At 35.7% G+C, this 55564-nt stretch carries 68 protein-coding genes and 2 tRNA genes (1 of these 70 cut by a window edge); 44 read left to right on the top strand and 26 right to left on the bottom strand.

The window, feature by feature from the left end; genetic code table 11:
- Both cobJ and C0Q33_RS06505 read left to right on the top strand, forming a co-directional pair.
- On the top strand, window positions 1–633 hold the 3' portion of the coding sequence (cobJ, locus tag C0Q33_RS06510) for a precorrin-3B C(17)-methyltransferase (protein ID WP_101477798.1). Its footprint begins 156 nt before the window's first position; 633 of the gene's 789 nt are visible here — the last part of the coding sequence; the start codon falls outside the window, past its left edge; it ends in the stop codon at window positions 631–633.
- Window position 634: 1 nt separating this feature from the next.
- Window positions 635–1615, top strand: coding sequence for an LLM class flavin-dependent oxidoreductase (locus tag C0Q33_RS06505; protein ID WP_101477797.1), 981 nt, complete (start codon window positions 635–637; stop codon window positions 1613–1615).
- On the opposite strand, the gene C0Q33_RS06500 is transcribed toward C0Q33_RS06505, so the two are convergent.
- Both C0Q33_RS06500 and C0Q33_RS06495 read right to left on the bottom strand, forming a co-directional pair.
- Entirely contained in the window at window positions 1608–2663 is a 1056-nt protein-coding gene (locus C0Q33_RS06500) for a tyrosine--tRNA ligase (protein WP_101477796.1), read from the bottom strand. The two genes, C0Q33_RS06505 and C0Q33_RS06500, sit on opposite strands and share 8 nt — an antisense overlap.
- A 33-nt stretch (window positions 2664–2696) precedes the next feature.
- On the bottom strand, window positions 2697–3260 hold the full coding sequence (locus C0Q33_RS06495; RefSeq protein ID WP_101477795.1) for a hypothetical protein: 564 nt from the start codon (window positions 3258–3260) through the stop codon (window positions 2697–2699).
- 85 nt (window positions 3261–3345) lie between these two features.
- Here C0Q33_RS06495 and C0Q33_RS06490 point away from each other — a divergent pair, with 85 nt between their 5' ends.
- Together C0Q33_RS06490 and C0Q33_RS06485 are read left to right on the top strand one after the other, a co-directional pair.
- Entirely contained in the window at window positions 3346–4434 is a 1089-nt protein-coding gene (locus tag C0Q33_RS06490; RefSeq protein ID WP_101477794.1) for a DegT/DnrJ/EryC1/StrS family aminotransferase, read from the top strand.
- The gene (locus C0Q33_RS06485) at window positions 4431–4916 is read left to right on the top strand and encodes a tetrahydromethanopterin S-methyltransferase subunit A (RefSeq protein WP_101477793.1); all 486 of its coding nucleotides are present in this window, start codon (window positions 4431–4433) and stop codon (window positions 4914–4916) included. Before C0Q33_RS06490 ends, C0Q33_RS06485 begins: the two co-directional genes overlap by 4 nt.
- Here C0Q33_RS06485 and C0Q33_RS06480 read toward each other — a convergent pair.
- From C0Q33_RS06480 to C0Q33_RS06470, 3 genes are read right to left on the bottom strand one after another with little or no spacing between them, the layout of a single operon-like run.
- A complete protein-coding gene (locus C0Q33_RS06480; RefSeq protein WP_101477792.1) occupies window positions 4913–5245 on the bottom strand; it encodes a dUTPase in 333 nt (110 codons plus the stop codon). The two genes, C0Q33_RS06485 and C0Q33_RS06480, sit on opposite strands and share 4 nt — an antisense overlap.
- 35 nt (window positions 5246–5280) lie before the next feature.
- The gene (locus tag C0Q33_RS06475) at window positions 5281–6174 is read right to left on the bottom strand and encodes a PfkB family carbohydrate kinase (protein WP_101477791.1); all 894 of its coding nucleotides are present in this window, start codon (window positions 6172–6174) and stop codon (window positions 5281–5283) included.
- Window positions 6175–6186: 12 nt separating this feature from the next.
- Window positions 6187–6660, bottom strand: a complete 474-nt coding sequence (locus tag C0Q33_RS06470; RefSeq protein WP_101477790.1) for a hypothetical protein — start codon at window positions 6658–6660, stop codon at window positions 6187–6189.
- A gap of 138 nt (window positions 6661–6798) precedes the next feature.
- Between C0Q33_RS06470 and C0Q33_RS09085 the strand changes: the two genes are divergently transcribed.
- Window positions 6799–7275: a hypothetical protein gene (locus tag C0Q33_RS09085; protein ID WP_165776460.1), complete on the top strand. Its 477-nt coding sequence runs from the start codon at window positions 6799–6801 to the stop codon at window positions 7273–7275.
- Window positions 7276–7516: 241 nt separating this feature from the next.
- On the opposite strand, the gene C0Q33_RS06455 is transcribed toward C0Q33_RS09085, so the two are convergent.
- Window positions 7517–8530, bottom strand: coding sequence for a hypothetical protein (locus C0Q33_RS06455; RefSeq protein WP_101477787.1), 1014 nt, complete (start codon window positions 8528–8530; stop codon window positions 7517–7519).
- Between the two features lie 9 nt (window positions 8531–8539).
- Entirely contained in the window at window positions 8540–9019 is a 480-nt protein-coding gene (locus tag C0Q33_RS06450) for a peptidylprolyl isomerase (RefSeq protein ID WP_101477786.1), read from the bottom strand.
- Between the two features lie 276 nt (window positions 9020–9295).
- Between C0Q33_RS06450 and C0Q33_RS06445 the strand changes: the two genes are divergently transcribed.
- The 3 genes from C0Q33_RS06445 to C0Q33_RS06435 all read left to right on the top strand — a co-directional run bounded on the left by C0Q33_RS06445 (window position 9296) and on the right by C0Q33_RS06435 (window position 10680).
- The gene (locus tag C0Q33_RS06445) at window positions 9296–9538 is read left to right on the top strand and encodes a hypothetical protein (RefSeq protein WP_101477851.1); all 243 of its coding nucleotides are present in this window, start codon (window positions 9296–9298) and stop codon (window positions 9536–9538) included.
- A gap of 87 nt (window positions 9539–9625) precedes the next feature.
- Window positions 9626–10084 carry a hypothetical protein gene (locus C0Q33_RS06440; protein ID WP_101477785.1) on the top strand — a complete coding sequence of 153 codons (459 nt, stop codon included), beginning with the start codon at window positions 9626–9628 and terminating at the stop codon, window positions 10082–10084.
- A gap of 176 nt (window positions 10085–10260) precedes the next feature.
- On the top strand, window positions 10261–10680 hold the full coding sequence (locus tag C0Q33_RS06435) for a hypothetical protein (RefSeq protein WP_133121028.1): 420 nt from the start codon (window positions 10261–10263) through the stop codon (window positions 10678–10680).
- 20 nt (window positions 10681–10700) lie between these two features.
- Here the strand turns inward: C0Q33_RS06435 and C0Q33_RS09290 are convergent.
- Window positions 10701–10793 (bottom strand) — tRNA-Arg (locus C0Q33_RS09290).
- A gap of 25 nt (window positions 10794–10818) precedes the next feature.
- Window positions 10819–11529 carry a 5,6-dimethylbenzimidazole synthase gene (bluB, locus tag C0Q33_RS06430; RefSeq protein ID WP_101477783.1) on the bottom strand — a complete coding sequence of 237 codons (711 nt, stop codon included), beginning with the start codon at window positions 11527–11529 and terminating at the stop codon, window positions 10819–10821.
- A gap of 80 nt (window positions 11530–11609) precedes the next feature.
- Here bluB and C0Q33_RS06425 point away from each other — a divergent pair.
- Window positions 11610–11683: transfer RNA gene (locus C0Q33_RS06425), tRNA-Val, on the top strand.
- Between the two features lie 33 nt (window positions 11684–11716).
- The gene (locus C0Q33_RS06420; RefSeq protein WP_101477782.1) at window positions 11717–12115 is read left to right on the top strand and encodes a pyridoxamine 5'-phosphate oxidase family protein; all 399 of its coding nucleotides are present in this window, start codon (window positions 11717–11719) and stop codon (window positions 12113–12115) included.
- On the opposite strand, the gene C0Q33_RS06415 is transcribed toward C0Q33_RS06420, so the two are convergent.
- Window positions 12112–12609 (bottom strand): hypothetical protein, encoded by a 498-nt coding sequence (locus C0Q33_RS06415; RefSeq protein WP_101477781.1) that lies wholly within the window; start codon window positions 12607–12609, stop codon window positions 12112–12114. The genes C0Q33_RS06420 and C0Q33_RS06415 overlap by 4 nt on opposite strands.
- A gap of 91 nt (window positions 12610–12700) precedes the next feature.
- Here C0Q33_RS06415 and C0Q33_RS06410 point away from each other — a divergent pair, with 91 nt between their 5' ends.
- The gene (locus C0Q33_RS06410; RefSeq protein WP_101477780.1) at window positions 12701–13195 is read left to right on the top strand and encodes a CopD family protein; all 495 of its coding nucleotides are present in this window, start codon (window positions 12701–12703) and stop codon (window positions 13193–13195) included.
- Here C0Q33_RS06410 and rtcA read toward each other — a convergent pair.
- A complete protein-coding gene (rtcA, locus tag C0Q33_RS06405; RefSeq protein WP_101477779.1) occupies window positions 13184–14206 on the bottom strand; it encodes an RNA 3'-terminal phosphate cyclase in 1023 nt (340 codons plus the stop codon). The two genes, C0Q33_RS06410 and rtcA, sit on opposite strands and share 12 nt — an antisense overlap.
- 69 nt (window positions 14207–14275) lie before the next feature.
- On the opposite strand from rtcA, the gene C0Q33_RS06400 reads away from it, so the two are divergent.
- Genes C0Q33_RS06400 through C0Q33_RS06390 form a run of 3 tightly spaced genes read left to right on the top strand, consistent with a single transcriptional unit; the run spans window position 14276 to window position 16733 of the window.
- A complete protein-coding gene (locus tag C0Q33_RS06400; RefSeq protein WP_101477778.1) occupies window positions 14276–14773 on the top strand; it encodes a nicotinamide-nucleotide adenylyltransferase in 498 nt (165 codons plus the stop codon).
- Window positions 14774–14815: 42 nt separating this feature from the next.
- On the top strand, window positions 14816–15958 hold the full coding sequence (locus tag C0Q33_RS06395; protein ID WP_101477777.1) for a pyridoxal-phosphate-dependent aminotransferase family protein: 1143 nt from the start codon (window positions 14816–14818) through the stop codon (window positions 15956–15958).
- Between the two features lie 43 nt (window positions 15959–16001).
- Window positions 16002–16733 carry a peptidylprolyl isomerase gene (locus C0Q33_RS06390; RefSeq protein ID WP_101477776.1) on the top strand — a complete coding sequence of 244 codons (732 nt, stop codon included), beginning with the start codon at window positions 16002–16004 and terminating at the stop codon, window positions 16731–16733.
- Between the two features lie 2 nt (window positions 16734–16735).
- Here the strand turns inward: C0Q33_RS06390 and C0Q33_RS06385 are convergent, their stop codons facing one another.
- Entirely contained in the window at window positions 16736–17800 is a 1065-nt protein-coding gene (locus tag C0Q33_RS06385) for a sn-glycerol-1-phosphate dehydrogenase (protein ID WP_101477775.1), read from the bottom strand.
- Window positions 17801–17881: 81 nt separating this feature from the next.
- On the opposite strand from C0Q33_RS06385, the gene psmB reads away from it, so the two are divergent.
- Entirely contained in the window at window positions 17882–18514 is a 633-nt protein-coding gene (gene psmB / locus C0Q33_RS06380; RefSeq protein WP_101477774.1) for an archaeal proteasome endopeptidase complex subunit beta, read from the top strand.
- Window positions 18515–18521: 7 nt separating this feature from the next.
- A complete protein-coding gene (locus tag C0Q33_RS06375) occupies window positions 18522–20453 on the top strand; it encodes a beta-CASP ribonuclease aCPSF1 (RefSeq protein WP_101477773.1) in 1932 nt (643 codons plus the stop codon).
- Here the strand turns inward: C0Q33_RS06375 and sepF are convergent.
- Both sepF and C0Q33_RS06365 read right to left on the bottom strand, forming a co-directional pair.
- Entirely contained in the window at window positions 20445–20723 is a 279-nt protein-coding gene (gene sepF, locus C0Q33_RS06370; protein WP_101477772.1) for a cell division protein SepF, read from the bottom strand. The genes C0Q33_RS06375 and sepF overlap by 9 nt on opposite strands.
- A gap of 72 nt (window positions 20724–20795) precedes the next feature.
- Window positions 20796–21842: a tRNA (5-methylaminomethyl-2-thiouridylate)-methyltransferase gene (locus tag C0Q33_RS06365; protein WP_245867360.1), complete on the bottom strand. Its 1047-nt coding sequence runs from the start codon at window positions 21840–21842 to the stop codon at window positions 20796–20798.
- Between the two features lie 32 nt (window positions 21843–21874).
- Here C0Q33_RS06365 and C0Q33_RS06360 point away from each other — a divergent pair, with 32 nt between their 5' ends.
- Both C0Q33_RS06360 and C0Q33_RS06355 read left to right on the top strand, forming a co-directional pair.
- The gene (locus tag C0Q33_RS06360; RefSeq protein ID WP_101477771.1) at window positions 21875–22936 is read left to right on the top strand and encodes a M24 family metallopeptidase; all 1062 of its coding nucleotides are present in this window, start codon (window positions 21875–21877) and stop codon (window positions 22934–22936) included.
- A gap of 41 nt (window positions 22937–22977) precedes the next feature.
- A complete protein-coding gene (locus C0Q33_RS06355; protein WP_101477770.1) occupies window positions 22978–23211 on the top strand; it encodes a hypothetical protein in 234 nt (77 codons plus the stop codon).
- On the opposite strand, the gene coaBC is transcribed toward C0Q33_RS06355, so the two are convergent.
- Genes coaBC through C0Q33_RS06335 form a run of 4 tightly spaced genes read right to left on the bottom strand, consistent with a single transcriptional unit; the run spans window position 23208 to window position 26892 of the window.
- Entirely contained in the window at window positions 23208–24443 is a 1236-nt protein-coding gene (gene coaBC / locus C0Q33_RS06350) for a bifunctional phosphopantothenoylcysteine decarboxylase/phosphopantothenate--cysteine ligase CoaBC (RefSeq protein WP_101477769.1), read from the bottom strand. The two genes, C0Q33_RS06355 and coaBC, sit on opposite strands and share 4 nt — an antisense overlap.
- On the bottom strand, window positions 24436–25269 hold the full coding sequence (gene panB, locus C0Q33_RS06345; RefSeq protein WP_101477768.1) for a 3-methyl-2-oxobutanoate hydroxymethyltransferase: 834 nt from the start codon (window positions 25267–25269) through the stop codon (window positions 24436–24438). The genes coaBC and panB overlap by 8 nt, the downstream gene beginning before the upstream one ends.
- Window positions 25262–26008: a phosphopantothenate/pantothenate synthetase gene (locus tag C0Q33_RS06340; protein ID WP_101477767.1), complete on the bottom strand. Its 747-nt coding sequence runs from the start codon at window positions 26006–26008 to the stop codon at window positions 25262–25264. The genes panB and C0Q33_RS06340 overlap by 8 nt, the downstream gene beginning before the upstream one ends.
- Window positions 26008–26892 (bottom strand): pantoate kinase, encoded by an 885-nt coding sequence (locus tag C0Q33_RS06335; RefSeq protein ID WP_101477766.1) that lies wholly within the window; start codon window positions 26890–26892, stop codon window positions 26008–26010. Before C0Q33_RS06335 ends, C0Q33_RS06340 begins: the two co-directional genes overlap by 1 nt.
- A gap of 62 nt (window positions 26893–26954) precedes the next feature.
- Between C0Q33_RS06335 and C0Q33_RS06330 the strand changes: the two genes are divergently transcribed.
- Window positions 26955–27932, top strand: coding sequence for a phosphate signaling complex PhoU family protein (locus C0Q33_RS06330; protein ID WP_101477765.1), 978 nt, complete (start codon window positions 26955–26957; stop codon window positions 27930–27932).
- Here the strand turns inward: C0Q33_RS06330 and C0Q33_RS06325 are convergent.
- On the bottom strand, window positions 27923–28435 hold the full coding sequence (locus C0Q33_RS06325; RefSeq protein ID WP_101477764.1) for an NUDIX hydrolase: 513 nt from the start codon (window positions 28433–28435) through the stop codon (window positions 27923–27925). The two genes, C0Q33_RS06330 and C0Q33_RS06325, sit on opposite strands and share 10 nt — an antisense overlap.
- Window positions 28436–28459: 24 nt before the next feature.
- A complete protein-coding gene (locus C0Q33_RS06320) occupies window positions 28460–29365 on the bottom strand; it encodes an AsnC family transcriptional regulator (RefSeq protein ID WP_101477763.1) in 906 nt (301 codons plus the stop codon).
- Window positions 29366–29482: 117 nt separating this feature from the next.
- Between C0Q33_RS06320 and C0Q33_RS06315 the strand changes: the two genes are divergently transcribed.
- Genes C0Q33_RS06315 through C0Q33_RS06295 form a run of 5 tightly spaced genes read left to right on the top strand, consistent with a single transcriptional unit; the run spans window position 29483 to window position 34996 of the window.
- Window positions 29483–30682, top strand: a complete 1200-nt coding sequence (locus C0Q33_RS06315; RefSeq protein ID WP_101477762.1) for an ABC transporter permease — start codon at window positions 29483–29485, stop codon at window positions 30680–30682.
- A 22-nt stretch (window positions 30683–30704) separates the two neighbouring features.
- The gene (locus C0Q33_RS06310) at window positions 30705–31376 is read left to right on the top strand and encodes an ABC transporter ATP-binding protein (RefSeq protein WP_101477761.1); all 672 of its coding nucleotides are present in this window, start codon (window positions 30705–30707) and stop codon (window positions 31374–31376) included.
- Window positions 31373–33007, top strand: a complete 1635-nt coding sequence (locus C0Q33_RS06305) for a COG1361 S-layer family protein (RefSeq protein ID WP_101477760.1) — start codon at window positions 31373–31375, stop codon at window positions 33005–33007. Before C0Q33_RS06310 ends, C0Q33_RS06305 begins: the two co-directional genes overlap by 4 nt.
- Window positions 33008–33040: 33 nt before the next feature.
- A complete protein-coding gene (locus C0Q33_RS06300) occupies window positions 33041–33433 on the top strand; it encodes a hypothetical protein (protein ID WP_101477759.1) in 393 nt (130 codons plus the stop codon).
- A 12-nt stretch (window positions 33434–33445) separates the two neighbouring features.
- Window positions 33446–34996 carry an ABC1 kinase family protein gene (locus tag C0Q33_RS06295; protein WP_394336917.1) on the top strand — a complete coding sequence of 517 codons (1551 nt, stop codon included), beginning with the start codon at window positions 33446–33448 and terminating at the stop codon, window positions 34994–34996.
- Here the strand turns inward: C0Q33_RS06295 and hsp14 are convergent, their stop codons facing one another.
- On the bottom strand, window positions 34997–35362 hold the full coding sequence (gene hsp14 / locus C0Q33_RS06290) for an archaeal heat shock protein Hsp14 (protein ID WP_394336916.1): 366 nt from the start codon (window positions 35360–35362) through the stop codon (window positions 34997–34999).
- A 98-nt stretch (window positions 35363–35460) separates the two neighbouring features.
- On the opposite strand from hsp14, the gene tmk reads away from it, so the two are divergent.
- The 3 genes from tmk to pyrH are packed head-to-tail and all read left to right on the top strand — an operon-like array spanning window position 35461 to window position 37965.
- Complete coding sequence (gene tmk / locus C0Q33_RS06285; protein ID WP_101477756.1) at window positions 35461–36039, top strand: dTMP kinase; 579 nt, start codon at window positions 35461–35463, stop codon at window positions 36037–36039.
- A 4-nt stretch (window positions 36040–36043) separates the two neighbouring features.
- Window positions 36044–37291: an HD domain-containing protein gene (locus C0Q33_RS06280; RefSeq protein WP_101477755.1), complete on the top strand. Its 1248-nt coding sequence runs from the start codon at window positions 36044–36046 to the stop codon at window positions 37289–37291.
- Complete coding sequence (pyrH, locus tag C0Q33_RS06275) at window positions 37288–37965, top strand: UMP kinase (protein ID WP_101477754.1); 678 nt, start codon at window positions 37288–37290, stop codon at window positions 37963–37965. Before C0Q33_RS06280 ends, pyrH begins: the two co-directional genes overlap by 4 nt.
- On the opposite strand, the gene C0Q33_RS06270 is transcribed toward pyrH, so the two are convergent.
- Window positions 37952–38269, bottom strand: coding sequence for a hypothetical protein (locus C0Q33_RS06270; protein ID WP_101477753.1), 318 nt, complete (start codon window positions 38267–38269; stop codon window positions 37952–37954). The genes pyrH and C0Q33_RS06270 overlap by 14 nt on opposite strands.
- A 75-nt stretch (window positions 38270–38344) precedes the next feature.
- Here C0Q33_RS06270 and C0Q33_RS06265 point away from each other — a divergent pair, with 75 nt between their 5' ends.
- A complete protein-coding gene (locus C0Q33_RS06265) occupies window positions 38345–38899 on the top strand; it encodes a hypothetical protein (protein WP_101477752.1) in 555 nt (184 codons plus the stop codon).
- A gap of 10 nt (window positions 38900–38909) precedes the next feature.
- On the opposite strand, the gene C0Q33_RS06260 is transcribed toward C0Q33_RS06265, so the two are convergent.
- Entirely contained in the window at window positions 38910–39476 is a 567-nt protein-coding gene (locus C0Q33_RS06260) for a hypothetical protein (RefSeq protein ID WP_101477751.1), read from the bottom strand.
- Between the two features lie 106 nt (window positions 39477–39582).
- A complete protein-coding gene (locus C0Q33_RS06255) occupies window positions 39583–40263 on the bottom strand; it encodes a hypothetical protein (RefSeq protein WP_101477750.1) in 681 nt (226 codons plus the stop codon).
- Window positions 40264–40530: 267 nt separating this feature from the next.
- Between C0Q33_RS06255 and C0Q33_RS06250 the strand changes: the two genes are divergently transcribed.
- The 11 genes from C0Q33_RS06250 to C0Q33_RS06205 all read left to right on the top strand — a co-directional run bounded on the left by C0Q33_RS06250 (window position 40531) and on the right by C0Q33_RS06205 (window position 50044).
- Window positions 40531–41316 (top strand): sulfurtransferase, encoded by a 786-nt coding sequence (locus tag C0Q33_RS06250; protein WP_101477749.1) that lies wholly within the window; start codon window positions 40531–40533, stop codon window positions 41314–41316.
- A 135-nt stretch (window positions 41317–41451) separates the two neighbouring features.
- Entirely contained in the window at window positions 41452–41772 is a 321-nt protein-coding gene (locus C0Q33_RS09520; RefSeq protein ID WP_245867358.1) for a F0F1 ATP synthase subunit C, read from the top strand.
- A 12-nt stretch (window positions 41773–41784) separates the two neighbouring features.
- Window positions 41785–42339 (top strand): V-type ATP synthase subunit E, encoded by a 555-nt coding sequence (locus tag C0Q33_RS06240; protein WP_101477748.1) that lies wholly within the window; start codon window positions 41785–41787, stop codon window positions 42337–42339.
- Complete coding sequence (locus tag C0Q33_RS06235; RefSeq protein ID WP_101477747.1) at window positions 42339–43406, top strand: V-type ATPase subunit; 1068 nt, start codon at window positions 42339–42341, stop codon at window positions 43404–43406. The genes C0Q33_RS06240 and C0Q33_RS06235 overlap by 1 nt, the downstream gene beginning before the upstream one ends.
- Before the next feature lie 4 nt (window positions 43407–43410).
- Window positions 43411–43749 (top strand): V-type ATP synthase subunit F, encoded by a 339-nt coding sequence (locus C0Q33_RS06230; RefSeq protein ID WP_101477746.1) that lies wholly within the window; start codon window positions 43411–43413, stop codon window positions 43747–43749.
- Window positions 43750–43758: 9 nt separating this feature from the next.
- Window positions 43759–45522, top strand: a complete 1764-nt coding sequence (locus C0Q33_RS06225; protein ID WP_101477745.1) for a V-type ATP synthase subunit A — start codon at window positions 43759–43761, stop codon at window positions 45520–45522.
- Window positions 45523–46911 (top strand): V-type ATP synthase subunit B, encoded by a 1389-nt coding sequence (locus C0Q33_RS06220; RefSeq protein WP_101477744.1) that lies wholly within the window; start codon window positions 45523–45525, stop codon window positions 46909–46911. It begins immediately after the preceding gene.
- A 2-nt stretch (window positions 46912–46913) separates the two neighbouring features.
- Window positions 46914–47582 carry a V-type ATP synthase subunit D gene (locus C0Q33_RS06215; RefSeq protein ID WP_165776459.1) on the top strand — a complete coding sequence of 223 codons (669 nt, stop codon included), beginning with the start codon at window positions 46914–46916 and terminating at the stop codon, window positions 47580–47582.
- The gene (locus C0Q33_RS09595; RefSeq protein WP_281258835.1) at window positions 47575–47700 is read left to right on the top strand and encodes a hypothetical protein; all 126 of its coding nucleotides are present in this window, start codon (window positions 47575–47577) and stop codon (window positions 47698–47700) included. Before C0Q33_RS06215 ends, C0Q33_RS09595 begins: the two co-directional genes overlap by 8 nt.
- A gap of 1 nt (window position 47701) precedes the next feature.
- Window positions 47702–48025: a hypothetical protein gene (locus C0Q33_RS06210; protein WP_101477742.1), complete on the top strand. Its 324-nt coding sequence runs from the start codon at window positions 47702–47704 to the stop codon at window positions 48023–48025.
- A gap of 3 nt (window positions 48026–48028) precedes the next feature.
- Entirely contained in the window at window positions 48029–50044 is a 2016-nt protein-coding gene (locus tag C0Q33_RS06205; protein WP_245867356.1) for a V-type ATP synthase subunit I, read from the top strand.
- Between the two features lie 5 nt (window positions 50045–50049).
- Here the strand turns inward: C0Q33_RS06205 and pyrI are convergent, their stop codons facing one another.
- Window positions 50050–50511 carry an aspartate carbamoyltransferase regulatory subunit gene (pyrI, locus tag C0Q33_RS06200; RefSeq protein ID WP_101477849.1) on the bottom strand — a complete coding sequence of 154 codons (462 nt, stop codon included), beginning with the start codon at window positions 50509–50511 and terminating at the stop codon, window positions 50050–50052.
- 43 nt (window positions 50512–50554) lie between these two features.
- Here pyrI and pyrB point away from each other — a divergent pair, with 43 nt between their 5' ends.
- Window positions 50555–51487, top strand: a complete 933-nt coding sequence (gene pyrB, locus C0Q33_RS06195) for an aspartate carbamoyltransferase (protein WP_101477741.1) — start codon at window positions 50555–50557, stop codon at window positions 51485–51487.
- A gap of 23 nt (window positions 51488–51510) precedes the next feature.
- Here the strand turns inward: pyrB and C0Q33_RS06190 are convergent, their stop codons facing one another.
- Complete coding sequence (locus tag C0Q33_RS06190) at window positions 51511–51894, bottom strand: CopG family ribbon-helix-helix protein (protein WP_101477740.1); 384 nt, start codon at window positions 51892–51894, stop codon at window positions 51511–51513.
- Window positions 51895–51985: 91 nt separating this feature from the next.
- Between C0Q33_RS06190 and C0Q33_RS06185 the strand changes: the two genes are divergently transcribed.
- The 4 genes from C0Q33_RS06185 to C0Q33_RS06170 all read left to right on the top strand — a co-directional run bounded on the left by C0Q33_RS06185 (window position 51986) and on the right by C0Q33_RS06170 (window position 55434).
- The gene (locus C0Q33_RS06185; protein WP_165776458.1) at window positions 51986–52951 is read left to right on the top strand and encodes a metal ABC transporter solute-binding protein, Zn/Mn family; all 966 of its coding nucleotides are present in this window, start codon (window positions 51986–51988) and stop codon (window positions 52949–52951) included.
- 3 nt (window positions 52952–52954) lie between these two features.
- Complete coding sequence (locus tag C0Q33_RS06180; RefSeq protein WP_101477738.1) at window positions 52955–53749, top strand: metal ABC transporter ATP-binding protein; 795 nt, start codon at window positions 52955–52957, stop codon at window positions 53747–53749.
- Window positions 53742–54611, top strand: a complete 870-nt coding sequence (locus tag C0Q33_RS06175) for a metal ABC transporter permease (protein ID WP_101477737.1) — start codon at window positions 53742–53744, stop codon at window positions 54609–54611. The genes C0Q33_RS06180 and C0Q33_RS06175 overlap by 8 nt, the downstream gene beginning before the upstream one ends.
- Before the next feature lie 250 nt (window positions 54612–54861).
- Window positions 54862–55434: a PEFG-CTERM sorting domain-containing protein gene (locus C0Q33_RS06170; protein WP_165776457.1), complete on the top strand. Its 573-nt coding sequence runs from the start codon at window positions 54862–54864 to the stop codon at window positions 55432–55434.
- Window positions 55435–55564 lie beyond the last annotated feature (130 nt).

The raw sequence follows: 55564 nt of genomic DNA, 5'->3' as shown, positions 1-55564 counted from the left end.
AGATATGCAATGACACAAGAAGTAGAAAGAGCGCATCAATGCATTGATCTTGCAAAATCTGGAAAAATAGTTTCACTTGTATCCAGTGGAGATCCTGGAATATACGGAATGGCTGGTTTAATCTATGAGATTCTAGCAGAAGAGGGTTGGGACAGAAAGGCTGGTCTTAATGTTGAAATAGTTCCAGGTGTTTCATCACTTAATTCTTGTGCAGCGCTAGTTGGCTCTCCTCTCATGACAGATTTTGCTGTGGTAAGCATGAGTGATCTGCTTGTTCCTTGGGAAATTATAACAAAAAGAGTTGAAGCAGCAGCTCAGGGTGATTTTGTTATTGTAATATACAATCCTGCAAGCAAAAAAAGAATTCATCAATTACAAGATACAAGGAAAATTCTTTTAAAATATAGATTACCCAATACACCAGTAGCAATTGTAAAAGGGGCATTTAGAGAATCTGAAGAAGTTGTTTTAACAGACTTGGAAAACATGGAAGAACACAATGACAAGCTTGGTATGATTACTACTGTAATAATTGGAAACTCCTCGACTTACATGTATAAAGGCTTGATGATAAACCCCCGTGGTTATACGTCCAAATATAATATTGTAGAACCGCAACAGACTAGAAAATAGTATGACATCAGTCCAGATGGGACTTACCTTGCCACAAGGATGGCTAGATGAATTTCCTACAAATAATCCATATGAACAATTTCTATTTTCAAAAAATGTTGCATTAACTGCAGAAAAACTTGGATTTGATGCAGGATATGTTTATGATCACTTTATTCCACATCCTTCAGATAATCGTACTGAAACTTTTTTTGAAGCCTATACACTTCTTTCTGCTATTTGCTCAATAACATCAAAACTCAGAATAGGACAGGTAGTTACATGCAATTCCTATAGACATCCATCTCTTTTGGCAAAAATGACATCTACACTTGATGCAATCAGTAATGGAAGACTAGAGTTTGGTATAGGGGCTGGTTGGTTTGAATACGAATACAATTCCTATGGATACAAATTTGATGATCCAGTAACACGAATTGAACAGCTTGATGAATCTCTTATCATAATAAAAAAAATGTGGCAAAATCAAAAATCAAGCTTCAAAGGAAAACACTATTCTATCAAAAATGCCATCTGTAATCCAAAACCAATACAGAAACCTTATCCTACGATTATGGTAGGTGGGGCAGGAAAAAAACTCATGAAGGTTGCTGCAAGACATGCTACGAGATATAATCATCCTTTTGGTACACCCGATATTTTAGAAGAAAAAATAAAACTTCTAAAAGAGAATTGTAAATTAATTAAAAGAAATCATGAAGAAATAGAAAACTCTGTATTGTTACGAGTCTTGGTTGGAAAAGATAATGATGATGTTAAAGATATTATATCTAAACTAAAAAAGAAAAATGAATCTATCGCAGAATTTATCATTCGTTCAAAGGATAGTATCGCATTAGGTACCCCTGATCAAGTAAGCGATCATCTACAACAATATCTAAAAATTGGAATAAATTACTTTATTGTCAACTTTATAGGATTATCAAAATCACTTGAGATGTTATCACTATTTTCAAAGAAAGTAAGACCAAGTCTCAAGTAGTTTTCTTTATTGCCTCAGAAAGTTCATCTGTTAAGACAATTTTTTCTCTTATTGGTCTAATTATGTCGGTGACATATTTGGAGACTGTAGTTTTTAGATCTGATGGATGCAATTTTTTCTGAGCAAAATCTCCTTCTAAATCTTGATAAGATGTATAGGTAACATTTCCGCCAAATTTAGCTGGACGTTCTACAATAACTTCGTTGAATTCATGAAAGATAATATATTTTGATATTTCAAGTACAGGATTTTTATCTATAATTCCTTCTGGACACCAAGCTTTCTTAAATTTTGAATTAATCTCTTCATCTATGTCATGAACAAATATTCCTGATGCTGATTTTGATTTACTCATCTTACTTGCTACAAAGTCCGAATCCGAATCTTGCGCAGTTTCTGGCTCGCCAAGTCCTGCAAGAATATGATGATGAACTGCAACTGGTACCTTCCACTTCATTTTTGGAAAGATCTCTCTGACAAGCATATGGATCTTTCTTTGATCCATTCCTGCATGTACTATATCCAAATCCATTGTATGAATATCAACAGCTTGCATTGGAGGGTAGAAAAGTTGACCAAGATCGATCTTATCTTTCTCGGTACTTCTTCCCATAATTGTAAGTGAACGCATAGTACGCTCAAGTGACATATTCTTTGAAAATTTAACAAGATCCAACCAATAACCTCTTCTTGATTCATAAAGTTGTGAACCTTCAACAATCTCAACTCCGGGACAAAACATCTTGAATGCATCAGCATAGTATTTTGATACCATTCGTATTTTTTCCCAATCTCCTCCAAGTTTGTTATTTAGGTAAGTATGCCAGTCTGCCAAAAATACTGTACACTTGACTCCAGCTTTGATAAAATCATTTATTTTAAATCCAGTAAGTATCAAACTTCCCAAATGCATGAAGCCAGATATCTCAAGGCCAATGTAGTGTTTGGGATGTATATTGGTGTTAAACAGGTTCAATAACTCTTCTTGAGTTACTACTTCTTCCGTAGGTTCTCTAGTTACTAATCTAATTTTTTCTGTAACATCCATTTCAGTCAGATTCCAACATGTATTCCTATAAATTTAAACATCTAGTTCTTGAACCGACTTTCTTGGACGTGTACTAAGATAGAATGCATGTGAACTTATCAAAAATGCAGCAAGAAACATCTTTGTTGCAAAGATAAGATTCCACGGCCGGTTATGATCTGGGTATGCTACTGTAAGTGAATCAATATCTGGAGTTACTCCATTTATCATTCCTGCAGTAATTTGAGAACTCAGGAGAATAAAATTGTAAATTGTTTCATAAAGTGTAATTACTGCTAATCCCAAGAGCATTAGCTGTACCATTGTAAGCTTCCATTTTGAAACAGTAACTGTTCTTTTCCAACCGATTCGGGAAACACAATACCAACTAACAATTGATGAGAAAAATAACCATGTTATTAACTTAGCAAAGTGAGGAGTTGGAAATTCTGTCTTAACAAGTACTTCCCCCATCACATAGGTACCCTTGGCAGACCATTCCTGAATCATAGCATAGAATCCAAATATGGTGATAGAACACATTATGAATGCACTAACATAGAAAACATACAAAAATATCTTGTAACTAGGATCATTTTCTTGCAGATGTACTTTCATTTGATCTCGATGTATGTCTCTAAAATATAAGAATTGGTTTTAATTTAGGAAGTTTAATTATGGTGTAAAATTTTCTACTGTATCATTGAAAATTCCAATAAATGTACCAATTATAGAAAAAGACGAAATAAATGAAGTACACTCTGTGTTAACAGAGAAATCTCTTACATCTGCTGCAAATGCTGGTGGAAAGAGAGTACGAGAATTTGAACAACTTTTGGCTTCTTTTGTAAAATCAAAATATGCAATAGCCGTAAATTCAGGAACAGCCGCTTTACAAGCTACACTTTATGCCCTTGACATAAAACAAGGAGATGAAGTTTTGATACCCTCATTTACATTTGTAGCAACTGCCAACGCTATCGTATCAGTTGGAGCAAAGCCCGTATTTGTTGATATTCGTCCAGAAAATTATACTATGGATCCGAGTGATCTCAAAAAGAAAATTACAAAAAAATCCAAAGTAATTATGCCAGTTCATCTATATGGAAATTTTTCATACATGGATGAAATTTCTGAAATTTCAAATAAGAATAATCTTGAGATAATAGAAGATGCATGTCAATCATTAGGAACTACATACAAGAAAAAACAATCTGGAACATTTTCAAAAATGGGTTGCTTTAGCATGTACGCTGCTAAGGTTATGACCTCAGGAGAAGGTGGAGCTATAGTTACAGATGATAAAAACCTCTTTGAAAAACTGCGCAAGATTCGAAATCATGGAATGCTTCATGGGTATGATACCAGAATACTTGGACTAAATCTAAGACTTCCAGAAATTTGTGCCGCAATAGCTAAAATCCAGATGAAAAAACTTCCAAAATTCCTGGAAAAAAGAAAAAAGAATGCAATAATACTCAATGAATTATTATCTGATCTGAATGTTATCTTACCCGAAGAAAGAGATAGTGTAAATGTAAATTGGTATCTTTACACAATTGCTACTGCAAATCGAAATAAAATAATGAAACAACTAAACTCACAAGGTATAGGAGCAACTGCATACTATCCTATTCCAGTACACAAGACTCCATTTTACAAAAAAGACCTCAAACTTCCTCTTACTGATTGGGCTGCTAACTCTGTCCTAAGTCTGCCAGTGAATCCTTTGGTTACAGAAAGTGATCTACATCATATTTCCAAAGTATTACACAAGTTAACTAAAAAATGAATTTAATTGAGGATATTGCAGGAGAATTGTGTAGAATTCTTCTTCCAATTGAGGAGGAAGTATTCTTTGGAAATCCTACATCAAACATTACAATTTGTACTCTATCAAGTATTAGTCTTCTAAAAGATATTACACATTCAGATATTATCAAAGAGATTGCAATAGCTGGTAGACTACTTTCTGAAAACAAGGGAATTGATTCTCTGATAAGATCTGTATTATCAAATGAAAAAATTGATATGATAATACTTTGTGGAAAAGATACAACGGGACACAAACCAGGAGATTCTCTTCTTTGTTTGTACAAAAATGGAATTGATGAGAATCACAAAATTATTGGTTCACATAGTCCACATCCAATACTAACAGTTACAAAAAAAGAAGTATTAAAATTTCAAAGACAAGTAAAAATCATAAATAAAATAGGCGAAGCAAATATTCCAAGACTAGAAGGCATAGTTAAGACTTTTAAGAAAATTTAGTAACCGTCTATCTGTCTTTGCCTGTTTATCTGATTCTTTTTTTGATATTCTTTTAGAATATCATCTGGAGTCATGTTAAGCTCAAGTGATGCCTGGATGACAAAATGCCAAATATCTATCAACTCTTCACGAGCTGCTGCTTCATCAAAAGGTGTGGGTTTTTTCCACCACTTCCAATCTGTATTTCTCTGAAGCTCAACTGCCTCATGAATTATTGCTGTACAAAGTACAGAAATCTTTCCCTGAGTGTCTTTTGGATAACGTTCAAGATTCATCATTTTCTCTAGATTTTTTTGAAGCTTGAAAATTGTATCTAGCTTGTCATCCATCGCTTTATTTTTTAATTTGATATCTATAACCTTTGTTAGAAGTGGACCATTTTTTTGTATCTGTCAAATCTTTTCTTAATGTCAGGTTTCTTCAATCCTGTTATTCCATAGACTCCATATTTCTCTACGGCAAACGAACCCATGATATTTCCATATACTGCAGCCTCTCTAATAGTTGCCATTTTTGTACTGTTTTTACTTGAGAGATATCCTATCATTCCTCCTGCAAAAGAGTCACCTGCACCTGTGGGATCTACTATATCTTCCATTGAAAAGGCAGGTGATGAAAATATGACATCATCATAAAACAACAAAGAACCATGTTCACCTTTTTTTATTATGACATACTTTGTTCCCCACTCCATGATCTTTTTTGCAGCCTTGATCAAGTTGTGTGTCTTTGTAAGCAATTTTGCTTCTTCATCATTGATTACAACTGAATCAACTGAACCCATCATCTTGATCACATCATCTTTTTTACTTGATATCCAAAATTCTATGGTATCACACATTGAAAACTTGACATTGTCAAATTCCTTTATGATTCTAGTATTCTGGGTAGGATCATTGTTTGCAAGGTATACAAATTCTGATTTACGATACTCTTCTGGTACAACAGGTTTGAAATCCTTTAATACATTTAGTTCAGTCTTGTTAGTTGTTCGTAGACTTAAAGTTGAATCATAACTACCATCATATCTGAACGTCTTACCTTTTGCATGAACTACTCCACGCGTGTCAACAAATCTCTCTAGTATATTTTGATAACTTTTTGGAAAATCCTTACCCACAACTCCAATCAAGCCAGGCTTGACAAAGAAACTTGCAGAAATTGCAGCATATGTTGCTGCTCCCCCTAATGCATTTTTAACAATTTTTGTCGGAGTCCTTATCGTATCATAAGCTATTGATCCAAATACAGTAAGCATATTTTTCTGGTTTTAAGAACCATGTATAAATTCGCTGGCTTCTTGTTCTGTTGGATAGTATGTGAATGGAACATTAACTGATATTATTGATATTCCATACTTGCTTGTTCCAGTTAACTTGACATTTGGAACGCTGTTACTTTTGTCGTATTTATCAAGAATTGTATTATCTGCAGTAAATGATGCTTGTGAGAAAATCTTTCCCATGGGCGGTATTACAAGTGGTTGTAGCGTACCTGTTCCAAGATTTTCATTATTGGCTGATATGACAAAGTCTGTCTGTCCTACGTTAATAGGAAACAATGAAGGATTCTGGAATTGAAGTGTCATATTGTATAGTGAATTATTGGCATTTCTCTGTATTATTTTACTCTCAAGTATTGAGATGCTCGTATGAGTGGCAGATAAATATTGAGAATAAGCAAATACTCCTACTGCTGCAACAACACACACTGCTATGATTATTACTTTTGAACGTCTTTCCACGATGATAAGTCAGAATATTCCCTTTTAGTACTATGTAGAAAAAAAATCCCAATAAGTTGTGTAAATATTTTGATCAGTTTTCTAAGCTACTTAGAGCTAATAAAATAAATCAAATCAATCATGATTGAAAGTTACAAAATGGCAAGAATCAAGATAAAATACGGTCAAAATGAAATTGAGATTGAATCCAAGGACTTCTATATAGACAATGAAAGCATAGATCAAGTCATCTGTAATCTGGCATCATTTGTCAAAGACTCTGCCAATAACAATGTTCAATACGAATATTCCTATGACCAGTCACCACCACAAACAACTGGATTACTACATTCACTTGACGATGCAGAGGTTCATGAACCTGAATTTGTCACACCTACATTTGTCGATAAAGATCAGATTAGAAGTAAAATGCAGACGCTAATTGAAGATGCTTTCTTTGATAAGGCAAGAACAGTCTCTGAGGTGGTATCACAGCTAAGAGAATATGGTTGGTCTGCAGTTCCATTAGACGTATCAAAAGTACTTACAAACATGGCCTTTACTCATGAGCTTCAAAAAGATCTGAGAGATAAACGCAGTTATTATTCCAGAGTAAAGTTACTTCAAGTCAATTAGAGATTAAATCCACACTTTTCACACGACTCGAAGACATCACCCTCTAGATGGTCAAAATGTGCTTTGCATTTAAGGCAGGTGTGATGCATATCATAGTATCCATCTTTTTCAATCTCTCCAACTCGTTTTGATGACAGTTCCATACTGCCACATTTTATACAATGACACCCACATTGCATGCAGTCCATTGAACTTTTGCTATTAATAATCTAAAGGTGAAATTTTGGTATTCCTTAAAGATTTAGGACTTGATAGCTGGCTTTGATCTTGTTTTCTTCACTATTATGATTCCAGCTATTCCTGCTACAATAATACCTCCAATTAAAAGATAGATTGACGTATTGTCAGATGAACTAGTCGGTATAGGTTCCCCTATTGTGGCACTATTTGATGAACTGGATGGTAAAGTACCAGTTTGTTGCCCTTGGCCACCTACTGCTCCAGTTATCTGAACTGTACCACCATTAGCTGATTCGAATCCTATCCATGCATGTGTTGTATTATAATGAAATACTTGATGCAAGGTTGGATGTCCATTTACTGTCACAGAATATGGACCTGATAAAAGATCCTGTGGCATTATAACAGTGACTGGTACATTTGCCTTGGTTACGTTGAATGAGTATGATAATAGAGATTGATCAAAAGCATAATCTCCAAGTCCTGAAACAGTCCTTACTCCTACTGCAACGTTCTTACCTGCTAATTGAACCGTCTGAATATTTACAGGTTCATTTATGATATATTCTAATGTAAACCCATTTCCATGCTGACCCAGACCAAGATTTCCAAGATACACTGGTCTTCCATTTGCCCAGACCATGTCAACTCCTTGTGGAAAATGAAATGCAGTATAGTCAGTATCCTGTGGTTCATAATAATTCCATTTCCACACGCCATCAGTATTTGTTACAACATTTACTAGATCATACTTTATCAAAGTCGCATTTCGCTGTGAAGCATTAATGATTATGGATAGTGGTGTCTTTTGGATCTTGGCATATTCAACAGGATTACCATTACTGTCTGTGACATTAAGATTGTTCATGTTACCACTTATCAAATCCACTTGAATTGGTTTAAAATTTGCAGCAGTTGAGTTGATTTCATGTGTTACATGTGCAGTACCTGTTTCATCAATGGTAACCTTGACAACTTCCTGAGGGGCCTCACCCATGGATAACTGTTGAGCAAATGCTTGGGAGCCTGAAAGAATCAGTATTGGTATGACAAGAAGACTAAGAAGAATTTTCAACTCTAATTCCTACTCTGATATGCTTATGCGAATAATCTTTGCTTCCTGCTGTGGACAGTCGTTTTTATCTTTTGGAAGCTTGACAATCTTGTCTGCTACATCCATTCCCTGCTGGACCTGTCCAAAGACAGTGTATTGTTTATCGAGAAAAGTGCTATCTGTCGTTACTATAAAAAACTGAGAACCTGCACTATTAGGATCCATAGCTCTTGCCATGGATACTATGCCTCTAAGATGAGATCTGGAGCTAAATTCTGCCTTTATTGTATACCCTGGTCCACCCATGCCCCACTGACCCTTGTCTGACTTTTTTGTATTAGGGTCTCCTCCCTGAATCATAAAGCCTGGAATTACACGATGAAATAATGTGCCATCATAAAAGTTACTTTTTGCCAATTTGGTAAAATTTCTAACAGTTTCTGGAGCAATATTTGGAAATAATTCAAAGACTATGTTACCAAAATTTGTTTCAACAGTAGCCTTAGACATCACTTGACGTTTACTTTTTAATCATAAGAACTTTTCTCCACTTTACTATGCAGTAAGGTTCTAGATCAATTAACTAATTCTGTATGATTACAATGAATTAGTAAGATAAAAACATTTTAGGTAAAATCATGTTTGTAAAATTTCTTCAAACACTATAATCCTATGATACAAACACCCAATTTTGTTTTTGTGTTAAAGTCAAACTTTCATGCATAAAAAAATTATTGCAAAAATCATAGTAACAGTCTTATATAGAACATCTTGAAAATAAAATTCGTGAATCGTACTACTCAAAGCACAAGCATCAAACAAGCAATTAACGAACTGCTTGACAAAGGCTTTACAGATAAACAAGATATCTACTCAAAAGTAGTAGAAGAACTTGGGGTTCCAAGACCAACCGTTAGACGCGTAGCTAGAGATCTTAGAAATGAACTTCTACAAAAAATAAAGATTTTACAGTCTGAAGTTCCTGAAATAGAGATCGCACAAGGAAAAACTACTCAAAGCAGTGACTAGCATAACCCCTTTTTCATTTTTACAAGTCATTTTTTCTTCTGACAATCTCCATTACTATTTATATTCTACTACTCTAGAGATAAATTCATGGGGCATATTCCTACAATCGTAGTTGGTTGTCTCGCTTCAGCCTTAACAATCTTATATTTCATACTTCCAGCTGCAGTTCATTTTACTGTACTAGTTTTCATATCGGCTGCATGGTTCCTAGTAGCTATATGCTGGTTGGCTCAAAAAAGCGCTGACTACATGCATACAGCTGAAGATCATGAACATGTATACGAAGAAAAAAAAAAGCTAACTAACTATAGCAGTAGTCAACAAACTTTGGAGATGACATCCAGTCAGATAAGTCAGGCAAAATCTGAATTAAATGCTGAGTTGGATTCACTTAGAAGCTCACTTAGAAATAAAGATGAGGAAATTGGAAATTTAAAATCAGAGATCTCAAGTCTTCGAACACTTGTTGAGATTGAGAAACTAAAAGTGGATCTTGCCAATTTGAAAGCTTTAGCAGCAAAGGAAAGCGCAAAAAGAAAGAAATAGCTACTTACAATGTGCGCAGAAATGTTTACCGTGATTTTCTTTACATGAAGGACAGCTTATTGCCCCTCCATAATGGCAGTCACACTTGCACCCATCGTTTAGTTTTTCTTCTGATATCAAAGTGATGTAGATATCTAATACGTCATCTTAATATTTAACAATACATAATGACTGGTATGAAATTACTTTTAGGAGCTATTTTTGGATTCTTCATACTTTTATTTCCAAGTATGGCATTACAAACTTCACAAGGTACGGAATGGGTTCAAACCTTATCTCAACAAAATGTTGTCTTGCAAAAAAGTATAATTTACATGCATATTCCGGCAGATAGTCCTTTGCCATTTGGTGGTGTTTGGGGAACAGTACAAAATGCAGCGCCAGGATATCCTGTTATAATTCAGATATACCAAAATGACAAACCAGTTTACTTTGCACAAACCAATGTAGCAAGCGATGGCTCCTATGACCAACATTTCAGAGTAACATCTGTTGATGGTAACAAAGTAATTCACATCTTTGAGGGAGATTACACAGTTGAAATCTACAAATCTGTTCTAGTGAATAGTGCTCCATCTGGAACAACTTCAACCTAACTTTTTAATTTAAAATAAGACGGGCTCGGAGGGCTTCGATCCCTCGACCTGTAACTTAGGAGGCTACCGCGCTATCCATGTTTCGCGTCAATATGACTCTGCGCTACGAGCCCAGAAAAAATCAGATCTAGTAAGCATTTAAGCGTAATCAAGGTTTGAAACAATCATCTCGTGAATTTGTTGCCAGTTAGGATCATTTTCATGGTTCCATTTTTCATAAAAGATAACATCCTTCAAACCAAGACGAGGTAACCATCCTGCACTCTCTAGATCCGGCTTTTCTGCAAAATTTGATACATGACCAAGACACAGATAAGCAACAGGAACTACATGATCTGGAATTTCAAGAATTCTCTTAAGATCATCATTTGAAAGTATACTGACCCAGCCAACACCAATCCCTTCTGCTCTTGCTGCAAGCCAGAGATTTTGTATAGCACAACAAACACTATAGATGCCTGTTTCTGGAATACTTGATCTTCCTATAACAAAGGGACCAAACTTTGTGGGATCATACGTTATGCATACATTTACTGCACAATCTAAAATTCCTTGGAGTCTAAGTGACAAATACTTTGACCTTTTTGGATCCTCAATAAGAGTCGAAGCACGGATTCGTTCTTTATCAAATGAATCTCTTACTTGTTTTCTTGTTTCCTCATTTTTAATGAGGATAAAATTCCAAGGCTGAGAGAATCCAACAGATGGTGCATGATGTGCAGCATTTAGTATTCGTGTAAGTATTCCTTCATCGATTGATTCTGAAGTAAAGTGAGACCTAACATCACGTCTAGAAAAGACTGCTTTGTAAAAGCCATCTTTTTCCTCTGGTGAAAAATCACCAATCATACAATAGTCACTTGATACATTGCATATTATTCTTGTTTTCTTAAACGTTAATAACGTCTAGAGTAAGGTCGAATTCTATTGGGCCGATGGTCTAGCCTGGTAGGATACCCCCCTGACACGGGGGTGGTCGAGAGTTCAAATCTCTCTCGGCCCATTTCTTTTTATTTCATGTAAATAGTTACAATATGTGTTAAAATTTACCATAAAAGAATCAAAATTTCTCAAGGAAAATGAAGGGTGTAGAATAGCTACATGCGCAAAAGATGTGCCACATATTGCTCCAGTATCATATTATTTTGAAGATGGTTTCTTTTACTTTGCAACAGACTATGATACCAAAAAGTATGCAAATCTCAAAAAGAATGATAAAGTTGCAATTTCTGTAGATCTTTACTTACCAGGAAAACACAAAGCTGTTGTTGTTCAGGGTTCTACCACTTTTATCGAGAAAGGCCTACAATTCAAAAAACTCTATGAAATATTTTATAAAAAATTTGCGTGGGTTAGAGAAGATCCTTGGAAAGAAAATGAAGCACCTTTTGTAAAAATTACACCAAAGACCAAAATTAGTTGGGGATTAGGCTAACCAACGCTTACATCAAAATCTTTGGTAATTTCTGTCAAAAATGATTGTATAGTTACTTGGCCTTTTATTTCATATTTTACTGGTTGATGATTAGTTATGGCAGAATATTCATTGGCAATATTGTCGCTATATACAAGATCAAATGTATCAGGTAAAGTTGCATTGTTATTTGCAAAAAGTATAGGTCTACCAGCTTCTGGAACATCTTCTGTCGATAAATGTCCATCCCCAAGACTCTTTCCATTTGTAAACAATTCATAATTAATGTCTGAAACAGTCAATGTAAGGGAACTGGGATTTTGAAGATTAAATCTTACATCAAGCTGTGCACGTTTATTTAATTTATTCTCATCAAGAACATTTACACTATCAACTTGAATCGTTACCTTTTCAAGATCACTTTGAAAAGAATTTGCATAAAGATAGAAAAATAACATCATAGCACCAAGACCGGCAAAACACGCCAAAATGACTATTCTTCCTTTGCTTAGCAAATCTAGAATCTACGAGGTTTGTTCAATTAAAAAACCTTCTCAGAAGTTCAGATGATAATAGATATTATTCGTTGTCTCTGCAAATAAAGTCATGACACTTGTTGACGCGCTCATAATGTGGGGACATCTAATTGCAGCATCAATTTGGGTCGGTGGTTCAATATTTATTGGAATAGTTCTTGCTCCTCTTCTTAAGACAATCTCAGATTCTATAGAGGGAAGATTATCAATAATGATACGCGTAGGACGGAAATTCAACAAAATTGGAGTCCCATCTCTTATTGTATTGATTCTAACTGGAATTTACAACTCTACTGGTTTTATTGTAAAACCGTCATTGATACTTTCTACAAACTATGGAATAGTTCTTCTCGTCAAAATAATACTTGTAATTATTTTGATAATTACATTTGCTATACATGTAAGATTAATCAGATCTGAGATAGAAAGAAAAATAGAATCAAAACAACTTTCTGGAGAATTTTTACAAAAACTACGTTCAAAAATTATTATGTTAGGTAGACTAACAGTAATACTCTCCTTAGCTATACTCCTAATGGCTGCATTACTTCATTCAGGTGTCTGAGACTCCAGATATTCTTACTTCAAAACCATCATCTAGTTTACCTATTCCATACTTACAACCAGTTATTTTTGATGCAACAAAAAGATTTGTCTCTAAATGTTTTGTAATTTGTTTTACCCGATATACTGAAGTCTCTTTAATGAGTGAAAGTGGAACTACTAACATATCAGAAAGATAAAGATCAACACCAAGATTTGATTCAATGAATTTTTTTGCTACTGATTCGCCAAGACCGCTTAAACTCTTTTGATATATGCCATCAGAGCCAATAACTGAGCTTTTATCATGTGAAAATATTAGAATTGAACATCCTTTATCTAGCGCATTTTCTTCTTTTATTGAAATCTCACAATTAAATCCATTTTTACCAAGAATAATTTTCGCATTTTGTATCTCTTTTTCTGCTATTTCTTTTGGAATGTGAGAATAAGAGCAAAAGATCTTTGCAGAAATTGTTTTTCTTTCAACAAGTGATATGGGATTTAGACAATTACAAGGTTGTATTTGAGTCTCAACAAGTCCTCCTCCTTTTGGATAATATCCTCTTCTTTTGATCTCAGAAGTAAAATTGATTCCAATTCTAGATAATGCTTCAGTCAAAACATATTTTGTATAATCAAATGTAGGACTCCAAGGAACATCTGTGCCACCAATGATTGATAATTTTAAACTATTTTTCATAAGTGAAACCGCGGGAATCAATACTTGTAAAATTAATGGAATACTTCCTGCAGTTCCAATATCTTCTTGAAGATCCAAGTTCAAACCTTGGGAAGGAAAAAATTTTAGAGAAGTAGAATTTACATAAAGACCTTCTACTCTAGCTTGACAAATCTTTGCTAAAATTTTTACTCCTAACAAATGCTGCGGTCTTAGACCTGGAATTTTTCGGTTCTTTCGAATGTTTTCTATATCAACTGGTTTGCCTGTTATAGCAGACAAGGTAACTGCACTTCGAATTATCTGTCCCCCACCCTCACCTTGTTCACCGTCTATTTTTATTGGTTCCATGACTAAATTATTTAATTTTAGAATCTAATTAATGATGGTTTTTTAAACAAGTGAAACAAGATCTCGACAATGAATGGACTTCTAATTGGTAGATTCCAACCATTTCATAAAGGACATCTCGAAGCTATAAATTTTGGATTATCAAAGGTTGAAAATCTGTGGATTGGAATTGGGAGCTCAAACAAGAGCTATGAAAAAAGAAATCCATTTACAGCTGATGAGCGAAAGGAAATGATTCTTTCTTCTCTTGATTCTAAAATACTAGAACGTGTCAAGATTTTTTTTGTACCTGATACTGGCGATCACGAAAAATGGACTTATCATGTTGATTCTATTGTACCAGAATATGATGTAGTCTTTTCGAATGATGACTTTACTATTACATTATACAAAAAAAGAGGAAAAAATATCATAGAGGTTCCTCTATTGAAGAGAGATATGATTTCAGGAACAAATATTCGGGAAATGATCGTCAGTGACAAAGACTGGTTAGACCTTGTTCCTGAAGGAACTAAAAAAGTACTCTTAAAAATAGACGCAAAAAGTAGGCTTTCCAAGATTCTTTAATTATAAATAGCGGTTAACTTTCTCAAAAGTTGGAGAATTTATTTGGAATATTTAGTAATGCTACCTGGACCAACAAATGTTCCAGAAAGAGTAACACGCGCAATGTTTACTCACATGATAAATCACAGAAGTAAAGATTTTGTAAAATTATATGTAGATACAATTGAAAAAAGTCAGAAAATCTTTGATACAACAAGTGATGTAGTAGCTCTTAGTGCATCTGGTACTGGAGCAGTGGAAGCATCCGTTGTAAACATGATAAAGAAAGGTGATAAGGTGATAATTCCAGTTAACGGTGAATTTAGTAGCAGACTTTCAACAATGTTGGAATGGTCCGGTGCAAATGTTATTCGTCTTACAACTCCATTTGGACAAAATGCAAGTTTTGACCAAGTAAAAGAAGCATTTGACAACAATAAGGATGTAAAAGCATTCTATGTTGTTTGGAATGAAACTTCTACTGGTACAATGGTAAAGTATCTTGATAAAGTAAAAGATCTTACTGCAAGAAATGATTCTTTCTATGTAGTAGATGGAGTCTCAATACTTGGCGGAGAAGAATTCCATATGGACAAATGGGGAGTAGATGTTTGTGTAACAGGTGCACAAAAAGCACTTGCTGCTCCTCCAGGAATTTCACCAATTGCTGTTAGCCAAAAAGCAAAGAAACACATGATTGCAAATCCGCCACCTACATTCTACTTTAACATGGCAAGATACTTCAAGTATTATGATGATTCAAAAGAAACACCGTTCACTCCAGCTATTCCATTACTGTATGCATACAGAGAAGCACTTGACATTATCCTAGAAGAAGGAATTGAAAACAGAATTAGAAGACACAGAGTTTGCTCTGATGCTCTTTACAGTGGACTAAGTGCAATGGGATTGTCTCCATTTGCTAAAGAAGATGCACGTTCTACAGTTGTAATTGCATTAAACTATCTCCAAGGTCTTGATGACAAAACATTCAGAGGAACACTCTCTGAAAAATTCAGAGTTCTTGTTGCTGGTGGATTTGGCGAATTGAAAGGCAAAGTATTCAGAGTTGGATGCATGGGCGAAGTCCACAAATACCATGTCATGAGAACAATCTCTTCAATAGCATCCACACTTGACATGATGGGACACAAGACAAATCCAGAAGCACTCAAAGTTGCTGAAGATAAACTAAAGTCATTATAATTTCGTGTTAACTTAATATAAGGAAGTTAAAGAATCGATCACGTTGACTTTCCAAAAAGGCACCTTAGTTCTGGTCGATTATACTGCAAAGGTTAAAGATTCAAACGAGATCTTTGAGACAACACGAGAAGATGATGCTAAATCAAATTCAACTTATGATGCAAATGTCAAATATCAACCAAGACTAATTTCAGTAGGAGAGTCGTGGGTTCTAAAAGGTCTTGATGATGCACTTGCTAATACCAAAGTAGGCGACAAACTTTCAATCGAAGTTCCACCAGAGAAAGGATTTGGAACAAGAGATCCAGCAAAAGTTCGTATGGTTCCACTTAGAAAACTTGGAGAAGATGCGGAAAAGGTTACAGTAGGAGACACCATAGAACTTGATGAAAGAACTGGAATTGTAAGATTTATCGGTTCAGGAAGAGTACAAGTAGATTTTAATCACAGATTTGCAGGAAAAACAATCGTTTATGATCTTAATGTTATCAAGTCACTAGATACAGACCAAGACAAGGTCTTGGGATTACTCAAAAGAAGATTCCCAATTGAAGAATCAAAGATCAAGTTTGAGATTAAAGGAACAGAACTTGATGTAAATATCCCTGAAGAAGCAATGATGATGGAAGGTCTCCAGATTGTCAAACGAGCAATCGCAAATGAAATTTTCAAATTTGTAATAAAACTAGAGAAAGTTAACTTTATTGATACGTACAACAAGCCAAAACAAGAAAAACCAGCAGAAGTAAAGCCAGCTGAGCCGAAAGCAGCTTAGAACTATAGTACACCAGTACTTTTTGCAATCTCTATAGCTTTTTCTTCATTCATCTTTACCTTACTTAGAATTGTATATCTTTCAGGTCTTAATGATTGAGCAATTGTCAATGCTTTTGCAAGAATCTCTGGCTCAAGTCCAATCTCTTTTGCTTTAGTTGGTGCTCCGACATTTTTTAGCATTTGAATTATTTTTTTCCAATCTTGTCCCTGAATCTTTGCAATCAATATTGCACCAATACCACACTTTTCTCCATGTAGACCAATTCCTGGTTTTAAATGATCAACTGCATGAGAAAACAAATGTTCTGCTCCAGAGCATGGCCTACTACTTCCTGCAATACATGCAGCCACACCCGAACTTATCAAAGCTTCAACAATCATTCTAACATCTGGATTTTTCTTGAAATTTTTTGAATTATCTATAACTATCTTTGCACTCATGGATGCTAAATTTGCTGCATAAGTTCCAAAATATTCTCCCACTTCATCTCTTGCAAGTTCCCAATCTCGTACTGCAGTAACTTTAGCCATAAGATCACCACAACCGCTAGCTAAAAGTCTTCTTGGAGCTTTCTTTAGAATTGCAATATCTACAAAGACTCCAAGTGGTGCTGTTGCAATAATAGAATATGGCTTGTCCCCACGCAAGGAAACAAAAGGACTTGCAATACCATCATGTGAAGCAGAGGTTGGAATGCTCACAAATGGTTTCTTTAGTGTAAACGCAATCATTTTTGCAATGTCAACAGACCTGCCTCCACCAATTCCAATAATCAAGTCGCTTTTGTCTTTCTTTATATCAAAAAGTGTTTTATTTGCAGATTCTACATCATTACTTGTACTACGATGCCACACGAACTTGATTTTTGAATCTGAAAGTGAAGTTGAAATCTTCTTGTCTGTAATTTTTCTTACTCGGTCGCCTGAAACTAGAGAAACCTTCTTTGGATCTGATAGGCCTACGAGAAAATTCCCTACATCTGAAATGTTGTTCTCACCTATGAGTATCTTTCTTGGTAGCTCCATTATATGAGAAGCCATGGTTTTCACTTGAAACTTGGTTATTTATCGATATCCTAGATGATCCAAAGTTATTTAAGCGGGAGAATTCTAAACTGACAGTATCTCAAGTTAGGAGTAAGTTATTTGTCAGACTATATCGAACAACACACATACCACGGAACAACTACAGTTGGAATACACTGTACCGACGGAGTAGTTTTATGCGCAGATATGAGAGCAAGCGCAGGATATTTTATAGCAAATAACAATACTATGAAGATCCAAAAGATCGATAATCATGCAGGAATGACGATTGCAGGTGGTGTTGCAGATGCACAAAATGTTACAGATATGTTGCGGTATCACTCAAACATTCATAGAATAGAAAAACAAGAAGTTCTACCAATCAAATCAATTGCAAGACTTGCATCATTGATCTTCTTCCAAAATAGATACTATCCATTTATTGCTGATATCCTCGTTGGAGGATACGACAAACAGGGTCCAGCACTTTACAACATTGATATGTTTGGATCACTTGATAAAAAAACATTCGTAACAACTGGAAGTGGTTCTCCAGTAGCATATGGTCTCTTGGAAAATGAGTATCGTGATGGCCTAACAGTAGAGGAGGGAAAAATAATTGCCCTAAGAGCAGTAAAAGCTGCAATCACAAGAAACATTGGAACCGGTGACGGAATTAATGTCGCAGTAATCGACAAGCAAGGATACCGACTCTTAACAAAAGACCAGAAAAAGGCCATAATTACGCTTTAGTGATTTAATGCAAAGAAAATTAGCACAACGTGAACTATCTCCAGCCCAAAACATAATGGCAACAATACTGCAAAGTATACCAAAAGAAGCTGATGTAACCAAGATAGATTATGAAGGACCTAGGATTGCAATCTATACAAAGAATCCAAAATATCTGATGGAACACAATGAAGTAATCTCTAACATGGTAAATATCATCAAAAAAAGAATTGTAGTTAGAACAGAAGAATCAATCCGAAAAAATGAGGAAGAATCAAGACAGATCCTAACTCAAATGCTTCCAAAAGAAGCAGAACTTGGAGGAACTTTCTTTGATACTGCAACAGGTGAAATGACAGTTGACGTAAAGCGTCCATGGCTTCTTAACAATCCTGAAGCCTTTAACATGCCAGAAATTGTCTCAAAGACTGGCTGGAGAGTACGAATTAGAAAGGCAACTGCAAGTCAATCTTCTACAATTCAAACTATCAATTATAATCTAAAAATTTCCTCAACTGAGAGAAGCAAACACCTCAGACAGGTAGGTGAGCAAATATTCAGACCAAAACTCTCTGAGGATGCCGAAGTATCACTAATGACATTGGGAGGGTTTAGTCAAGTAGGAAGATCCTGTATGTTGCTTACCACTCATGAAAGCAAGATCCTAATTGACTGTGGAATAAATCCAGGTGCAAGAAATCCAATAGATGCATATCCTAGACTTGACTGGCCAAACATAACACTTGATGAACTTGATGCCGTAGTAATCAGCCATGCTCATCTGGACCACACGGGATTTCTGCCAGTTTTGTTCAAGTATGGCTACAAGGGTCCTGTCTATTGTACGGAGCCAACCCTGCCTATGATGAACCTAATTCAGCTTGATGCGATTAAAGTTGCAGCAGCACAAGGTAGAGTTCCGCTATATTCTGAGCGTGATGTAAAGCAGGTCATGAAGCAGACCATACCATTATCATATGGAACTGTAACTGACATCTCACCTGATATCAAACTAGTATTCTCAAATGCAGGACACATTTTGGGTTCTGCAAGCTGCCACTTTCATATAGGAAACGGTAACCACAACTTTGTCTATACGGGAGATCTAAAATATGGAAAATCTATGCTATTTGAGAGTGCCTCTTGGAACTTTCCAAGAGTTGAAACCTTGCTAATTGAGAGTACTTATGGTGCAAAAGAAGACATCCAGTCAACAAGAGAAGAAGTAGAAGCCGCATTTATCAAATCCGTAAATGAGACATTACGAAATGGTGGAAAGGTACTCATTCCAATTCCAGCAGTAGGTCGTGCACAGGAACTACTGATGGTAATCGATCAATACATGAAACAAGGACAACTAGTGGAAGCTCCTGTATTTACAGAAGGAATGATCTCAGAGGCAACTGCAATTCATGAATCGTATCCAGAATATCTTGCACGAGAACTTCGACAAAAGATCCTTGAGACAGATGATAATCCATTTGATTCTGAATATTTTACAAACATTGAACATTCTGATGCAAGAGAAGAACCGTTGCGTGAAGGACCATCTATAATCTTGGCAACATCTGGTATGTTAGAAGGTGGACCAGTGCTTGAATATTTTAAAAATATTGCACCAATTCAGAAAAACAAGATCTTGTTTGTATCATACCAAGTAAATGGAACTCTAGGAAGAAGAGTTCTTGATGGCTCAAGACAAGTCTCTGTTGTTGGAAAAGACGGAAAAATTGAAGTAATCAATATTAACTGTTCAACTGAAAAACTTGATGGATTTAGTGGTCATAGTGATTACAACCAATTAATGTCATATATCCACCGACTCAGACCAAAACTTAGAAGAGTAATTGTAAATCACGGTGAGCGACGCAAGTGTGAAAACTTGGCAAGCTCAGTACACAGAATGTTTAGAATTGCAACAACTTGTCCACAAGTACAAGAAGGAATTAGACTACTTTAGATCGTACTCGGCTCTCCAGATCTTTACTCCAGATGGAGTAACAATGATCCTTTCTTCGCCAAGTCTTGCAATATCTGCATCTGCATTTTTTGCAATATTGTAGATCTCTTCTACTGCCTTTCTAAGCTCATCCACATTTTTTTGTGCAAGTGGGGTTACCCTAAGAACTAAAATCATTCCCTTTTTGATATCCTCTTTTACACTGTGAACATCACTATAATCCCTCAAAGTTATTGCCTTGAGGTAAGTGGGAGCCTTTTGTGTCTGCATACCATTTGTAAGCGATCAACTCCCTCAAAAAGTCTTTGCAGTCAAATGCAATTCACAGATTACGTTGCATGACTAAATTCTATACTGGAGGTATTCTGATTCTGCAACTGAGGTAGTAGAAATCTCTGATTTTGTATCATTCTTTTCTGTTAGTACTATGCATGCCAAGTCCTTTGGTGCATCAGAATATCGTAATGTGATAGCTGCAGCTAATTTGAGATTTTTCTGGGAATCCTCGCCACGCAGCATTGAGATTGGACCAACATGATCCTTTGTATCAAACAAAACATCACCATGTAATGCAAGAGCTTTTAGCATTTCATTTTCATCCTTGTGTCTTCCAACAATTAATTTTGTTTTTTCATCAAATCTAAAATGTCTTCCAATCTTTAGAAGATCAATATCATTTGTTGTTGGTGTCTCAATATGATAGAAAAGATCTTTTGCTCTAATTGCAAATGCTGGATCAGTTAACAAACATCCACCACCTGCATTTGGTGGATTGTCAAAACCAAATTCTTTTGCCATCTTCAATTGTTCCTTTCTTGAACGTCCACGGATCATTCCAAGATTTTCTCTTTTTATTATTCCATCAATTTCAGGCTGTGTTGGTGGTAACAATGCGGCAGAAAGCGGTCTTACTATGATTCCTTCTAGTCCAGATTCTTTTTCTATTGTTTTCAGTGCTGGAGCAAATTGACTCATTGGTCTTTGACCAAGAACTTCACCTGATATGATAAATTCTGCACCAATGTCATCCATTACTTTTTTACCAGCCTTGAACATCATTGATCTACAATCAATGCATGGATTCATGCCGGAACCAAAACCATGCTTTGGATTTTTTAACATCTCGATATAGTCATCGCCAAGATATACAGTTTTTAGATCAACACCTAGTGAGTCTGCAGTCTCTCTAATTTCAAATCCACAACCTCTTCCACAATCAAAATCGCAAAACGGAGTTTTTATTGCAACAGCAGTAACATCAAATCCTTGATTTTGCATCATTTTTACCGCTAGTCTACTGTCAAGTCCTCCTGATAGTAATGCTACAACTTTCTTTCTCTCTTCCACAAATCCAGAAAGCCTTTTTCCAATATCTAAACCTTCCAGCAAATGTAAAATAGTAAAGGGTTTGAATTGTTGTATTGAATCAACGCAGAAAGAATCTGCTAAAATATTGTAATGATATGGGATGTGATACGTTAGTTGCCTTTGAGCCTGAAAATCTATTTTACATGACTGGATTTTGGGGCGAAGCAATTGGAATATTGGATAAAACTGGCTGTACTATTGTCTCCCCAGAGCTTGAGATGGGACGTGCAAAGGACGAATCTACCAGTTGTGATGTAGTCAAGTCTGAGCGTGGAAAGGGCTCTCTTGCTACACTTGTCAAAATGCTAAGGGATAGAAAGGTGTGTACAGACAGCGACAGTTACAACATAGTAGAGAGCCTAAAGAGATCCCTTACTTCGGTGCGTTCTTCAACTGATCCATTTTATCGTGCAAGACAAGTAAAAGACTTGCAAGAGATTGCTCTATTACTAAAGGCATCTTCGATACTAGATGAAATGTACGAGATGTGTGTAGATGAATTGATGATAGGCCAGTCAGAGGCTCAACTTCAAACCATATTGATGCAATATGCAATGGAGAGAGGAATGTTTTCTACTGGTTACAAATCAACACTACATCCGTTGATTATTGCAGGTGGTCCAAATGGTTCTTTACCGCATGCACAAGTAACTGATCGAAAATTCAAAAGCGGTGACATGATTGTAGTTGATCTTACTTTACGATACAAAGGATATGTCTCTGATGCAACTAGAACATTTGGTCTTGGCTCAGTATCAGCAGAAGCAAAAAAAGTCTATGAGATTGTACGACGATCACAAGAAGCCGGACTAAAAGCTGTCAGACCAAATATGTCCTGCAAATCTGTAGATGATGCTTGTAGACAAGTAATTGAAAAGAAAAAGTATGGAAAATATTTTATCCACTCCACAGGTCATGGTATCGGACTTGAGGTACATGAACTTCCAAATCTTGGTCCATCAAGCAAAGCTGTATTATTGAAAAACATGACAGTAACTGTAGAACCTGGAATATACATTCCACGAAAGTTTGGTGTAAGAATCGAAGATTCTGTTATAGTTGGAAACAAGGTCGAAGTTATGCACAAGTTTACAAAAGAATTGATTGTAATCTAACTAGGACAATATTCAAACAGTACTTAGTGTATCTGAATACTATGGCAGTACATGTTATTTATAGAACAATTGTTAGGGCAATAAAGGCAGACAAGTTAATGGAACCTTTTTCTTTAAATGATCTCATCAAGGCATGTCCATATTTGAATAAATATACCTGTATGGTATTTTTGTCAAAGCATAGACAAGATAATCCAAGTGAAACTTCTCAATTATTTGAAATGGATCCAGATGGAAAGTTTAAACTAATTAGGCCTTTACAATATGATCTTTAGTATGAAATTTGTTTTTCTATTTTATTTCTTATGAATTTCACAATTTTTGATTTACTCTTCCATCCTGATTCAGTAGCAGTTTTTGAATTAACAGCTATCACATTATTGTAATCAGGATTTTTCTTGTATCGTCTTGTACCAATGTCATTTGCAATAACAAGATCACAACCTGATTGTGTAATTTTCTCTCTTGATTTTTCTATCAGATCTCTTTTTGAAACATTAGCTTCTGCCTTAAATCCTACAAGAAAAACATTATTCTGAATTTTTTTTATATCATTAATCATCTTGGGTACTCTTTTTAGTTTCAAAGAAATTCTAAGAAGATCACTGTCAAGTTTAGTTTTGCTTGGATTTTCTGGTGTATAGTCAGATGCAGCTGCTGCAAGTATCACAATATCAAATTTCTGTCGTAGCTCTTTTTTTAACGCATTACTCATTTCAGAACTGGTCTCTACTCGTATTACCTTGGCACCTTTTGGTGGAATCTCTATTCCAGGGCCATAAATTATAGTGACCTTGGAGCCAGCTGAGACAAATTCTGATGCAAGTAATACTCCGGTCTTACCAGTACTTTGATTTGTTATAACTCTCACAGGATCGATATACTCTATGGTAGGACCTGCAGTGATGAGCACTTTTTTCCCCTTGAGAACAGATGAGGAACCAAACTTTTGTAACGTATAATCAAGTATCTCTTCAGGTTCTGCAACTTTTGCTTTTCCCTCAACAAAGTTTGGAGAAATAAAATCAACTTTATTTTTTAGAAATTCAATATTTTTTACAACTGCAGGATTTTCATACATTGCCTGATGCATTGCAAGTCCTATGACAATTGGAATCTTGGAACCCAATCCAACACTTAACACGGTAGAGATTGGAGTATCATCAATTCCATTTGCTAATTTGCCAAGTGTATTTGCAGTACATGGGTATACTACTATACAATCAGACTGTTTGTAATCTGCAACCTTGATGTGCTCCAAATCTCCAGTTAATTTTGTAATTACTTCATTTCCTGTTGCCCATTTGAAGTAGCTTGGTTTTATCAAGTCAGTTGCAGCTTTACTTGCAACACAAGTAACATCTGCTCCATGTCGCATCAGCAATCTAGCTAGTTCAATTGACTTGTATGCTGCAACACTTCCTGATATGCACAAAATAATTTTCTTTCCTACAAGCTCAGTACCATCAGATCCTACTATATCTAAAGAAGGATGTTTTTTAGACAAGTTCTTTTTTCAGCCTCTCCAGTTCAGATTTATCCATGAAAAAAGAGTGTTCTATACCAGGAAACTTGCCTGACACTACATCATTTTTGTAAGACTCGACAGCTTTTACAATGTCTAAAGATAACTCGAGATATCTTTTTGCAAACTTTGGTTTTATTTTTTCATACAAGCCCAAAACATCATGAACTACAAGCACTTGTCCATCACAATCAGGTCCAGAACCAATACCAATTGTTGGAATTCTAATAGAACTTGAAATAATCTTTGAGACCTCCTTTGTTACCATCTCAAGTGCTATACTGAATACGCCTGCCTCTTCAAGGGCTTTGGCAGATTCAATTAGTCTAACTGCAGCATCTTTTGTCTTTGCCTGAATCCTATAGCCTTCTTGCAATGTTGTAGTTTGAGGCTGAAATCCAATATGTCCCATTACAGGAATTCCAATCTCAACAATTGCATGTATTGTATCTTTAATCTCAACTCCGCCCTCAAGCTTTACTGCATCTGCCCCTGACTTGATTAATTTACCAGCATTTTCAATTGCCTGTGATTTACTGGATTGGTATGACATGAAAGGCATGTCTGCAATAACAAGAGCATTCTGTCTTCCTCTTGCAACTGCTTCTGTAAAAAGACACATCTGATCCATTGTAACAGGAATTGTATTGTCATATCCTAACATCACCATTCCGGCACTATCACCTACAAGTAACATGTCAACTCCAGCTTTGTCACAAAGTTGGGACATGGTATAATCATATGCGGTGATAACAGTGATCTTTTTAGAATTTTTCATCAATAAAATATCTCTTACAGATTTAGGCATTGGCCATTTTCCTCAAGTTTTTTCTTATGATGAGAATTGATTTTTTCAAGTTCTTTTTATTGTCAAACTTTGGCTTCTTTTCCAGATCTTCTTTTGATAATTTTTTACAAGTATCAATTAGTATTTTCATCCCTCGTATGACATTATCTACAATTGTGATATCTGCAGTCTGTGCAGTTCGTGACATTGGATTCAGATCAAATGTAATTACTTTTTTTCCAAATTTCTTTAATGCAATTGTTCTATCGCCATCTTCCAATGGTACAAGTACTACATCTGCAGAAAATATTCCGCATTTATCTACAATTCTTCTTGCACTGTCAAGTTTAGTAATACTCTTTGAAAATTTAGTATCAATTCCCAATATTTCTTTAGCGCCATTTTTTTTCAAGTACTGGGCTATGATCTTTTTTCGTTTCTCACTTGCATAAAACAGATTTATCTCAATTTTTGCGCCTGTAACTTTTGATAGTTCTACTATCTCCTTTGTACAGAGTGCAGCAAGGTTACCATTTACTGATATTACAGGCAATTTAGCCATGACAAGTGCTATTGCTGCAGCCTTGATTGCCTTGTGAGAAGTCTTTGTAGTCTTTTCTCCAATGAGATAATCAAACATCTCACCCCTTCCATGAGCCAAAAGGCCTTCTTCTACAACCAGACCGTCTCTAAACCCTTGGACAAGCTTTTCTCTGATATGCAAGGATGCAGCCCTAGGATGTGTTTTTGGAATTAACACTAGGAGACTCTAGCTCCACTCTTGTCTATCTCTGTCTTGATTATCATTCCATCATATTTTTCTAAAATTTTTATTACTTGAGATTCTTTTGTTTTTGGGACTAATGTAAAGATAGTCTCTCCAAACATTGCAACTCCGGACTTGAATCCGTTTCGTGATAAGTCATCAATTACTTGCTGCATTTGTGGTGTAATGACATCAACATACTTTGCAAATTCAAGTGACATGTCCAAAAATTCCATTTGATCTCTTGATTTTAATAATTTTGTAACCATTTTCCCCCCTAGACCATTTATCTTGGAGAGTTCAGTCTTGATAAATTGTTTTGTTGATATTGGAGAAAAGCAAATTACAATTGCAGAATGATCTGTGTGAATTTTTTGTAGGCTTCCAATTCCTGGAGCTCCATGTTTTGTTCTAATTTCAAATCCTCCATGATATGACGATAATACTGTTCCAAGACCTGTCTTACAGTAAATTTCTGCATTATGTGCAATCTGACCTATCTTTGTTCTGGATAGATTTGTTCCAAGTGCCTTGTTTAATGCAAATGCCAAACTTAGTGCAACAGCACCACTTGAGCCAAGACCATAACCCACTGGAATTGTGGTGTAATGCTCAATATCTAAAAAATACTTTCCTTTTATAATTTTAAAAAATTCCTTTACAACAAATTCTGAAACTTGAGTGTTATCTGACTTGTAACCAATAACTGTAATCTTAAATCCTGGTTTGTCAGAGCTTGTCACCTTTACCTTTGTAGTTACACCTTCTTTGATACAAAATCCTGCACCGATTGAGCCTTTTTGCTCAGGCTCTCTTGGTTCTACTTCTGCCTTGAAAAATCCTGTGATATGGCCTGGTGCAAAAGCTACTGCTTGCATAGCTAGCTTAAACTAGTGAAAAAATATAAAAATGATCATTAAATAATATAAATTAGTATAAATTGACTAAATTCATTCGACGCCTGCAAAGGATAGGAAGTAGCATACTAGTATCTCTCCCAATAGAGTGGGTTCAAGCAAACAAACTTGAAAAAAGTGATGAGGTCGAGATTGAAACCGGAACCAACAGTGTCTCAATTACTCCAACTGGTGGTAGCAGACCCCCAAATGAAGTTGTAATAGAATACCCCGTTTCAAAACAAGAAAATATCAGTGCATATGTTACAGGTGCGTATCTAATCGGTTACGATATAATCAAGATAAAAGGAAAATCATCAATCTCAGTCGAAGACAGAGAAAAGATTCGAAGATTAATGCGCAGACTTGTTGGAATGGAGATAGTTGAAGAGGACGCATCAAATGTAAATGTACAATTTCTATTAGATGCAACAACACTGAGTCCAGATAAAATCCTAAAGAGAATGAGCTCAATTGTTCTTGGAATGTTTCGTGATACAATATCCTGTCTTATATCAGATGACAAGTCAGTATTACAAACAATGTCAAGCAGAGATGATGAAATTGACAGACAATATTTTTTGCTTGTAAGATTAATTCGAAGTGCAATGGTTGATAAGAAACTTGCCACTGCACTAAATTTGGGAAATATAGATATTCTAGACTATAGAGTAGCTGCAAACTTGTTAGAGACTGCTGGTGATACAATTATTGAACTAGCACATTCTATCTCAGAGTTGGCAATACCAAAAACTGATATGAAGAAACTCTATAATGTTGCAACTGAGATAGAAGATGTCCACGAAAAATCAATTACATCATTTATTGAAAACAATAGAAAGCTTGCAATTGAGGCAATAACACTTTATAGAAATTATCAAAAAAAGATCTCAAGTGTTAGATCAGTACTTGATCCAAAAAAGCAAGGATCAATGCAATTGATAAATCTTGTATTTACATTTGAAAAATTGTCAAGATGTTGGGCAGATGTTGCAGACTTAGTAAAGCCAGTTTATACTTGATATTTTTTCTTTATTGCATATGTCAAGACAGCACATATTGTCTTTGAGTCGGTAATTTTTCCAGACATTATCATCCTGATTACTTTTTTGAAATCAATCTTAACCATAGACATTATTTCATCATGATCAAGCTGCAGACTGCCAACTTTTTTGATTCCTGATGCAACGTAACAATGGATGATTTCTGTATTGTAACCAATTGAAGGATAGTACTTGATCAAAGGGGTCATCTTCTTTGCCGTATATCCTGTCTCCTCACGAAGTTCTCTATAGGCACACTTTAGGGGTTTTTCTCCCTTTTCCAGTGTTCCTGCGGGAATTTCAAGTACATATCCATGCGGAAATCTATGCTGTCTTACAAGTAGTAATTTACCATCCTCGATGGCAAGTATTGCAGCTGCACCTGGATGCTCTATTACCTCTCTTGTAACTTTACGTTTATTGATGGATAAAGTGTAAAGACTCAGTGAGAGAACTCTTCCTTTGAAGACATTTTTTCTCATTTTATAAAATTACAAAATAATATGTTATGAATGTATCTCAGACATAAGATGAAGTCTCTTTGATTTCTTTGCTTGTACAATTGCATCTCTTGCCCATTTTTGTGGAAATGTTATAGTCTTTGGCATGAAAAGATCAACTGACTGTATACCATCAATTTCATGTACCTTTTGAGCAAGATCATCCATCTTGTACACATTATTTGTATACATGAATAGAACAATCTGGTTCATGTGCACAAATGGCTTTTGTAAAAATGATTCTGAAAATACGTTGTCAAGTTTTACAAGTGTTTTTTTAATGTCTCCTTTTACTCCAACCAAAACTGCAAATGGAATAAACTCTCCCATGTTTTTTGGATTGTATATCAACGTAAATTGTATCGCTTCATCATTTTGTAATTTTTCAAGCGATCTGGCTATAGTCTTTGTTGAAAAACCGGATTTTTTTGCAATCATTTCTATCTTTAATCTTGGATCTTTTAGTAAAATATCAATTATCTCAATATCTGTTTTTGTCAGATCTGATCTTATATCTGGATTTTTTGCTTCAAATATGCTAAGCACTCTAACATCACGTAACAAGTTTTGAGCAAGCTCCATCTTTTTAGCAGGATCTTCTTTTACCACAATACTGCAAACAGTAACTCCGCCAACACATGGAACAACATAAAACGGTTCTCCAACCAATCTTATTTGATCTAAAATGTGGTCCATCTCTTTTCCAATTACTACAAAATACAAAACACTAAACCCCAAAACAGGTGGTTCAATTTTCAAGGCAAACTCTTCAATTATTTTATTTTGAATCATTTTTTGTATTCTTGATTTGACAGCAACACCTGAGATGCTAATCTCACTGCCTATCTGACGATCTGGTTTTCTACAATTATTGAGCAAATGTGAAAGAATTTGTATATCTAATTTGTCCATTTCTTATAGTAATGTCTCCTTAATTATATCAAAACAAACATCTTGTATATATTAATGTCTGATATAGTGGAATTACTATGATATAACGTTAAATATCAGACTATTCCTTGATCATTTATGGATTATAGAGCCCAGATAGGCATTAGATTTATCACAAGAAAAAAAGGCAGCTTGATTGCAGCTTGTCTGGCAATTGCTATTGCTATACTGGTAGTTTCAGTAAATTCCGTAATCTTCCAAGGTCTGTATGATGCCATTGTGAGAGATTTGGTCAACTATAGGTATGGACACGTGTACATTACAAAAAGAGGAGATTTTATTTCAAGAAATGATTTTATGTTGGTAAACTGGCTTGATAGAATTCCGTGGGTTCAAGCAGCAGCACCAAGACTATTCACAAACGTATATTCCATAAATGCAACAGTAAATGGCCAACTAATTCAGGACAATAATGTTCCATTTCAACTGGTCGGAGTAAAGCCGCAATGGGATATAGAAGCATCTACCTTATTTCAAGCTGTAAAAGGTCAGTATGTCTCAACAAGAGACTCGATAGTTTTAGGAATACTTGTTGACCGAGATCTTGGATATCCAAAAATTGGAGATACTGTAAAACTAAAAGTTCGTGATCAATTTGGTAACGATGTACTCAAAAGATTTGTGATTGTTGGAACATCTCAGACAGCCGGCAATAACGGCTATGATAACGGTGCAATAATCAATATTGATACAATGCGAGAGATGATACAAAGGCCGGGCCAAACCTCAGAAATTCTTGTCAGATTAAATGATCCAACAAAGGCAAATTTCACTAGGGCACTTTTTCTTGACGCATTTCCATCAAGTGCTGATAATTTCAAAGCTCAGACAATACAACAAGCAGCAGAAACACAACTCAGTGGTTTTAAGTCAGGTATTGCATTAATTAACCTAGTAGGACTTTTTGGAATGGTATCATCTGCCTTTGGTGTTGTAACAATCCAGATGATGCAAGTAGCAAACAAGACACGTGATATTGGTGTACTGAGGGCAATCGGTGCGAAAAGGAAAGATATTCTTATGATATTTATCTTTCAGGGAATAGTGATAGGCACTTTAGGAGTCATTGTAGGAACAGCTATGGCACTAGGTTTTACCACTTATGCAAAAGAGACTCATATGACATTTAATGGAAGTCTAGCTTTGGAGGTCTCATATAACTGGCCAGGCTTAATTCAAACCGATATCTTGGCATTTTCGCTTACTATTATAGCATCGATATACCCGGCATTCAAAGCTACACAACTACAACCAGTGGAGGCTATGCGAACTGCCTGATAACGTACTGGAAATTCGCAATCTGGAGAAGGTATACGGTGAAGGTGAAACCACAGTTAGGGCATTACAAAATATCAATCTCACTGTTAAGAGAGGCGAGTTTATGTTGATAGTAGGCAGCTCCGGTAGTGGTAAAACAACACTACTGAACATGATAGGTCTACTTGATAGGCCAACAAGCGGTACTGTACTAATTGATGGAGTAGATACTTCAACTCTTAATGATGATCAACTTGCATCGTTTAGAAATTCAAAGCTTGGATTCATATTCCAATTCTCAAATCTATTAACTGACTTGACAGTTTTAGAGAATGTCATTTTACCAAGAAAGATTCATGGCTCCCTCGAAGGATCAGAGGAAGAAGCAAAGATGCTTCTTAAAACCGTCGGACTTGAATCACAACTTAATAAATTTGCAAATAAAGTATCTGGAGGTCAAGCTCAACGAGTTGCCATTACACGAGCTTTGATAAACAAGCCAGCCATTGTTTTAGCTGACGAACCAACTGGAAGCTTGGATTCAATATCTGCAGAGACTACAGTACATCTTCTAAAATCATTGAACAGGAAGCTTAAGCAGACTTTTATCATTATTACACATGAGAGGCCACAATTTGGTGAGGTTGACAAAGTAGTAACAATAAAAGATGGCAGAATTCTAGAGGAAGAAGAGCTGGAGACAAGTTCGATATGATCTACAAAACAATTTTGCTGATTGCAGTATTACTTGGAGGACAATTGATAATGCCAATTTATGCCCAAAATATGCCAGGGCCACTTCCACCCGGCGCATCACCATTTGAGCACGATTTTGTCGACGTCAAGCTTCTTGATTCATACTTTGGATATCAAAACCAAAAGATTGAGGTCCAACCAGGGGATCAAAATGTTCCATTTACAATGATATTCTCAAATATAGGTACTGAAGACATTACTGGAATTAATGGATTCCTAGATCTACCTGCACAATTTTCATCTGGTACATCAGCAGGAGGAGTAATTGAGGCTGAGAATGCTCAAACTGCACCTGCTGGTAGTTCATTTGCGCTCACATTCTACCTAAATGTGGACAAGTCACTACCGATACACGACTATTCTGGAACAGTAAAACTGACATATACAATAGTCAGAGAAAATGGACAGCGTCAAATCTTCTTTGACTTTGATTTCAAACTAACAGGAAAAAGTACGCTTAATGTTAAAGCAGATAATCCATTCTTACAACCAGCATCAAATAATGCAGTAGCAATAAAAGTTTCAGATCCAGGTACTGCTCCACTAAATAGTGTTGTAGTTACTCTTCTACAACAAAACGCTAGTTCGTCATCTGGTATAGTGATAGATCAAAATCGCTGGGATGTAGGAAATGTACAACCTAACTCAGCTAATACTTTTTCGTTAAATGCATTTATTCCGCAAAGCATGGCAGGTCAAACACTTCATCCGCAATTTTCAATAACATACTTTGATGGACAAGGAAACCAAATTACAACATCAAGAACAGTTGACTTTATTGTAGGACCATCAACCATGTCATCTATTGAAATATCTTCTCCATCTTATATCATGATGGGAGTAATGCAAAATATGACTCTTAAAATTGAAAACCTAACACCATCAAAGATGAATAACATAGGAATCACAATTACACCAAACTCCAATGGTCTGCAAATTCTCAAAGATAATAAATGGTTTATACAAGAAATTGATCCCTTGGATAGTACTAATCTATACATTCCAGTTTTTGCAGATAGTAGTATTCAAGACCAAGCAGTAAGCTATGATGTTAATTTACAATATACAAAAGATGGTGCAACAATAATTGAAAAACAGAGTTTTTCCACATATATTAGACCTGTGATTGATATCTCAATTTATGGCGTACAAGTACAAGAGATTGCCGGCCAGAAAATGATAATAGGAAATGTACTCAACCAAGGAAACATTAAGGCTCAATTTGGACAAGTGACAATAGATCCACTGGAAAGTTCAACCATAAAAGAGTCTTCTCAGTATATGGGTGACCTTGATATTGACGCCCCAACTCCATTTAACGTACCAGCAACCTCAACAACAGGAGCCATATTAGGAGATCAAAAGATTCTGGTTACGTTAACATACAAAGATTCACTTCTACAACCTCACACAATTACCCAAATAGATACTGTATCGTTTGGAACACCAGTAATACTACAATCTAATGTTGTAAGCTCACAACTACAGCTAGTAATTCTTGTTGCCATTGCAGCAGGAGTTGGTGGAATTGTATTCAAGGTAAAAAAGAAAAAAATTCCATTGGAAAAGAAAATACAGGAATCAAGCTAAGGGTATATTTACTCGAAAGACATTTTTTTATACATGATATGGGATGAAATTGAAATCCCAAAAGAAGTTCGCCATTTTATGCCTGATGAATCCGAAGAAACAGTCTTGGGTCAAAAAAATGGTGCAACAAAACAATATCGCTATGGAAATCTACACATTCGAGAATATGACGACAAGTATCTTGTTCATATGGACAAAGTTGATCCAAGACAAGATCCATTAGGTCATCTCATACATGATGCCCCTGAAATTCTAATTGGTATTGCAAGTGGAATAATTACTGGAAAAAAAGTTGCGTCAAGTATTTACAAATTACAAAAAAATATACCTCTGTCAAAAAGTACATCCATTTTAGCAGGACTTGCTGTATCTGCAATAACAGGATATGCAAGTTATTCTTTTATAAAAAAGCTGAAAGAATTCTAGGAGGGAATTACAATTTCAAAATTTCATACAATTCGAACCTTTCTCAAATTAATGCCTGTTGTATTTGCCTTAAGAAAAGATAGAAGAGAATGGGTAAGAAAACAAGGAAAAAATGTTGATCTTAATAGATATAAAAAAAATGCAAGAAGAGCCCTCAAGACATTCATATCACTTGGTCCTGTTTACATAAAACTAGGCCAATGGTTATCATCAAGAGCGGATATTTTGCCGCAACCATATCTTGAAGAGCTTGCAAAGCTCCAAGATGAAGTTCCTGCCGAATCCTTTGACAAAGTAAAACCAATCATAGAAAAAGATCTGGGACCATTGGATCAGAATTTTGATTTTGTTGACACTAACGTAATTTCTGGTGCATCACTTGGACAAGTATACAAAGCAAAGCTACAAGGCAAAGATGTTATAATCAAAGTCAAAAGGCCAGGAATTGAAAAAGTAGTTGAAGAAGATATTCAGGTTCTTAAAAAAATTATCCCGTTTGCAATGAAGTTTGTTGATCCAAATCTTAGATATTCTGCAGAAGCAATGCTTTCACAGTTTATTGAAACAATCCATGAAGAAATGGACTATAGAATTGAATCTAAAAATCTTAAAGCAATAAAGAAAAACATGGAAGGCTATCCTAAACTAAGAATTCCGTCTGTAATAGATGACAGATCAAGCCAGAACATCCTCACCATGGAATACCTTCCTGGTATCAAGATAACAAATGTTAAGGCACTTGATGAGGCAGGAATTGATAGGGAACAGCTTGTTGTGAGGGCACACAAGGTGTTTTTTACGATGCTATTAAGACATGACTTGTTTCATGCAGACCCTCATCCTGGAAACATTGCTGTTGCAAATGATGGTTCGCTGATACTTTATGATTTTGGCATGGTTGGAAGACTGGATAGCAAAACTCGTCTGAAATTGATCAGACTTTATCTTGCACTAATTGAAAAAGAACCTGCAAGAACAGTTGCTGCAATGGATGATCTTGGCATGCTCATGCCGGGATTTGACAGAAATATTATAGAAAAAGGAATCGCACTTTCAATTCAAGCTTTTCATGGAACAAAAGTAGATAGAATGGAAGTCAGGGCACTGATGGATCTTGCAAACAAGACAATGAGTAGATTTCCTTTCAAGCTTCCAAAACATCTTGCACTTTACATGAGGATGACATCAATACTTGAAGGAATATACTTGACACATAAGGTCAACTTTAGATTCATCAATGTACTACAAAATATTCTAGAAGAAGAAAATATCATAAGAGATGCATATGTTGAAGAACTCAAGATCTCATTTAATAAATTTGTAAAATCAATAGATTCTGCAATTGCTATAGTTCCAGAAATCCAACAATTCTTGGAACAAAATAAAAACATACAAGCAAACAGACCAAAATCTAGAACCATTTTACTTTCTGGCAGTATTCTCTCTGCAGCAGTCTTTGTTGGCTCTACGATTTTATATTCAACAAATTATCTAGCTGGAGAAATTGGAATGATTGGATCTATTGTAATTATGGGAATCTCTGTTATGCTAAAAGAACATTAATTATTCTACTGTAATATTTTTTCCAGTCTTTGTTGGAATAGTAAAGGTGAGTACGCCATTATGATATTTTGCAGATGCACCTGGATCTTCATCATCTTTTACCTCGATTGGTAGTCTTACTTTTTTGTCAATTAAGCTAGGTCTCTGTCTCCAGATAACTGTACCTTCTGTATCGTCTTCTCTTTTTGCATTGATTGAGAGAATGTTACCATTTAGCCTAAGCTTAATCTCTTTTTTGTCAAAGCCTGGCATGTCTATTGTTACTATGAGACTGTCATTTTGTAGAATCATGTCTACAGGAGGAAGAATGAATTCGTAGAACTCGCGTGACTTGTTGCCTATTTCTTTCATGACCTCTTTTACCATGTAATTACCAAAGCCCATTTAGTAACATTTAGTGCTTTTTTATTATTAAACCTTAGTTCAATTCACAATTTATCTACTGCCCAATTCAATAGGATTTGATGATTATAGTTATCGAAGGCTTTGACCAGGCTGGAAAAAAAACCCAATCAAAACTATTAAGAGATTTTTTAAAAACTAAACACAAGAAATCAGTAACATTTAGTTTTCCGGACTATACCACTCCAGTTGGAAAAGAGATCAAAAATTTTCTTAGTGGTAAGCGAAAATTTCTTCCACAAGTGATTCACTGTCTTCTTGCTGCAAACAGATGGGAAAAATCAAAAGATATCCAAGACGCTCTTTCAAAAAATTATGTTGTTATCATGAATCGTTATTATCAATCAAATCTTGTATATGGAACAGTAAACGGACTTGACTTGAAGTGGCTTGAAAATCTAGACATGGGTCTTCCAAAAGAAGACATGGTCATCTTACTTGATGTCAAGGTTTCAGATTCATTTTCTAGAAAAAAACAAAGACGTGATAAATTTGAGAAAGATAAAACATTTGCACTCAAAATTGCTAACACCTACAGAAAACTTGCAAAAAAATATGGCTGGTACATTGTAAATGCATCACAAAGCAAAGATCAAGTTCATCAACAAGTGAGAAATACTGTACTAAAACGCATGAAATGAGAACATGACTAGAAAATATCTTCAAATTGTAGACCCCATTCATGATTTTATCACGGTATATCCACATGAACTTGAACTGGTAGACTCGCCAGTATTTCAAAGACTACGAAGAATAAGACAACTTGCAGGAGCTCATCTTGTATATCCAGGTGCCCAGCACTCTAGATTTGAACACTCACTTGGAACTATGCACATTGCAAGTCAGACAGCTAACGTTCTCAAAGAGAAAGGATATCTTGATTCCAAAGATTCTGAAAATATTCGAATGGCTGCCTTGTTACATGATATTGGTCATGGCCCATTCTCACACCTCTTCGAAGAAGTTCTACAAAAAAAGAAGAAAATTTCTCATGAAGATATGGGTCAAAGACTCATACTAGAATCTGAAATTGGGGATATTATAACAAAATCAGGATTTGATAAAACATTTCTTGGTAAACTGGCATTTGGAAATTCTAAACACCAATTTATGAATGAGATAATCTCTGGTGGACTGAGTGCTGATATGATGGACTATTTACTCCGTGATGGATATTTTACAGGTTCAGAACATGCCAAAGTAGATTTTATGCGAATAATCCATTCACTTGAAGTTCATAACAAAAAACTTTCACTTGATAAATCAGCCCTTCACTCTTTTGAATCAATGATGATCTCAAGATATCAAATGTTCAAGGCAGTCTATTTTCACAAGACAGTAAGATCTGCAGAAGTAATGTTGCTTGAGTCAATGCTTCTTGCAGACAATGAACTTGATCTCACAACTGATAATCTAGAAAAATATGTCCAACTTACCGACGAATTTGTAATTTCAAAGCTTATCTCACTTACACCCCGAAATGCGGATCTGCGAAGAGCAAGACAACTTGCTATAGAATATCAAGAACGAAAGTTGCTCAAGTGTGTATATGAAAAAATATTTACACGTCCACGAATGGGCAAAGTTAACGTTCAAGAACTTCAAAAAGAGATTGCCAAAAAATCAAAGGTAGACGAATGTGAAGTCTTTATAGATATATCAAAAACACCCTCTATTCCACTCTCTCCATCAAAAAAAGAATCACATTCGATTATTCTTACTACCAAGAAAGGAGAAGGTCCAAAGGAATCCTATGAGCTTCCAATATCTGAGATTCCACTAGTTTCTGCAATTTCTGGCTTTATGGATACACTTAGGGTCTATACAAGACAACAATTTAGAAAAAAGGTTGAAATTGCAGCACACGTCATTCTTGGTGAAAACAGGCAATGAAAAAAAGAATTGTAATAAAATTATCTGGAAGTTTGTTTGGTCTTGAGGATACAAAAACATTAAAGCAATATGCCGAGTTTTTTGTGAAGATAAGTAAAATCTGTCAGCCAATCATAATTGCAGGTGGAGGAAAAATTGCAAGACACTATATCTCACACGCTAGATCCTCTGGGGCAGATGAATCAACACTTGATGAGCTTGGAATCGAAGTTTCAAGACTTAACGCAAAACTTTTGATCTATGCATTACAGGAAAAAGCTTACCCTCATCCTCCAGTTAATCTAAAAGAAGTTGCAAATGCTGCAGATTCTGGATTGATTGTTGTCACAGGAGGTCTTCATCCAGGACAGAGCACAAATGCTACTGCTGCACTTATTGCAGAAAAGGTAAGAGCGGGCATATTTTTGAATGCAACAGACGTTGATGGTGTATATGATTCTGATCCAAATAAAAATAAGAATGCAACTAAATTTAAAAAAATACCAATAAAGAAACTACGTTCTATGCTTGTTCACCAGGATTCTATAGCAGGAGGATATGACCTGATGGACATTGTAGCATTAAAAGTGATTGAGCGTTCGAAGCTAAAAACAAGGATCCTCAAGGCAGACATCAAGACATTGGAAAAGGCATTCAAAGGAAGCCCAGAGGGTACTGAAATTACACTAGTCTGATCTGTCCATCATATTGTGGAATTCCTGCAGAAGTAGCTTTTTTTAAAATTTCTTTTGCTTCATCCTCTTTGAGAACTTTGGATTGTGACTTGGCATATCCTTCTTCATCAACTATTACCACAAGCCAGCCTTCTCCTGGTTTTTCAATAATGGCCACAAGTTCTTTTTCTCCTACAGGAACAAATGTTCCTTGAGATTTTTTTACAGTAAGTGTAAGCATGGCAAATCCTGCATGTGAGAACAAAATCATCTGTGATTTTCTTGATCTTTCCTGACCTATTCTGATTGCTTGATAATATTGCATAGATTTTCTTTTGAAACTTTTACTATAAGCGTTTTCAACTCAACATTTAAGAATTGAACAATTAGTAAAATATTCATGGAGAAGAAAATTTTAGTTTATGTTGCTATAGGAGTTATAGTTGCAATACTTGGTATAGTTGCCGTTCTTCCAAGCTCAGGTCTTCTTAAGAACATGATATCTAATAATGATAATACCCCATCTGCATTAACATCAGTATTAACTGAAGTAAAACCACTTGATATGAAATACAATGGCTCATCTGTATTGTCTGTAACAAATAGGGCTGCAACAATAGAGACTAAATTTAATTTGACAAATCCAAATGACAATACTTTGATTATTGAAATGCTAAGCTATGATATTTATGTAAACGGTGTTTCGATTGGACACGGCCAATATGGAGAAAAATATGAAGGAGCATCAGATAGTTCAACATACTTGCCTCTTACACAGCACAACTCTGAGATAATTACAAGTCAGGCACAACTAATCAATGATGGAAATAATCCACAGATTTGGTCAGCACTTCAAAGTGGTACTGCACAGATTAGAATTAATGGAACTACATATTACTCAACACATTCGCCCCTTGCTGGACAGGACTACTCTAAAGATTTTGATTTTAAATAAAAATTAGTTCCTAACGATTAGGGTTGTATCTTGAACGAATGAATTTTCCTAAATAAGCAAAACCAAGTATTATCCAAGTAAACATCATTACTATCCATGCAAGTTCTACAATCTTTGGTATGGTTAGATTGAATTGATACACATAGTTTAGATATTGTCCTGGGATTACCTTTTCTAGATAATACAGTGGTAAGAGATATGGATTGATATCCTGTATGTTGATCAGAGATCCCCTACCAAGTAGTGTAATAATGGCATGCCATCCAAAGAAACATGTAACAAAGAAAAATCCTGCTTTTCTTCCAACAGGTTTCTTGTATCCGCGTTTCTCGAATTTTTCTAGTCTATCTTTTACTCTTACAAGCTCAGCTTTGAGTTCTTCAACAGATTTTTGCTCTCCAAATTTTTTCTTCGAGGAACCCATGTATGTTACAATCAGTGAATCAAGATATTTTTTATCAGAATTGTAAAGTGATTTACCATCCTGTAATGCACTTAGAATATAGCCTAGTCTTCCAATATCTCCCTTCTTAGAATCTATCAAGTACGTTATATTTTCAATTAGCTCATCTGTCATATTAATCACTTTTTTTCAATATGACATAATTTGCCAGAAGCGGCTTTAGATGACATTATCAATATTATCAAGCTCTTTTGGAAAGGGATTTTAATTATTTTTGAGACTAGCCTACTTTCTTGAGGAAGTCTATGATTGGCTCTCTGTCATGGTTGGATAAAGACGCAAATCCTTCCAAGAGCTCCCTTTGAGCATTTAATGTATCATCAAAGGCCTTTTTGATGTGCTCCGTGTTGAATGGAACAAGATTGTCAATCTTTCCATCACTGTATGACTCTACATATCTTCTTAATACTAGCAAAACAAAATTTGGCGCAATGTCAAGTAATGTAATAATTGCATTCTTCAAATCCTTCTCCCTTGTGTTAGAATCTTTTTCAAGAAATTTATTCATGATCTGAGTTCTTTCCTTGTCTGTCTCTGATACAGAAGCTGCAACAAGCAACCCACTGTCAGTTAGTTGATAATATGGAACTCCCTGCTCTTGGAGCGCTTTTGGGCCGCGCTTTATTGGCAGCCTCCCAGCTTCTTCTACTAATTCCAGAGGAAGGAGAATTTCGTCTAAATCTCTAAAAATTCCAGAGTAGATATTCTGCCATGTAGTTCCGTTTAGTTCAGCAAGCTTGTGTGCAATTGCAGTACGTGTCTTTCTTGTTGGTAAAGTCTCGGCTGCAAGATGAATAATTATTCCTCGCTGTCGCATCGCTTCACCTGTAAACTCTTTATCCTTTGTCTTAAAAGTCCGAAAAACTGATAGACTTGGACTTTGTTTTTTTATCTTTGTCATTATTACTCACTATTTTTAAAATGACTCTTGTATTACAAGCCAATAATTTTTCATGGTTTGATAATCTAGAATTTTCATTTTGTGATATTATCCTATTTTACCAAGATATAAGAATTTGTGGCATGTGAAAATTATAACAATTTTCTTTTTCTTCAAATATGTTCTATGTGTATTTGTAAAAAATTTCATGTGTTTTTTATTTTGTCATATGGTTTACTTGACAAATGTGAAAAGGGATTTAGGTTACCCTCATCTTAGATATGAAATATGCTAATCTCACCTAATGAATTGCTAAAGAAGATTGAAAAACCAGATTTAATTCTTGTTGATTCAAGATCATACAAGGATTATTTGGAAGGACACATTCCAGGTGCTGTAAATCTTGATTTTTTCTATTATCATTGGTCTGATACCTCAAAAGATGGAATAAATGCATTTGAAAAACAGATGGAAAATCTTCTCTCTTTTTTGGGTGTGACAAATAACAAGACAGTTGTATTTTATGATGAAATTTCTGGAATGAGTGCAGCAAGGGGTGTCTGGACTCTGATGTATTTTTCACACCCTAATACATTCATGTTAGATGGGGGATTTAAGAAATGGAAGAGTCTTGGTCTTGTTACAGAAACCAAGACAAATGGATTCAAACCAGAAAAATTTTCAGGCAAGATTAACAAAGATGTAATTGCAGGTTATGAATACATCAACAAAAAGATTGGCAAAATCAAGCTTCTTGATGCAAGAGGCAAAGATGAATACAATGGAGTCACAATCAGGGCTGCAAGAAAGGGACACATCCCAACTGCTATCAATATTGATTGGATGCTAAATGTAAATGATGACGGTACTATGAAATCAAATGAGGATCTTGCCAAGACGTATAATTTTTCAAAAGATGATGAAATTATAACATATTGTCAGGGAGGATATCGTGCAGCGAATTCTTTTGTAGCATTAAAATTACTTGGTTTCAAAAATGTCAAGGTCTATCTTGGTTCTTGGGGTGAGTGGGGAAACAAACTTGACTTGCCAATAGAACTTTCAAAAACTTAATCTAATTATTATAAAAAATGTACGATGAGCGCACATTTGTTAATTTCAAAAACATAAAATTTACTTTGCAAGAATTAGATTAATATAGCCTCTTTCAATGAGCCTTTGGTGATGGTGCTTAACAAGCGTTCAAAATTGTCGCTTTTAGTTATAGCTGCGGGATTGACAATTGCACTATCAACATTTGTGTCAACAACTCCAGCATTTGCAGCCGACACTTCTACTACTAGTAGCGGATTAACAAAACCACTTTTGGCAATTGCAGCCGCAATTGCAATCGCAGGTGGTCTTATTGGTACTGGTAATGCACAACAGGGTATTGGTGCAGCCGGTATGGGTATTATTGCTGAGAAACCAGAGAAGTTTGGTCAGGTATTGTTCTTCTTTGTCATTCCAGAAACTCTTTGGATTATTGGTTTCGTATTAGGAATCATATTGTTACTTGGCATACTATAGTGGTTTTCAGTAATGAGCATTGAAACGTTCATTCAAGAGATAGAGAGTAGAAAGCGAAAAGAGCTTGATGGTCTTGAAAAAGATCTGGCTGAAAAAAAATCAAAGCTCCAATCAGAGATGAATCACACTATCAAAGAGATTCAAGAACGTTTTTCAACTGAGGCCAAAATAAAATCAGAAAGAGAACAAGCAAGAATAATCGAAGCTTCAAAACTCCAAGCAAAGAAAATAATGTTTGATGCTATAAATGCCAATATGCAATCTGCTTTTACCGTAATACAACAAGAGATTGAAAATTATTCAAAGAGTCCACAGTACAAGAAAGCTCTTGAAACTATGGTTAGCAATTCAAAAAAGAAACTTGGTCAAAATATTATCGTTCATTGCCGAGAAGAAGACAAATCAATTCTCAAAGAACTTGGAGTAACCACAAGCAAGTCAATCAAGACCCTTGGTGGAATCATTGCAGAAAACAAAGAAGGAACAAGAGAATTGGACCTTACTTTTGAAGAATTACTTAGAACCAATGAAGACCAAGTCAAGAGCTTCCTCTCGGAGAAAATGTAATGCCAACATCACAATACGCATCATCATTTGGTAGACTACAAGCAATTTCACTTAATCTTCTTTCAAAAGAAACAATACAAAATCTAATGAAGGCAAAAGACGAGACTGAGATGGTAAAGACGCTTGAGTCTACTTGGTATAAAACAGAAATTGAAAAGGCTGCAACAATTTTCAAACAATCCGAATTATTAGAAGTTGCACTTAACAGACATCTTGTATATATCAACAAAACTGCATTGGAAGCAACTCCATTTAGTGGCAAGTCTGCTGTCAGGGCATATCTTTCAAAATGGGATATTTACAATATTGAACTTATACTCTCTGCAAAGAGTATGGGAAGACCAATCTCAGAGACAGAATCATTTCTTGTCTCAAGCAGAAATGTTCCTGCAGGAATATCTGCTGGAAATATCTCACATGATGAGATGAAAATAATTTTATCTCAAACTGGAGTTGATGGTGTTGTACATCAGCTTGTAAAATACAATTATGGAACAGTTTTGATGCAACATCTAGAAATATATCAAAAGACAGGCGATCTCGGACCTATGATGTCTGCACTCCAGTCTTTCTATTATCATAATTTGCTAGAGTCACTCAAATTCTTCCAAGGTGATGAGGGAATAATTCGTGATCTGATAAGAACAGAAATAGATAAAAAGAATATTCTCAGTATCCTCAAAGCTAAAGAATCTGATCTTGACAAGGATATAGTAAGCAAACATCTAGTCGAAGGTGGAAAAATTACCAAAAATGAATTGTTAGATGTATATGGAGCAAAAGATGTGGCAGAAATTGTAGGTAGAGTCGAAAATAGATTCATGCTAGTCAACGCACTAGCACAATACAAGCAATCAAAGAGTCTGATTGACTTTGAAATTGCATTGGATAAATTCATAAATTCTGAATATGTCAAAAAATTGAAAAATATTGCACTTTCAATTGGTACTATATTCTACTTTATCATCAACACAGAACACGAGCGTGAAAATATCAAAAGGATCGCTTATGGTAAACGCTATAACCTATCCCCCGAATACATTAATTCATTATTACTAATAGAGTGAGAAAATGTCAAAACAACAATCTGAAACCAGTGGAAAAATAGCAGTAGTAGGAGAGCGAGAACTTGTTATAGGATATAATCTTCTAGGAATAGAAGACACCTTCATTACAAGTGGCGAAGAGGCAAGCAAGATAATTCAAGATCTCTTTGCATCCGGTAACTATAGTCTAATTATTGTAAGTGATGTTGTTCGAAGTAGCCTTCCTGCGATCTTTAGGAAAAAGATCGAAGGTTCGATCGAACCTTTGGTAATATTCATGCCTGCTTTAGAAGGTAATATTCAAGAAGAATCTATTGCTGTACTAGCAAAGAGAGTGTTAGGAATAAGTATACCCTCGAGTTGATGATGATAAATGGCTGAAGGAATAATCACAAGAATCTCAGGTCCTGTAGTAATCGCAAGTGGCCTTGAAGGCGCACAAATGTTTGACGTTGTTCGCATTGGTGATATGGGACTAGTAGGAGAAATAATTAAAATCGACGGAATCAAGGCAACAGTTCAAGTTTATGAAGATACAACTGGTCTTCGCCCAGGAGAGAAGGTAATCAATACAAAAAGACCACTCTCAATGCAGCTTGGACCAGGTTTACTAAAATCAATTTATGACGGAATCCAAAGACCATTAGATATTCTAAGAGAACAAAGTGGTGATTTTATCAGTAGAGGAAAAGTCATTCCTGCACTAGACCAGAAAATAAAATGGGACTTTGTTCCATTAAAGAAAAAAGGAGATCATGTTTCGCCTGGAGAAATAATTGGTGAAGTTCAAGAAACTCCACTTATCATGCATAAAATAATGGTTCCTTACAATGTTAAAGGAATACTGACTGATATTTCTGAAGGCAAGTATACTGTTAATGATATTGTTGCAACCGTACAAAATGGAACCAAGACAGAAATTGGTCTGTCCAGCTGGTGGACTGTAAGAACTCCAAGACCAGTTCTACGCAAGTTACCTCCGGAGGAACCATTGCTTACTGGACAAAGAGTACTTGATACTTTCTTCCCAGTTGCAAAAGGTGGCACAGCTGCAATTCCAGGTCCATTTGGAAGTGGAAAGACAGTAACTCAGCAGCAGCTTGCAAAATGGGCTGACAGTAATGTGATTGTCTATGTAGGTTGTGGAGAAAGAGGAAATGAAATGACTGAGGTTCTTACAACATTTCCAAAACTTGAAGACCCCAAATCAAAGAGACCTTTGATGGAGCGTACAATTCTTGTTGCTAATACTTCTAACATGCCAGTAGCTGCACGTGAAGCAAGTATCTACACTGGTATTACAATGGGAGAATATTATCGTGATATGGGATACGGTGTTGCATTAATGGCAGACAGTACTTCAAGATGGGCAGAAGCACTCAGAGAAATTTCTGGTAGACTAGAAGAAATGCCAGGTGAAGAAGGATATCCAGCTTATCTAGGTAGAAGACTGGCAGAATTTTATGAGAGAGGTGGAAAAGCAGTTGTAATTTCACCTGAAGAGCGTGTAGGTTCTCTTACACTTGTCGGTGCAGTATCTCCACCAGGTGGTGACTTTTCAGAACCAGTATCTCAAAACACACTTAGAGTAACAAGAGTTTTCTGGGCACTTGACGCAAGCTTGGCATCAAGAAGACACTTTCCGTCAATTAACTGGCTAACCAGCTATTCACTTTATGCAGACGGCATGGGAGATTGGTACAAGAATAATGTATCAGCAACATGGATTTCATCAAGAAAAGAAGCACTTGAAATTTTACAAAAAGAATCTGAGTTGCAAGAAATTGTTCAGCTTGTAGGTTACGACGCACTTCCAGAACCAGAAAAAGGTGTACTAGATACTGCAAGATCAATTAGAGAAGACTATCTTCAGCAGAGTGCATACGATGATGTGGATACATACACATCAATTGGAAAACAATTCTTAATGCTATCTACAATCTTAGAATTTGGTAAGATGGAAGCAGATGCAATCAAGAAAGGAATTACATCTGTAAAGATTGGCCAGTTAGAATCAAGAAAAATGATATCGAAAATTAAATGGACAAAGGAAGATCAAGTTGAACAACTAGTAAAGGACACAAAAAGCAAAATGCAACAAGAATTTTTAACATTATTAACGGAGGCAACACGATAAATGACTGATATTTCATACAAAACAATTTCAAAGATTGCAGGTCCTCTAATGTTTGTAGAGGGTGTAGAAAATGCAGCTTATGGTGAAATGGTAGAAATAAAACTACCAAATGGTGAAAGAAGACAAGGTCAAGTTCTTGATACAAGACAAGGTCTTGCAGTTGTTCAGGTCTTTGGTGCAACACTAGGTCTTAACATTGGTGATACATCAGTAAGATTCCTTGGAGAGACTGCACAGTTGGCAGTATCTGACGAAATGTTGGGTCGTGTATTTGACGGTCTTGGAAATCCAAAAGATAATGGTCCAAAAATTGTTTCTAAAACCAAAGTTGACTTGGTAGGTTCTGGTATTAACCCATATTCAAGAGAAGAACCATCTGAATTCATCCAAACTGGAATGTCTAACATTGATGGAATGAATACTCTAGTCAGAGGTCAGAAACTTCCAATATTTTCAGGTGCAGGTCTTCCTCATAACTTACTTGCAGCACAGATTGCAAGACAAGCCAAAGTTCTCGGAGGCTCAGAGAACTTTTCAGTAGTCTTTGCAGCAATGGGAATTACAAGTGAAGAAGCAAACTTTTTCGTAAAACAATTTGAAGAAAGTGGAGCACTTGGAAGAACTGCACTATTTCTAAATCTCTCATCTGACCCATCAATGGAGCGTCTACTTACTCCAAGACTTGCATTAACTACTGCAGAATATCTTGCTTATGAAAGAGACATGCATGTTCTTGTAATTATGACTGATATGACAAACTATTGTGAAGCATTAAGAGAAATTTCTGCTGCAAGAGAAGAAGTTCCAGGAAGAAGAGGATATCCTGGTTACATGTACACTGACTTGTCATCATTATACGAAAGAGCGGGAAAAATCAAGGGAAGAAACGGTTCTGTTACTCAGATTCCAATTCTTACAATGCCTGCAGACGATATCACTCACCCAATTCCAGATCTTACTGGTTACATTACAGAAGGACAGATTGTCATGAGTCGAGATCTACACAGAGGAGATATTCACCCTCCCGTGGATGTCTTGACAAGTCTTTCACGTTTGATGAACCAAGGTATTGGGAAGGGAAGTACAAGAGAAGATCACCGAAGCCTTGCAGACCAACTTTATTCATCTTATGCACAGGGTAAAGATGCAAGATCATTGGCTGCAATCGTAGGTGAAGAAGCTCTTAGTGACCTTGATAGGAAATTCATGAAAGTTGCTAATGACTTTGAAAGAAAATTTGTCAACCAAGGAATGGACGAGAACCGTTCAATTGAACAAACTTTGGATATTGGCTGGGAACTACTAAGTGAATTATCAGACTCTGAACTTAATCGTATCAAGCCAGAATTAATCGAAAAGTACAGAAAGAAATCTGGTGCAGGTGCATAAAATTGCCATCAGTAATTAACATTAGACCAACCCGTCTTGAATACATCCGTACAAAACGAAGAATCATTGTTGCAAAAAAAGGTCTAAAATTACTCAAGCTAAAAAGACAAGCGCTAATTTTGGAGTTCTTTAACACCAGCAAGAGTGTGGCCTCACTTAGAAGCGGTCTTCAAGCAGAACTAGTAAAAGGATATCAAGCCATTCGAATGGCTGAGATGCTTGCTGGCGCTATGAGACTAGAAAACGAAGCCATGAAGATCCCACAATTAAATAAATTACATATTACTCCAAAGAACGTTATGGGTGTTCGAATTCCAAAGATTGAGGGTGGAAAAAGCAATCAAGCACTCACAGAACACCTCTTGGAATTGCCTCCATCAATTAATGAAGCAATCAAAGCATTTCAGAATGTACACAAGATGGTTCTTGATGTAGCAGAAAAGGAAACAACACTTCGTAAACTATTACTTGAGATTGAAAAAACAAAAAGAAAATCTAATGCTATTGAAAACGTATTCATCCCCAGATTGCTCGCTGCAATCAAATTCATCATATTCCGACTAGATGAGATGGAACGAGATACTTTCATGATGCTAAAGACTGTAAAACGAAAGATGGGAGAAAGAGAACAAGAAGCTTTACTGAAAAAGGAGAAAGAAATTCTTGCCTAGATTTGTAAATGCCCAACAGAGAAAGTTCTTTATGATAATCAGAGCATTTAAGCTAGGAAATATTCTTGCTACAATCGGCTTGGCACTGTATGCAAGCAAGCACTTTTGGGGAGTTTAAAATGTCTACATCAGAAAAATATGTACATTCACTTGCAAAAATAAAAGAAGCAGAAGATAAGATTCAAAAAGAAATTGATGAGCAAAAGAAGAAAGTAGTAGAGGAATTAAGAAATTTAGAAATTCATGTTACTCAATCAATTACAACTGCAAAATCAGATGGAGAAAAATTAGTTGAATCATCTATGGAACAGGCAAGAAAGAAAGCAAATGCTGAAACAGAAAAAATTGTAGAAGAGGCAAAAAATAAGGCAAAAACAATTTCTTCAAAAATTGATTCTCATATAGTTAAAGAAATAATTGATATTTTACTAAAAGAGGTATAGATCTTGGTTCTAAAACCAGTACCCATGGAAAAAATTGCAGTGCTTGGACTGCGAAAAGAAAATCAAACTGTAGTGTCTATTTTACACGATCTTAATGTTGTACAGTTAGAACCGCTCTCAAAAGAAGTAATTCCCTTGCTAAGAAATGAGCGTGATAATGACCAATTCAGACAAGTTTCAGATCAACTTTTACGAATGAAGGCTCTGAAAACTGTACTTCCTCCAATAGAGGCAACACAGTGCCAAAGATTTATCTCTGTAGACCAAATTATGCAGGCTACAAAATCTATCAATATAGATGACAAAGTTGCAACCTTGGAAAAAGAAAAGGAAAGTCTTCTGACACAACATAACGAGACAGAAAATAATATAAAACTAGTTGAAGAGTTCTCATTTTTCCCAGAAGACTTTAGTGTTCTTCAATTAAAGATGGCCCACTCTTACTTTGGTAGAATGAATTCAAAGAACTATTCTGCTTTTAAAAAGGCACTTGATGTTAACAGTCAAGATGTTTTTATCAATACTAAAGAAGGAAAAGATACCACAAGTATGGTTCTTGTCACATTTCCAAACTTTCCACCACATGCACTTGCCACTATAGTTCAAGAATATGATGTAAAGTTAGAGGCAGTTCCAAAACTAGATGGAAAGGCAGATCATCTAATTCAAAAACTCAAAACAAAACAGTCCGAGATCTCACAAAAACTAAAAGAAGTTGAGATACAGCTAGATGAAATCTCAAAGACTCATTATGTTAATATCGTATGCATAGAGGAGCAACTCGAAATTGAGAATAGAAAACTTGAAGTCATTGATAACTTGGGAGTTACATCCGACTCGTTTGCACTTGAAGGCTGGATACCAAAATCAAAGGTAAATCAACTAAGAGCAGTATTTGAAAAACATACCAAAGGTACAATGCTGTTTGAACTTGAAACAGACGAGCATCCTCCGACACAATTTGATAATCCAAAAAGATTCAAACTGTTTGAGGCTTTTATCCGATTCTATTCTTTACCACAAGGCAAAGAATTTGATCCTACACTCATCTTTGGTATACTCTTCCCGATATTCTATGGTATGATGGTAGGAGATGCAGGATATGGACTTTTTATACTTCTAGTTTGTCGGTGGGTTATTCGAAGAATCGAAGGTGGAAAGAGAGACATTAACATTATGCCGGGTATGTTGCGAAAGTTTGCACTGAATATATTGAAAAGACGACAGATGGTAAAACTTGCAAAAGCAATGACACCGGGTGCTATCATTGCAATAGGATTAGGATTTGTGTTTAACCTCTACTTTGGATTCCATCTTAACGGTTACCTATTTGGTTTTCTCAATAGCCATTTAGGTTTGCATCTTCCAGCAGATGGAACAATATTCAGTCCAATTACTAGCCTAAGAAAACTATTGCTAATTAGTGGATACATTGGTCTTGGAATGGTCACATTTGGTCTAATTCTTGGTATTTTGAACAGTTTGCGTGAAGGTCTCAAAAAACATGCGATTGGTAAAGTAGGCTGGTTACTCTTTGGTTGGGGTGTAGTACTCTTTGGACTTGCACTAATGCATCATCAACATGTTAACCCCGTACATAGTGCACAAGGTGCAGCCTACATAGGCTTGATGATAGGTGGAATTGGACTAATGTTTGTAGGAGAAGGTCCAAGAGCAATCATGGAATTGCCATCCATTGTAAGTCACATACTCTCATACACCAGACTTGTTGGTATTCTTTTGGCATCTGTTATCTTGGCTGATGTAATTGACTTTATCTTTATGAAAACATTACATCATTCAATTCCTTTCATTATTCTTGGAACAATAATACTCTTCATAGGTCACATATTCAATATTGTAATTGGTGTCTTTGAACCAGGTATTCAGGGAGCTAGGTTAATCTACGTTGAATTCTTCTCAAAGTTCTATCATGGTAATGGAAGAGCATTCAAACCATTTGGAACTGCAAGAAAGTTTACCTTTGACCAATACGAAATGCAAATAGAAAAGAAATAGAAATTTTAATAATATTTTAATTCATTAACGTCCAAAGTTCTTGTACAATATCTGCATCTTAGAACAAGTCCTGTTTTGTCAACAACGTCCATGATGGGTTGAATATCCTCATCACTATTTGTTATACAATCTGGATTTGAACATCGAAAAATTCTCTCTATTTGATTTGGCAAGGCAACACGTCTCTTCTCAACTAATTTGTAATCTCGAATTATGTTTACTGTAGCCTTTGGTGCAATAAGTGCAAGTTTATTTGTATCTGTATCTTGTAGAAATTTATTCTCAACTTTTATGATGTCTTTTTTTGCAACTTTGGAGCTTGGAACATTTAGTGCAATTGTAATTACATTACCATCTCTCCCGTCTATTCCCAATGCACTCAATACTTTCAATCCTTTTCCAGATTCAATATGATCAATTACAGTTCCATTTTTGATTCTCCTTACGATAAGATCAGACTCTGACATTGGAATAGTTTGTATACTACTCATATATAATAGTGAATTGCTAATGAGCAATTCTTTTTTCCAAAAAGATATTGTCTCAGTGAGAGATTTTGATAAACAAAAGTTTGAAACTGTTTTCCAAGCAACTGACAAAATAATTGAGATGAACCCAAATGAGAGAAGGGAACTTGTACGTGGAAAGACACTTGGATATCTATTCTTTGAACCTAGTACTAGAACCAGATTAAGCTTTGAGGCAGCAATGGCCTCAATCGGGGGCACTTCCCTTGGAATATCTGATGCCTCATCATCTTCTGCAAAAAAGGGTGAAAGTCTTGCAGATACAGTAAAAATCATGTCTTTGTATTCCGATGTCTTGATTCTTAGGCACCAACTTGATGGTTCTAGCAGATTTGCAGCAGAAATTTCAGAAAAACCCCTGATTAATGCAGGAAGTGGCACAGAAGAGCATCCAACACAGGCAATACTTGATCTTTATACAATTAGAAAAGAAAAAAAGAAAATTGACGGTCTCAAAATAGGAATTGTTGGTGACCTAAAATATGGAAGAACCGTCTACTCTCTTTTGTATGCTCTGAGCAATTACAATGTCAATGTAAAACTGATATCTCCTCCTTCACTTAAAATCCGATCTGATTCAACTTATGAAATAAGAAAAAAACTTCAGTATACTGAGACTAGTGATCTGGAAGAAAATATTGAAGATCTAGATGTAATATATGTAACAAGAATACAAAAGGAAAGATTTGCTGACATTGAAGAATATGTCAAAGTAAGAGGAAGCTACAAAATTGGTACAGAACTTGTAAAGAAAATAAAAGATGATGCCATCATAATGCATCCGCTACCGCGTCTTGATGAGATATCTCCAGAGATTGATTCTACAAAGCAGGCCAAGTATTTTAAACAAGCACAATATGGAAAAGATACACGTGCCGCACTTCTTGCATTAATTCTAAATGAAAACGGAATATAATTTTATTAAAGAAATAAAATTTTTTACATTGCAACTAGTTTGACATTGTCCATCTTTTTGTTTGTCTGAAAGTCTCGTGTCATTATACTAATCTTTGAGGCATCTCCATGTAGCAAGAAAAGTTCCATGCATTTGTTACCATCTACTTTACTATGTAGATGAGTACCAATCAAATCTTCATGATTGTGTTTGATTCCAGTTACAACTTGTTCTGATTCTTCATCATGAACAACCATGAGAATAGCATGAATTGATCCAGACAGTGTGCCATGCTGTTTTTCTTCTGCCACTAGGTTTCGTATGCCTGCTCGAATAATTTCAGACCTGCCAGAAAACCCCATTGTTTTTTGTATCCTGTCTAATTCGGAAAGTATCTCGTCATTGAGAGATATAGAGACTATTGGCATGAAATTTGTGTTATTAAGTATCTTATAAGTTTAATAGTAAAAATTATTAACATTTTATAAATTTATTAATAACTTAAGAACAAAATTAGTGTTGAAAAAACTCACACAAGTAGAAATCATTGGTGGGATTACAGCTGCAATCATCATAGCTGTTGTTGTTTTAACAAGTACTAATATTTCCCAACAGCAAAACACACAAAGTGCAATATCGTCTGCCAGTTCGAGTTCAACATCAAAAATACAAATAGTTGCCGCTGAAAATTTTTGGGGTAGTTTAATATCTCAGCTTGGAGGAACGCATGTCCAAGTGTTGAGTGTTGTTTCAGATCCTAATGCAGATCCACATGAATATGAAAGCAACAGTGCAGATGCTCAAGCAATTGCAACTGCTAATTTTGTAATTGTTAATGGAGCTGGGTATGACGATTGGGCTCTAAAAATTATTGCAGCAAGCAATAATTCAAATCAAAAAGTTTTGAATGTGGCAGATCTTCTAGGAAAAAAAAGTGGTGACAATCCTCATTTTTGGTATGACCCTACTTATGTGAATGAAACTGTGAATAAGATGTATTCAGATCTTGTTTCTATTGATCCCACTAATACTGCATATTATACACAACAGTATACTAACCTGAATGCATCACTTGGACAATATAACAGTAGAATCAACGAGATCAAGCAGCAGTTCCATGGAACACGAGTAGCATCTACAGAGAGCATCTTTGTATATATTGCAAACGCTACAGGTCTTGACCTTGTATCTCCTCCTGAATTTATGGAATCTGTTGCTGAAGGAAACGATCCGTCGGCACAGAGCGTTGTACAATTTCAGCAGCAGCTTCAGGGCCAGGGCGGAAATTTGACAGTATTGGTCTACAACGAACAAACAGTAACACCACTCACGCAAAGTATCAAGGCACTTGCTGCTAAAGAAGGCATTCCAACTGTTGGTGTAACGGAAACCATACAACCACCAGATGTTTCGTTCCAAGATTGGATGAATGGAGAATTACTTACTCTCCAAAACGCACTTAATGCCCAAGCCCTCGGAAAATGATAAATGAGCACATTACATTCCAAGATTATTACAGCTGAGCACGTGGTAGCCGGCTATCAGGACAAGACCGTCTGGAGTGACGCCAGTTTTGACATTGATCGTGGTGAGTTTGTGGCCATTATTGGTCCTAACGGAGCAGGCAAGACAACTCTATTTCGTTTGCTTCTTGGCTTGCAGCAACCAATTAGCGGCACTATTGAGATATTTAATGCCCTGCCTAAGCGTGGAAATCCGCAGATTGGTTATGTGCCACAGCGTCATACAATTGACAGCGAAACTAATATTGAATCACTTGAATTAGTACGATTAGGTTTTTCAGGCAAACAGTGGGGTTTTAATTTGTTTTCACAAAAGGATCGTAAAGTCGCTTTTGATGCATTGGAAGCTGTTGGAGCGAAAGATCTAGCACATCATCCCCTCAGTGTATTGTCAGGTGGAGAACTACAGAGGATATTTCTAGCCGAAGCATTGGTAAGTAATCCAGATATATTATTACTCGATGAGCCATTGTCAAATCTTGACATGAGGCGCGAGAAAGAATTGTTGCAACTTGTCAATAACGTGGTTCGATCGCGTAACGTAACAGCATTACTGATTGCTCATAACATTAATCCTCTTTTACCGTTTCTTGATAAAGTGGTTTACATCGCCAATGGCAAGCTGGCAACCGGGAAGCCAAAAGAAGTCCTGACATCCGAGTCTCTCACTGCTTTGTACGGGGTTCCTATTGAAGTACTAAAAGATTCCAAGGGTAATATTGCAATTATAGGTATTGAGGACAGCCATGGCCATGAATAGTATTCCCTTCAGCATCAATTTACTTGCTGACTTGCAAAAGATGTTTCAGTTTGAGTTTATGCAACATGCATTTGAGGCAGGAACAATAGTCGCAATCATAGCAGGTATTGTTGGATATTTTGTTGTGTTGCGTCGTTCGTCGTTTGCAGCGCATGCACTTGCTCACATTGGTTTTGCTGGTGCAGCAGGAGCAGTATTATTTGGAATCAGACCTGTTTTTGGACTCTTGTTGTCTACAAGTGTCAGTGGCTTTGTGATGGCTATACTTGGTTCTCGCGCAGCCCATCGTGATACTCAGATCGGTATAGTTCTTGCATTCATGCTAGGTATGGGCGTATTATTCATCAGTCTCTATACTGGTTATGCAACTGAAGCATACTCTATCTTGTTTGGAGAAATACTGGGCATTAGTAGCAACGATGCTCTTTTGACACTTGTTGCCGGTTCAATAATTTTAGCTGCAGTAGCGGTTGTATATAGACCGCTTTTATTCTCATCACTTGATGAAGAAGTAGCAGAAGCAAAGGGAATGCCGGTGCTTTTGCTTGGTATTATTTTCATGCTTTTAGTTGCAGTTGCGGCATCGATTGCTGTTCAAGTAGTAGGTGTTCTTCTTATTTTCTCACTAATGGTTACACCAGCGGCAACCGCTCAACGATTAGCAAAACGACCACAGCGAGTTATCATAATCTCTGTAGTTATTGCTCTAATGGCAACATGGTTGGGACTCTTTATTTCATTTTATGAGCCGTATCCGGTAAGTTTTTTCATAACAAGCATAGTGTTTGTTTTCTACTTGTTTGTTCGGTTCGTTTATCAAAGAATTAAACCAAAGAAAATTTATCAGACTAATTTTCAGTGATTGTATGTTAATACAAGAAAGTGATATCGTTTAATTTTTTTATTCCTTATTAGAAAGAAAATCTTCAAGTATTTTAGAATAAAGTCATTGAGATTAAGAAACAAATTTGTACTAAAAACTATTGAATATTCTAAAATTTAATTACAAAATCAAATTTTGATCTTTATAGTATATTCTATGAGTAATAATTTGATATTAAAACAATTGAGATAGAATCATGTTTTTATCAAAGTCTAGGGCATACAAAACAATGAAGCCAAAAACATTAGGTATACTATTTGGTCTATTATCTATAATTACTGTTGCAGGTGTAGCACCAGCATTTGGGCAAATTGATTCATCAGGTAATATTGTAAATGCTAATATGGAATATACTGCAAAAGCTTCTGATAGTACAACCGTTGTAATAACTACAACAGCTTTTACAAGTGGACAACCATTAGTATTAGGAATTGAATTCAATGACAGTAATGGAAATTTTGTAAAGCATCAGAATTATGCAATTACTATCATACAAGATAATGATACTATATTATCAAATCAACATGCTCATACTCATACTGGAATGGATATTCAGGTTACTCAGAATCTTTTATCTACTGATCAAATCAATATCCAGATGACACTTCTAGGTGTTGGTCTTCCGACAACAGATCCATCCACCTGGACAGGTGTTAAAGGTGAAGTACTTAGTTTTTCTCAAGTTGCATTAACCAATACAACCATACCAGAATTTGGTCCAGTAGCATCAATAATTCTTGCAATTGCTGTATTGAGCGTTGTAGTGTTTGCTGCAAAGACTAGAGTAATTCCTAGATTCTAAAATCAACTTTCTTTTTATTTCAAAATGTGATCTTATATTATAGGAAATTATCATAAGCAATTTTCTAGTATCAAGCAAGTTCAATTCAGGGAATTAGCTGAGAGATTTTTATAGTAGCTCTGAATCACAC

The organism is Candidatus Nitrosotalea bavarica, from assembly GCF_900167955.1.
GTDB lineage: Archaea > Thermoproteota > Nitrososphaeria > Nitrososphaerales > Nitrosopumilaceae > Nitrosotalea > Nitrosotalea bavarica.
This window is presented reverse-complemented; position numbering and strand designations above follow the sequence as displayed.

What these genes read in the sequence shown, in the direction of transcription:
- C0Q33_RS06505 (WP_101477797.1), top strand. Translation starts at nt 635, where the DNA reads ATGACATCAGTCCAGATGGGACTTACCTTGCCACAAGGATGGCTAGAT.
- C0Q33_RS06500 (WP_101477796.1), bottom strand. Translation starts at nt 2,663, where the DNA reads ATGGATGTTACAGAAAAAATTAGATTAGTAACTAGAGAACCTACGGAA.
- C0Q33_RS06495 (WP_101477795.1), bottom strand. Translation starts at nt 3,260, where the DNA reads ATGAAAGTACATCTGCAAGAAAATGATCCTAGTTACAAGATATTTTTG.
- C0Q33_RS06485 (WP_101477793.1), top strand. Translation starts at nt 4,431, where the DNA reads ATGAATTTAATTGAGGATATTGCAGGAGAATTGTGTAGAATTCTTCTT.
- C0Q33_RS06480 (WP_101477792.1), bottom strand. Translation starts at nt 5,245, where the DNA reads ATGGATGACAAGCTAGATACAATTTTCAAGCTTCAAAAAAATCTAGAG.
- C0Q33_RS06475 (WP_101477791.1), bottom strand. Translation starts at nt 6,174, where the DNA reads ATGCTTACTGTATTTGGATCAATAGCTTATGATACGATAAGGACTCCG.
- C0Q33_RS09085 (WP_165776460.1), top strand. Translation starts at nt 6,799, where the DNA reads ATGGCAAGAATCAAGATAAAATACGGTCAAAATGAAATTGAGATTGAA.
- C0Q33_RS06450 (WP_101477786.1), bottom strand. Translation starts at nt 9,019, where the DNA reads ATGTCTAAGGCTACTGTTGAAACAAATTTTGGTAACATAGTCTTTGAA.
- C0Q33_RS06440 (WP_101477785.1), top strand. Translation starts at nt 9,626, where the DNA reads ATGGGGCATATTCCTACAATCGTAGTTGGTTGTCTCGCTTCAGCCTTA.
- C0Q33_RS06435 (WP_133121028.1), top strand. Translation starts at nt 10,261, where the DNA reads ATGAAATTACTTTTAGGAGCTATTTTTGGATTCTTCATACTTTTATTT.
- bluB (WP_101477783.1), bottom strand. Translation starts at nt 11,529, where the DNA reads ATGATTGGTGATTTTTCACCAGAGGAAAAAGATGGCTTTTACAAAGCA.
- C0Q33_RS06410 (WP_101477780.1), top strand. Translation starts at nt 12,701, where the DNA reads ATGACACTTGTTGACGCGCTCATAATGTGGGGACATCTAATTGCAGCA.
- rtcA (WP_101477779.1), bottom strand. Translation starts at nt 14,206, where the DNA reads ATGGAACCAATAAAAATAGACGGTGAACAAGGTGAGGGTGGGGGACAG.
- C0Q33_RS06400 (WP_101477778.1), top strand. Translation starts at nt 14,276, where the DNA reads ATGAATGGACTTCTAATTGGTAGATTCCAACCATTTCATAAAGGACAT.
- C0Q33_RS06375 (WP_101477773.1), top strand. Translation starts at nt 18,522, where the DNA reads ATGCAAAGAAAATTAGCACAACGTGAACTATCTCCAGCCCAAAACATA.
- sepF (WP_101477772.1), bottom strand. Translation starts at nt 20,723, where the DNA reads ATGCAGACACAAAAGGCTCCCACTTACCTCAAGGCAATAACTTTGAGG.
- C0Q33_RS06355 (WP_101477770.1), top strand. Translation starts at nt 22,978, where the DNA reads ATGGCAGTACATGTTATTTATAGAACAATTGTTAGGGCAATAAAGGCA.
- panB (WP_101477768.1), bottom strand. Translation starts at nt 25,269, where the DNA reads ATGCCTAAATCTGTAAGAGATATTTTATTGATGAAAAATTCTAAAAAG.
- C0Q33_RS06335 (WP_101477766.1), bottom strand. Translation starts at nt 26,892, where the DNA reads ATGCAAGCAGTAGCTTTTGCACCAGGCCATATCACAGGATTTTTCAAG.
- C0Q33_RS06325 (WP_101477764.1), bottom strand. Translation starts at nt 28,435, where the DNA reads ATGAGAAAAAATGTCTTCAAAGGAAGAGTTCTCTCACTGAGTCTTTAC.
- C0Q33_RS06320 (WP_101477763.1), bottom strand. Translation starts at nt 29,365, where the DNA reads ATGGACAAATTAGATATACAAATTCTTTCACATTTGCTCAATAATTGT.
- C0Q33_RS06315 (WP_101477762.1), top strand. Translation starts at nt 29,483, where the DNA reads ATGGATTATAGAGCCCAGATAGGCATTAGATTTATCACAAGAAAAAAA.
- C0Q33_RS06305 (WP_101477760.1), top strand. Translation starts at nt 31,373, where the DNA reads ATGATCTACAAAACAATTTTGCTGATTGCAGTATTACTTGGAGGACAA.
- C0Q33_RS06300 (WP_101477759.1), top strand. Translation starts at nt 33,041, where the DNA reads ATGATATGGGATGAAATTGAAATCCCAAAAGAAGTTCGCCATTTTATG.
- hsp14 (WP_394336916.1), bottom strand. Translation starts at nt 35,362, where the DNA reads ATGGTAAAAGAGGTCATGAAAGAAATAGGCAACAAGTCACGCGAGTTC.
- tmk (WP_101477756.1), top strand. Translation starts at nt 35,461, where the DNA reads ATGATTATAGTTATCGAAGGCTTTGACCAGGCTGGAAAAAAAACCCAA.
- C0Q33_RS06280 (WP_101477755.1), top strand. Translation starts at nt 36,044, where the DNA reads ATGACTAGAAAATATCTTCAAATTGTAGACCCCATTCATGATTTTATC.
- pyrH (WP_101477754.1), top strand. Translation starts at nt 37,288, where the DNA reads ATGAAAAAAAGAATTGTAATAAAATTATCTGGAAGTTTGTTTGGTCTT.
- C0Q33_RS06270 (WP_101477753.1), bottom strand. Translation starts at nt 38,269, where the DNA reads ATGCAATATTATCAAGCAATCAGAATAGGTCAGGAAAGATCAAGAAAA.
- C0Q33_RS06265 (WP_101477752.1), top strand. Translation starts at nt 38,345, where the DNA reads ATGGAGAAGAAAATTTTAGTTTATGTTGCTATAGGAGTTATAGTTGCA.
- C0Q33_RS06260 (WP_101477751.1), bottom strand. Translation starts at nt 39,476, where the DNA reads ATGACAGATGAGCTAATTGAAAATATAACGTACTTGATAGATTCTAAG.
- C0Q33_RS06255 (WP_101477750.1), bottom strand. Translation starts at nt 40,263, where the DNA reads ATGACAAAGATAAAAAAACAAAGTCCAAGTCTATCAGTTTTTCGGACT.
- C0Q33_RS06250 (WP_101477749.1), top strand. Translation starts at nt 40,531, where the DNA reads ATGCTAATCTCACCTAATGAATTGCTAAAGAAGATTGAAAAACCAGAT.
- C0Q33_RS06240 (WP_101477748.1), top strand. Translation starts at nt 41,785, where the DNA reads ATGAGCATTGAAACGTTCATTCAAGAGATAGAGAGTAGAAAGCGAAAA.
- C0Q33_RS06235 (WP_101477747.1), top strand. Translation starts at nt 42,339, where the DNA reads ATGCCAACATCACAATACGCATCATCATTTGGTAGACTACAAGCAATT.
- C0Q33_RS06230 (WP_101477746.1), top strand. Translation starts at nt 43,411, where the DNA reads ATGTCAAAACAACAATCTGAAACCAGTGGAAAAATAGCAGTAGTAGGA.
- C0Q33_RS06225 (WP_101477745.1), top strand. Translation starts at nt 43,759, where the DNA reads ATGGCTGAAGGAATAATCACAAGAATCTCAGGTCCTGTAGTAATCGCA.
- C0Q33_RS06220 (WP_101477744.1), top strand. Translation starts at nt 45,523, where the DNA reads ATGACTGATATTTCATACAAAACAATTTCAAAGATTGCAGGTCCTCTA.
- C0Q33_RS06210 (WP_101477742.1), top strand. Translation starts at nt 47,702, where the DNA reads ATGTCTACATCAGAAAAATATGTACATTCACTTGCAAAAATAAAAGAA.
- pyrI (WP_101477849.1), bottom strand. Translation starts at nt 50,511, where the DNA reads ATGTCAGAGTCTGATCTTATCGTAAGGAGAATCAAAAATGGAACTGTA.
- pyrB (WP_101477741.1), top strand. Translation starts at nt 50,555, where the DNA reads ATGAGCAATTCTTTTTTCCAAAAAGATATTGTCTCAGTGAGAGATTTT.
- C0Q33_RS06190 (WP_101477740.1), bottom strand. Translation starts at nt 51,894, where the DNA reads ATGCCAATAGTCTCTATATCTCTCAATGACGAGATACTTTCCGAATTA.
- C0Q33_RS06180 (WP_101477738.1), top strand. Translation starts at nt 52,955, where the DNA reads ATGAGCACATTACATTCCAAGATTATTACAGCTGAGCACGTGGTAGCC.
- C0Q33_RS06175 (WP_101477737.1), top strand. Translation starts at nt 53,742, where the DNA reads ATGAATAGTATTCCCTTCAGCATCAATTTACTTGCTGACTTGCAAAAG.
- C0Q33_RS06170 (WP_165776457.1), top strand. Translation starts at nt 54,862, where the DNA reads ATGAAGCCAAAAACATTAGGTATACTATTTGGTCTATTATCTATAATT.